At 62.7% G+C, this 57,671-nt stretch carries 49 protein-coding genes (2 of these 49 only partly in view); 26 read left to right on the forward strand and 23 right to left on the reverse strand.

Annotated elements, in window-relative coordinates; genetic code table 11:
- Together HWX91_RS22565 and HWX91_RS22570 are read right to left on the reverse strand one after the other, a co-directional pair.
- Positions 1-1,134 carry the 5' portion of a vWA domain-containing protein gene (locus tag HWX91_RS22565; RefSeq protein WP_028196860.1) on the reverse strand. 42 nt of this gene lie to the left of the window's left edge, so 1,134 of the gene's 1,176 nt are visible here — the first part of the coding sequence; the start codon lies at positions 1,132-1,134; the stop codon falls past the left edge of the window.
- Positions 1,135-1,206: 72 nt separating this feature from the next.
- The gene (locus HWX91_RS22570; RefSeq protein ID WP_012432267.1) at positions 1,207-2,049 is read right to left on the reverse strand and encodes an AAA family ATPase; all 843 of its coding nucleotides are present in this window, start codon (positions 2,047-2,049) and stop codon (positions 1,207-1,209) included.
- 451 nt (positions 2,050-2,500) lie between these two features.
- Here HWX91_RS22570 and HWX91_RS22575 point away from each other — a divergent pair, with 451 nt between their 5' ends.
- Positions 2,501-2,869, forward strand: coding sequence for a c-type cytochrome (locus HWX91_RS22575; protein ID WP_028196861.1), 369 nt, complete (start codon positions 2,501-2,503; stop codon positions 2,867-2,869).
- A 59-nt stretch (positions 2,870-2,928) separates the two neighbouring features.
- A complete protein-coding gene (locus tag HWX91_RS22580) occupies positions 2,929-3,312 on the forward strand; it encodes a c-type cytochrome (protein WP_028196862.1) in 384 nt (127 codons plus the stop codon).
- A 133-nt stretch (positions 3,313-3,445) separates the two neighbouring features.
- On the opposite strand, the gene HWX91_RS22585 is transcribed toward HWX91_RS22580, so the two are convergent.
- The 3 genes from HWX91_RS22585 to rsxB all read right to left on the reverse strand — a co-directional run bounded on the left by HWX91_RS22585 (position 3,446) and on the right by rsxB (position 5,507).
- Positions 3,446-3,880, reverse strand: coding sequence for a DUF1841 family protein (locus tag HWX91_RS22585; RefSeq protein ID WP_028196863.1), 435 nt, complete (start codon positions 3,878-3,880; stop codon positions 3,446-3,448).
- Between the two features lie 107 nt (positions 3,881-3,987).
- Positions 3,988-4,632 (reverse strand): endonuclease III, encoded by a 645-nt coding sequence (nth, locus tag HWX91_RS22590; RefSeq protein ID WP_028196864.1) that lies wholly within the window; start codon positions 4,630-4,632, stop codon positions 3,988-3,990.
- A gap of 26 nt (positions 4,633-4,658) precedes the next feature.
- On the reverse strand, positions 4,659-5,507 hold the full coding sequence (gene rsxB, locus HWX91_RS22595; RefSeq protein ID WP_028196865.1) for an electron transport complex subunit RsxB: 849 nt from the start codon (positions 5,505-5,507) through the stop codon (positions 4,659-4,661).
- Positions 5,508-5,737: 230 nt separating this feature from the next.
- Here rsxB and HWX91_RS22600 point away from each other — a divergent pair, with 230 nt between their 5' ends.
- Positions 5,738-6,370, forward strand: coding sequence for a TetR/AcrR family transcriptional regulator (locus HWX91_RS22600; RefSeq protein ID WP_028196866.1), 633 nt, complete (start codon positions 5,738-5,740; stop codon positions 6,368-6,370).
- Between the two features lie 107 nt (positions 6,371-6,477).
- On the opposite strand, the gene HWX91_RS22605 is transcribed toward HWX91_RS22600, so the two are convergent.
- Together HWX91_RS22605 and HWX91_RS22610 are read right to left on the reverse strand one after the other, a co-directional pair.
- Positions 6,478-7,755, reverse strand: a complete 1,278-nt coding sequence (locus HWX91_RS22605) for a polyhydroxyalkanoate depolymerase (protein WP_028196867.1) — start codon at positions 7,753-7,755, stop codon at positions 6,478-6,480.
- 179 nt (positions 7,756-7,934) lie between these two features.
- Complete coding sequence (locus tag HWX91_RS22610) at positions 7,935-9,815, reverse strand: glycoside hydrolase family 15 protein (RefSeq protein WP_028196868.1); 1,881 nt, start codon at positions 9,813-9,815, stop codon at positions 7,935-7,937.
- 241 nt (positions 9,816-10,056) lie between these two features.
- Between HWX91_RS22610 and HWX91_RS22615 the strand changes: the two genes are divergently transcribed.
- Positions 10,057-10,302, forward strand: a complete 246-nt coding sequence (locus HWX91_RS22615) for a hypothetical protein (protein ID WP_028196869.1) — start codon at positions 10,057-10,059, stop codon at positions 10,300-10,302.
- Between the two features lie 312 nt (positions 10,303-10,614).
- Here the strand turns inward: HWX91_RS22615 and HWX91_RS22620 are convergent, their stop codons facing one another.
- Complete coding sequence (locus tag HWX91_RS22620; RefSeq protein ID WP_081833067.1) at positions 10,615-10,767, reverse strand: DUF3096 domain-containing protein; 153 nt, start codon at positions 10,765-10,767, stop codon at positions 10,615-10,617.
- 154 nt (positions 10,768-10,921) lie between these two features.
- On the opposite strand from HWX91_RS22620, the gene HWX91_RS22625 reads away from it, so the two are divergent.
- Positions 10,922-12,214, forward strand: coding sequence for a lactonase family protein (locus HWX91_RS22625; RefSeq protein ID WP_028196870.1), 1,293 nt, complete (start codon positions 10,922-10,924; stop codon positions 12,212-12,214).
- Between the two features lie 163 nt (positions 12,215-12,377).
- Here HWX91_RS22625 and HWX91_RS22630 read toward each other — a convergent pair whose 3' ends face one another.
- Entirely contained in the window at positions 12,378-16,271 is a 3,894-nt protein-coding gene (locus HWX91_RS22630) for an FtsK/SpoIIIE family DNA translocase (protein WP_028196871.1), read from the reverse strand.
- A 235-nt stretch (positions 16,272-16,506) separates the two neighbouring features.
- Positions 16,507-17,046, reverse strand: coding sequence for an META domain-containing protein (locus HWX91_RS22635; RefSeq protein ID WP_028196872.1), 540 nt, complete (start codon positions 17,044-17,046; stop codon positions 16,507-16,509).
- Positions 17,047-17,278: 232 nt separating this feature from the next.
- Between HWX91_RS22635 and purT the strand changes: the two genes are divergently transcribed.
- From purT to HWX91_RS22665, 6 genes are all read left to right on the forward strand, one after another.
- Entirely contained in the window at positions 17,279-18,493 is a 1,215-nt protein-coding gene (purT, locus tag HWX91_RS22640; protein WP_028196873.1) for a formate-dependent phosphoribosylglycinamide formyltransferase, read from the forward strand.
- A 142-nt stretch (positions 18,494-18,635) separates the two neighbouring features.
- Positions 18,636-18,848: a DUF6726 family protein gene (locus HWX91_RS22645; protein ID WP_028196874.1), complete on the forward strand. Its 213-nt coding sequence runs from the start codon at positions 18,636-18,638 to the stop codon at positions 18,846-18,848.
- A gap of 127 nt (positions 18,849-18,975) precedes the next feature.
- Positions 18,976-19,350, forward strand: a complete 375-nt coding sequence (locus tag HWX91_RS22650) for an MliC family protein (protein WP_028196875.1) — start codon at positions 18,976-18,978, stop codon at positions 19,348-19,350.
- Positions 19,351-19,602: 252 nt separating this feature from the next.
- The gene (locus HWX91_RS22655; protein WP_028196876.1) at positions 19,603-21,255 is read left to right on the forward strand and encodes an acetolactate synthase large subunit; all 1,653 of its coding nucleotides are present in this window, start codon (positions 19,603-19,605) and stop codon (positions 21,253-21,255) included.
- A gap of 99 nt (positions 21,256-21,354) precedes the next feature.
- Complete coding sequence (locus HWX91_RS22660) at positions 21,355-22,791, forward strand: aldehyde dehydrogenase family protein (protein ID WP_028196877.1); 1,437 nt, start codon at positions 21,355-21,357, stop codon at positions 22,789-22,791.
- Positions 22,792-23,157: 366 nt separating this feature from the next.
- The gene (locus HWX91_RS22665) at positions 23,158-24,648 is read left to right on the forward strand and encodes a DEAD/DEAH box helicase (protein ID WP_028196878.1); all 1,491 of its coding nucleotides are present in this window, start codon (positions 23,158-23,160) and stop codon (positions 24,646-24,648) included.
- A gap of 533 nt (positions 24,649-25,181) precedes the next feature.
- On the opposite strand, the gene gluQRS is transcribed toward HWX91_RS22665, so the two are convergent.
- The gene (gene gluQRS / locus HWX91_RS22670; RefSeq protein WP_028196879.1) at positions 25,182-26,075 is read right to left on the reverse strand and encodes a tRNA glutamyl-Q(34) synthetase GluQRS; all 894 of its coding nucleotides are present in this window, start codon (positions 26,073-26,075) and stop codon (positions 25,182-25,184) included.
- Between the two features lie 46 nt (positions 26,076-26,121).
- Complete coding sequence (locus HWX91_RS22675) at positions 26,122-26,985, reverse strand: sulfurtransferase (RefSeq protein ID WP_028196880.1); 864 nt, start codon at positions 26,983-26,985, stop codon at positions 26,122-26,124.
- A 417-nt stretch (positions 26,986-27,402) separates the two neighbouring features.
- Here HWX91_RS22675 and dnaE point away from each other — a divergent pair, with 417 nt between their 5' ends.
- Positions 27,403-30,984, forward strand: coding sequence for a DNA polymerase III subunit alpha (dnaE, locus tag HWX91_RS22680; protein WP_028196881.1), 3,582 nt, complete (start codon positions 27,403-27,405; stop codon positions 30,982-30,984).
- A gap of 102 nt (positions 30,985-31,086) precedes the next feature.
- On the opposite strand, the gene HWX91_RS22685 is transcribed toward dnaE, so the two are convergent.
- Entirely contained in the window at positions 31,087-31,848 is a 762-nt protein-coding gene (locus HWX91_RS22685) for a glycosyltransferase family 2 protein (RefSeq protein ID WP_028196882.1), read from the reverse strand.
- Positions 31,849-32,037: 189 nt separating this feature from the next.
- Between HWX91_RS22685 and msbA the strand changes: the two genes are divergently transcribed.
- Together msbA and HWX91_RS22695 are read left to right on the forward strand one after the other, a co-directional pair.
- Positions 32,038-33,831 (forward strand): lipid A export permease/ATP-binding protein MsbA, encoded by a 1,794-nt coding sequence (gene msbA / locus HWX91_RS22690; RefSeq protein WP_028196883.1) that lies wholly within the window; start codon positions 32,038-32,040, stop codon positions 33,829-33,831.
- Between the two features lie 116 nt (positions 33,832-33,947).
- Complete coding sequence (locus tag HWX91_RS22695) at positions 33,948-35,024, forward strand: glycosyltransferase family 4 protein (RefSeq protein WP_028196884.1); 1,077 nt, start codon at positions 33,948-33,950, stop codon at positions 35,022-35,024.
- A 94-nt stretch (positions 35,025-35,118) separates the two neighbouring features.
- Here HWX91_RS22695 and HWX91_RS22700 read toward each other — a convergent pair whose 3' ends face one another.
- Entirely contained in the window at positions 35,119-35,466 is a 348-nt protein-coding gene (locus HWX91_RS22700; protein ID WP_162181293.1) for a hypothetical protein, read from the reverse strand.
- On the opposite strand from HWX91_RS22700, the gene HWX91_RS22705 reads away from it, so the two are divergent.
- Genes HWX91_RS22705 through HWX91_RS22715 form a run of 3 tightly spaced genes read left to right on the forward strand, consistent with a single transcriptional unit; the run spans position 35,353 to position 39,082 of the window.
- Complete coding sequence (locus tag HWX91_RS22705) at positions 35,353-36,480, forward strand: glycosyltransferase family 9 protein (protein ID WP_028196886.1); 1,128 nt, start codon at positions 35,353-35,355, stop codon at positions 36,478-36,480. The two genes, HWX91_RS22700 and HWX91_RS22705, sit on opposite strands and share 114 nt — an antisense overlap.
- Entirely contained in the window at positions 36,480-37,826 is a 1,347-nt protein-coding gene (locus tag HWX91_RS22710; protein ID WP_028196887.1) for an O-antigen ligase family protein, read from the forward strand. Before HWX91_RS22705 ends, HWX91_RS22710 begins: the two co-directional genes overlap by 1 nt.
- Positions 37,823-39,082: a glycosyltransferase gene (locus HWX91_RS22715; protein ID WP_042275067.1), complete on the forward strand. Its 1,260-nt coding sequence runs from the start codon at positions 37,823-37,825 to the stop codon at positions 39,080-39,082. The genes HWX91_RS22710 and HWX91_RS22715 overlap by 4 nt, the downstream gene beginning before the upstream one ends.
- Before the next feature lie 14 nt (positions 39,083-39,096).
- On the opposite strand, the gene HWX91_RS22720 is transcribed toward HWX91_RS22715, so the two are convergent.
- The gene (locus tag HWX91_RS22720) at positions 39,097-39,417 is read right to left on the reverse strand and encodes a hypothetical protein (RefSeq protein ID WP_028196888.1); all 321 of its coding nucleotides are present in this window, start codon (positions 39,415-39,417) and stop codon (positions 39,097-39,099) included.
- 173 nt (positions 39,418-39,590) lie between these two features.
- Between HWX91_RS22720 and HWX91_RS22725 the strand changes: the two genes are divergently transcribed.
- The 3 genes from HWX91_RS22725 to HWX91_RS22735 all read left to right on the forward strand — a co-directional run bounded on the left by HWX91_RS22725 (position 39,591) and on the right by HWX91_RS22735 (position 42,706).
- Complete coding sequence (locus HWX91_RS22725) at positions 39,591-40,514, forward strand: recombination-associated protein RdgC (RefSeq protein ID WP_028196889.1); 924 nt, start codon at positions 39,591-39,593, stop codon at positions 40,512-40,514.
- Between the two features lie 267 nt (positions 40,515-40,781).
- Positions 40,782-41,117 (forward strand): hypothetical protein, encoded by a 336-nt coding sequence (locus HWX91_RS22730; RefSeq protein WP_028196890.1) that lies wholly within the window; start codon positions 40,782-40,784, stop codon positions 41,115-41,117.
- Positions 41,118-41,284: 167 nt separating this feature from the next.
- Positions 41,285-42,706 (forward strand): HdeD family acid-resistance protein, encoded by a 1,422-nt coding sequence (locus tag HWX91_RS22735; protein WP_042275068.1) that lies wholly within the window; start codon positions 41,285-41,287, stop codon positions 42,704-42,706.
- 383 nt (positions 42,707-43,089) lie between these two features.
- Here the strand turns inward: HWX91_RS22735 and HWX91_RS22740 are convergent, their stop codons facing one another.
- Positions 43,090-43,809 (reverse strand): glycosyltransferase family 2 protein, encoded by a 720-nt coding sequence (locus HWX91_RS22740; RefSeq protein WP_127837903.1) that lies wholly within the window; start codon positions 43,807-43,809, stop codon positions 43,090-43,092.
- Positions 43,810-44,183: 374 nt separating this feature from the next.
- Here HWX91_RS22740 and HWX91_RS22745 point away from each other — a divergent pair, with 374 nt between their 5' ends.
- The 3 genes from HWX91_RS22745 (at position 44,184) to HWX91_RS22755 (ending at position 46,408) form a co-directional block, all read left to right on the forward strand.
- Positions 44,184-45,098 (forward strand): transglutaminase family protein, encoded by a 915-nt coding sequence (locus tag HWX91_RS22745; RefSeq protein ID WP_028196891.1) that lies wholly within the window; start codon positions 44,184-44,186, stop codon positions 45,096-45,098.
- Positions 45,099-45,195: 97 nt separating this feature from the next.
- The gene (locus HWX91_RS22750; protein WP_028196892.1) at positions 45,196-45,999 is read left to right on the forward strand and encodes a transglutaminase-like domain-containing protein; all 804 of its coding nucleotides are present in this window, start codon (positions 45,196-45,198) and stop codon (positions 45,997-45,999) included.
- A gap of 121 nt (positions 46,000-46,120) precedes the next feature.
- Positions 46,121-46,408: a hypothetical protein gene (locus tag HWX91_RS22755; RefSeq protein WP_127837904.1), complete on the forward strand. Its 288-nt coding sequence runs from the start codon at positions 46,121-46,123 to the stop codon at positions 46,406-46,408.
- A 67-nt stretch (positions 46,409-46,475) separates the two neighbouring features.
- On the opposite strand, the gene HWX91_RS22760 is transcribed toward HWX91_RS22755, so the two are convergent.
- The 7 genes from HWX91_RS22760 to HWX91_RS22790 form a co-directional block, all read right to left on the reverse strand.
- Positions 46,476-47,438, reverse strand: a complete 963-nt coding sequence (locus tag HWX91_RS22760; RefSeq protein ID WP_028196894.1) for a Csu type fimbrial protein — start codon at positions 47,436-47,438, stop codon at positions 46,476-46,478.
- Positions 47,435-49,774, reverse strand: a complete 2,340-nt coding sequence (locus HWX91_RS22765) for a fimbria/pilus outer membrane usher protein (protein WP_081833068.1) — start codon at positions 49,772-49,774, stop codon at positions 47,435-47,437. Before HWX91_RS22765 ends, HWX91_RS22760 begins: the two co-directional genes overlap by 4 nt.
- A 203-nt stretch (positions 49,775-49,977) precedes the next feature.
- Complete coding sequence (locus tag HWX91_RS22770; RefSeq protein ID WP_028196895.1) at positions 49,978-50,682, reverse strand: fimbrial biogenesis chaperone; 705 nt, start codon at positions 50,680-50,682, stop codon at positions 49,978-49,980.
- A 68-nt stretch (positions 50,683-50,750) separates the two neighbouring features.
- Complete coding sequence (locus tag HWX91_RS22775; protein ID WP_102857473.1) at positions 50,751-51,275, reverse strand: Csu type fimbrial protein; 525 nt, start codon at positions 51,273-51,275, stop codon at positions 50,751-50,753.
- Between the two features lie 484 nt (positions 51,276-51,759).
- Entirely contained in the window at positions 51,760-52,968 is a 1,209-nt protein-coding gene (locus HWX91_RS22780) for an MFS transporter (RefSeq protein ID WP_028196897.1), read from the reverse strand.
- 110 nt (positions 52,969-53,078) lie between these two features.
- Positions 53,079-53,561: a VOC family protein gene (locus tag HWX91_RS22785; RefSeq protein WP_028196898.1), complete on the reverse strand. Its 483-nt coding sequence runs from the start codon at positions 53,559-53,561 to the stop codon at positions 53,079-53,081.
- Positions 53,562-53,814: 253 nt separating this feature from the next.
- A complete protein-coding gene (locus HWX91_RS22790; RefSeq protein WP_063627877.1) occupies positions 53,815-55,473 on the reverse strand; it encodes an SH3 domain-containing C40 family peptidase in 1,659 nt (552 codons plus the stop codon).
- 267 nt (positions 55,474-55,740) lie between these two features.
- On the opposite strand from HWX91_RS22790, the gene HWX91_RS22795 reads away from it, so the two are divergent.
- The 3 genes from HWX91_RS22795 to HWX91_RS22805 all read left to right on the forward strand — a co-directional run.
- A complete protein-coding gene (locus tag HWX91_RS22795) occupies positions 55,741-56,163 on the forward strand; it encodes a TOBE domain-containing protein (protein WP_028196899.1) in 423 nt (140 codons plus the stop codon).
- A 178-nt stretch (positions 56,164-56,341) separates the two neighbouring features.
- Positions 56,342-56,842 (forward strand): GAF domain-containing protein, encoded by a 501-nt coding sequence (locus HWX91_RS22800; protein ID WP_028196900.1) that lies wholly within the window; start codon positions 56,342-56,344, stop codon positions 56,840-56,842.
- Positions 56,843-57,313: 471 nt separating this feature from the next.
- Positions 57,314-57,671: the 5' end (the start) of a putative bifunctional diguanylate cyclase/phosphodiesterase gene (locus tag HWX91_RS22805; protein WP_028196901.1), read on the forward strand. Its footprint extends 1,352 nt past the window's final position; 358 of the gene's 1,710 nt are visible here — the first part of the coding sequence; its start codon is at positions 57,314-57,316; its stop codon lies beyond the right edge, outside the window.

A 57,671-nucleotide genomic window follows, 5' to 3' on the forward strand; every position in this document is an offset into this window, starting at 1 on the left:
AGTGAGCGGGTACATGCGATGGCCTAGCACTTCGCGGATCGCGCTGACCGACTGCCGGTAGGCCCACAAACCTTCCGGCTCCGGATTGAGCCACGCGTAGTGCGGGAAATGATCGGCGAGGCGGCGCAGCCAGACGGCGCCGGCTTCGGCGTTGTTGTACTCGACCGAGCCGCCCGGTTGCAACACTTCATAGGGACTCATGGTCGCGTCGCCGACAAAGATCAGCTTGTAGTCGGGCGTGAACTTGTGCAGCAGGTCCCACGTGGGCATGCGCTCGGCGTGGCGGCGGCGATTGTTCTTCCACAGGAAATCGTACACACAGTTGTGGAAGTAATAGAACTCGAGATGCTTGAATTCTGCCTTGGCGGCGGAAAAGAGCTCTTCGGTGCGTTTGATGTGATCGTCCATCGAGCCGCCCACGTCGAGCAGCATCAACACTTTGACCTTATTGTGCCGCTCCGGGACCATCTTCAGGTCGAGCCAGCCGGCGTTCGCGGCGGTGCTGCGGATCGTGTCGGGCAGATCGAGTTCTTCGGCGGCGCCTTCGCGGGCGAACCGGCGCAGGCGGCGCAACGCGATCTTGATGTTGCGCGTGCCGATTTCGACCTGGTCGTCGTAGTCCCGATAGGCGCGCGCTTCCCACACTTTCACCGCCGTGCGGTTGCCCGCCGCGTCGCCGCCGATGCGTACGCCTTCAGGGTTGTAGCCGCCGTTGCCGAACGGCGAGGTGCCGCCCGTGCCGATCCATTTGTTGCCGCCTTCGTGGCGCTCTTTCTGCTCGTCGAACAGCTCCTTGAGGCGCTCCATTAGCTTGTCGAGGCCGCCCATCGCTTCGATCTGCGCTTTTTCCTCGGGCGACAGATCGCGTTGCAGCTTCTTCTTGAGCCAGTCGAGCGGGACGTCGAAGGCAAGCTCCGAGGCCTTCGCGACGCCGTTGAAATAGGCGCCGAACGCCTGGTCGAACTTGTCGAAATACTGCTCGTCCTTGACCAGCGTGATGCGCGCGAGATAGTAGAACTCGTCGAGCGACGGCGCGATCACATTGGCTTTGAGCGCTTCGAGCAGCGTCAGGTATTCCTTGACCGACACCGGCAGTCTGGCGGCGCGCAGCGAGTAGAAGAAGTCGATCAGCATGCTGTGTCCTCGGCGGCGGATGTGCGGCGCGGCGCCTTTATCAACGGGTATTCGCGGTCATCCAGCGGTCAATTAGCGGTTGTTGCGGTTCATGAAGATGAGCCGCTCGAACAGGCTCACGTCCTGTTCGTTCTTCAGAAGCGCGCCGTGCAGCGGCGGGATGATCTGCTTCTGGTCCGACGAGCGCAGCGCTTCGGGCGGAATATCCTCGGCGAGCAGCAGCTTCAGCCAGTCGAGCAGTTCCGAAGTGGACGGTTTCTTCTTCAGACCGGCGACGTTGCGCAACTCGAAGAAGCTCTGCATGGCCGCGGCGAGCAGTTCCTTCTTGATGCCGGGGTAGTGCACCTCGACGATCTGCTGCATCGTGACCGGGTCGGGGAATTTGATGTAATGGAAAAAGCAGCGGCGCAGGAACGCGTCGGGCAGCTCCTTCTCGTTGTTCGACGTGATGATCACGAGCGGGCGCTGTTTGGCGCGGATCAGCTCGTGGGTCTCGTACACGTAGAACTCCATGCGGTCGAGTTCGCGCAGCAGGTCGTTCGGGAATTCGATGTCGGCCTTGTCGATTTCGTCGATCAGCAGCACCGTTTGCTCGTCCGATTCGAACGCCTGCCACAGCACGCCCTTGACGATGTAGTTGCGGATGTCCTTGACGCGCTCGTCGCCGAGTTGCGAATCGCGCAGACGCGAAACCGCGTCGTACTCGTACAGGCCTTGCTGGGCCTTGGTGGTGGACTTGATATGCCACTGCAGCAGCGGCATGCCGAGAGCTGCGGCGACCTCTTCGGCGAGCATGGTTTTGCCGGTGCCGGGTTCGCCCTTGATCAGCAACGGGCGCTTGAGCGTCATCGCGGCGTTGACCGCGAGCTTGAGGTCGTCGGTGGCGACGTACTGCGATGAGCCTTCAAAACGCATGGCGAGATGCTCTTTTTTGGGAAAAAACCCAGTATAAGTCAGAAGGCCTGTTGCGCTGAAACAGGCTCGCGTATGGTTTCACCCGCGGTGTCGGACGTCGAAGCGAGCGCCCGCTGGGCTCGCGAACGACCCGCGTTTACCCGTAATGTCGGGTTCGCCCGGCGCGCCCGGTGGCTGACCGTGCCGGGTGGCGGGGCAGCTTGGGCGAGACTGGCCGGATCGCGGCGGTCGGCAGCGAGGCCGCGCGAATCGGGCGCGGCGGAGCAGAAAAGGCGTTAGCCGTGGCTTTGCGGCGCCCGGATGCGCCGCCGGCCCTGCCCGGTGGACGTTCGGCGCGACGTCGCGGTACAATTAGCCCGATTTTTTTGGCCTGCGTGGCTACCCATAAGAATAACGGCGCGGGCCGTTGCCTTTTCGGGCGCCCGTTTCCCCTCAAGCCAGGTTACATGCTATGAATAAATTCGTTGGCAAACACGTCGTGATCGCAGCGCTGTCGGTGCTCGCGGGCTATGCGGCCAGTGCGCAGGCAGCGGATGTCGTCGGCAACGCGAAGGCGGGCCAAGGCAAGGTCGCGATGTGTATTGGTTGCCACGGCATTCCTGAATACCGCACGGCTTACCCTGAGGTCTACCGCGTGCCCATGCTCGGCGGCCAGAATCAGGCGTACCTCGAGAACGCCATGCATGGCTACAAGAAGGGCGACCGCCACTTTGAAACGATGCACGCGATCACCGCGTCGCTTTCGGATCAGGACATCGCCGACATCGCTGCCTACTACGCAGCGCAAAATGGCTCTTCGAAAAACAATCCCGACAAGTGATCGGCGGCGCTGATCCATCCGGTCACTCGGCTATTTATATTCGCGGGATAGGAGAATTCATGAATAAGCCCCAACAGGCACTCCACACGGTGTTCAAGGCTGCATGCGCGTCGGCGGCAGTTATCGGTCTGGTTGCAGCGAACGTCGCGTACGCCGCTGACGCCGGCAACGGCAAGGTGCTGGCGGACAGCCACAACTGCGCGGCTTGCCACGGCGTCAACCTGAACAAGCCGGTGAGCCCGGAGTATCCGAAGCTCGCCGGGCAGCACGCCGATTACGTCTACTGGGCGCTGCGCCAGTATCAGATGGGCAACGGCAACCCGCACCTGGGTCGCAACAATCCGATCATGCAGGCGCAAGTGCAGAGCCTGTCGCAAAGCGACATGAAAGACATCGCGGCCTACGTCGAATCGCTGAACGGCGATCTGGTGCAGAAGAAGTAACAGCGTCGCGCTGTTTTTGCGTCGCGTGCAGGTTGAACGACACCCCGCTTCGGCGGGGTGTTTGCTTTTGAGGCCGAAGTTGGGTCATGGTGGAGGCGGCCGGCTTGCTGACCGCTGAGCCCGCCCACGCGCTTCAGTCCCGCGTGGCGCGTCGCTCGATACGCTGCAAATAGGCGTCTGTGTCCGGCGGGGTGCCGGTGCGCTGTGCTTCCCAGATGGTTTCGCCGAGACAGTCCATGATCGCGTGCTGCGCCTCGTGGGTCGAGCCGAGGCGGGCGGCGAGCCGCTCGTGCGCGGCGCGGATGCCCGGCGGCTGGTCGATCGACAGTTGCTCGCTGATCGCCAGATGCATCGACAGGTGCAGGAACGGGTTGGTCTGGCCGCGTTCGGGCGAATAGTCCTGAGCCTGGGCCGCTTCCGTATGGGTCAGATCGGCGTGAAATTCCGGATGCTCGACGATCCAGTCGGCAGCGATGGCTTCGAGCGGCGTCAGAATCTCGCCTTGACGCTGTTTGCGCCACGTGTCGGTGAAAAATTGACGGACTTCGTCGCGGCTGGGATTGAACATCGTAGGAACGTGCGGTTAAGGTACGGCTGGGTGTGGGGCGCGTCAGGCTTGCGTGCAGGGCGCTATTTTACGCCGTGGCCACTTGGCTTGCTGGCGGCGCGCCGCCCTCAAAGATCCGGCGGCGGCGTTTTGGGCCGGAATTCGCACAGCGGCTCGATCACGCAATGCCAGCATTCGGGCCGGCGCGCTTTGCACACATAGCGGCCGTGCAGAATCAGCCAATGGTGGGCATCCTTCTTGAACTCGGCGGGCGTGAATTTCTCCAGCGCCGCTTCGACCGCGCGCACGTCTTTGCCGGGCGCGAGCCCGGTTCGATTCGCAACCCGAAAGATGTGCGTATCGACGGCGATGGTTGGATGACCGAATGCCGTATTCAGAATCACGTTCGCCGTTTTGCGACCGACCCCCGGCAAGCTTTCGAGCGCCTCGCGATCTTCCGGCACTTCGCCGCCGTACTGGTCGAGCAAAATGCGGCAGGTCGCGATCACATTCTTCGCCTTGGTCCGGTACAGGCCGATCGTCTTGATGTAGCCGGCCACCCCTTCTTCGCCGAGATCGAATACCTGCTGCGGCGTGTTCGCGACCGGGAACATCTTGCGCATCGCCTTATTCACCGAGACGTCGGTGGCCTGCGCCGATAGCAGGACGGCGATCAGCAGTTCGAACGGAGTGGTGTACTCGAGCTCGGTCGTCGGATGCGGGTTGAGACTCTTAAGCGTCTCGTAGATGGCGCGGCGTTTGTTCGCGTTCATGCGCGGCGTACGGGTAGAGGTGAGGGTTAGCGCTTCGCTGGCGGAATAGCGGTGTTACCGGCGGTGTTATCCGCGGTGTTCTCCGCCGCGAGTCCGAGACGGCGGCGGCGTGCCTCGGCGGCGTCGATCTGCGCCTGCACGTCGGCGCTGACGCGCTCCGTATTTTGCGGACCCAGACCCTTGGCAGCCAACTCTTCTTTCTTCTGGCGCGCCCGTTCGAGAGCCGCCTGGATGATCGCGCGTTTTTTCGCGTCGGCGTCTTCAACGGCGGGTGCCGTGGGCGTTGCGGTGGCGCCGGTTTGCATGACCTGAGCCGGTGCGCCACCGACGGCTCGCCGCGCTGCAGCACGCGCTTCGGCCGCTTCGCGCTCGTGCGCGAGACGAGCTTCACGCCGGTTGTGGCGCTCGCGCGCGGCGTCGGCCTGCGCCTCGCTCCATGCGTCCCAGCCGGTTGCGTCACCGGTGACCGGCGGCATTGCGATGCAATCGACCGGGCAGGGAGGCACGCACAGGTCGCAACCGGTGCAGAGTTCGGCGATTACCGTGTGCATCTGTTTCGGTGCGCCAACTATTGCATCGACCGGACAGGCCTGCATGCACAGCGTGCAGCCGATGCAAACCTGTTCGTCGATAACCGCCAAAGGACGCGGCCGTTCGACGCCATTGGCGGAATTGAGCGGAATCACCGGTTGGCCAAGCAATGCGGCAAGACGGGCGACGCCCTCGGCGCCCCCCGGCGGGCACTGGTTGTAGCTGGCTTCGCCCTTGGCGACGGCCTCGGCATACGGACGGCATGCCGGATAGCCGCACTTGGTGCATTGCGTTTGGGGGAGCAGATCCTCAATGCGGTCTGGGAGTGTTTTGGAGTTGATCACGGTCACAACGTTGGTGCTTGCCTTGCGGCCGCGGGGCTTGAACTAAATAGCACATTATCGCCGATTTCCCCAATTGCCATCCGCAATCCATGTGCCATAATCGAAGCGCTTTTTCGAAAGACCGCATAAGGGTGTTCCCCCAACCAGCCCGTTCAGTGCTGTCGGTGCAAGGCCCGAGGAGAGGCCGGCGGCGCGATCCGGATAACGCGGCTCACGAAGACGATGCCACCATGAATCAGCCGAAAATCAAAAGAGATCCTGAAGGCACGCGGCGCCGCATTCTGCTTGCGGCGGCCGAAGAGTTTGCAAACGGAGGGTTGTTCGGCGCGCGAGTCGATCAGATCGCCCGCCGTGCGGAAACGAATGAACGCATGCTCTATTACTACTTCGGTAGCAAGGAGCAGCTTTTCACCGCGGTACTCGAGCACGCATTCAGCGCGCTCAATGAAGCAGAACGAACGCTCGAACTGAACGGTGTCGCACCGGTCGAGGCGGTGACACGTCTCGCGCATTTTGTTTGGGATTACTACCGCGATCATCCTGAGTTGCTGCGTCTCGTGAATAACGAGAATCTGCATGAGGCACGCTACATGCAGAAATCGACGCGCATCCGCGAAATGATTTCGCCTATCGTCGCCACGCTCGGCAGCATTCTTGAGCGGGGTCAACGCGCGGGGCTGTTTCGCACCAACGTCGATCCGTTGCGCTTTTACGTGACGCTGTCCGGCATGGGTTATTACATCGTGTCGAACCGCTTTACGCTCGAAGCAACGCTCGGTCGTGATTTCAGCAGTGCGAGCGAACGCAGTGAAGTGATTCAGATGAACACGGAGTTGCTGCTGGCGTATCTGTTGCGCAAGTAAGCCAAACTGCGGCTTAGCCTGAACGGCATAAGGCGCTGCATAAGAAATGCCAGAAACAACAACGGCCTCTGAAAAGAGGCCGTTGTTTATCTTCGTGCGTGCGCTGCTCAGGCTTCGACTTTTTCCTTCGCTACCTTCGGCGCCTTGTTGTGCTCGAGGATGAAGTCGCGCAACTGCGGATAGATGATGGTGCGCCAGCGGCGGCCCGAGAAAATGCCGTAGTGGCCGCATTTTTCCGCGGTGAAGTGACGCTTGTTCGCCTCTGGAATACCGCTGCACAGGCCTTGCGCAGCGAACGTCTGACCGTCGCCGGAAATATCGTCCAGCTCGCCTTCGATGGTGAAGAGCGCGGTCTTCGTGATGTCCTGCGGACGCACCCGTTCGCCCGCGACGTCCCACGTGCCTTCGGCCAGACGGAATTCCTGGAACACCACGCGGATCGTGTCGAGGTAATAGTCCGCATCCATGTCGAGCACCGCGTTGTACTCGTCGTAGAAACGGCGATGGGCTTCCGCATCGTCTTCGTCGCCGCGCAACAGGCTCTGGTAATAGTCCCAGTGCGAGGCCGCGTGCCGCTCCGGATTCATCGCGACGAAACCGGTGTGTTGCAGGAAGCCCGGGTAAACCTTGCGGCCCACCCCCGGATAGTTCGGCGGCACCGTGAAGATCACGTTGTTTTCGAACCATTCGTACGAGTGCTGGGTGGCGAGCGAGTTGACCGAGGTCGGGCTCTTACGCGCGTCGATCGGGCCGCCCATCATGGTCATGGTGCGCGGCGTGTCTTCGCCGCGGCTCGCCATCAGCGAAATGGCGGCGAGCACCGGGACGGTAGGCTGGCAAACCGAGATCACGTGCAGATTCTTCGCGCCGATGTGGCGGATGAATTCCTGGATGTAGGCGACGTAATCGTCGAGGTGAAACTCGCCTTCTTCGAGCGGCACCATGCGTGCGTCGATCCAGTCGGTCAGGTAGACCTTGTGGTCTTGCAGCAACGTGCGCACGGTATCGCGCAGCAGCGTGGCGTGGTGGCCTGACAACGGCGCGCACACCAGCACGACAGGCTCATCTTTCAATTGGGTAACAGCGTCGCTGTCGTCCGCGAAGCGCTTGAAGCGCATCAGGCGGCAAAACGGTTTCTCGATGATCGTTTGTTCGATGATCGGAATGTTGTGACCGTCTTTGACAATCTGATGAAGGTTGAACTCAGGCTTTTCGTAATCTTTTCCAAGCCGATAGAGCAGTTCGTATCCGGCGGAGAGGCGTGTGGCACCGGGCACATAGGCCAATGGGCTGGCGGGATTCGCGAACGATTTCGACGCGGCCTGAGCCCAGGCGGTGAGGGGGCTCAACATCGCCCGCTGGAATTCGTGCAGTTGGTAGAGCATGGGTGCTCCGTTTAAGCGGTTCGCATGGGGCTTGGCAAACACGCATGTGGCGTTGCGGCAGGCCGTACTGGTTGTGGGCACATTGATTTTCGGCCGACAGTCTGCTCGATCATACTGAACAAAGCGTACTTGTGCAATGCAGCAATTTGTGCGCGGGCTGCGCACAAACTGTCATTGAATCATGGTACTGGCGATGCTGCCGCGCCGCTATCGGGGGTTGCCGCAGCCTCAAGTTCTGCTGCCATGCTGCCGATATGGGACGGCTGTCCGGTTGCCTGCGCCATTTCCTGTTCGTGCTTCATCAGGTTCAGGCCGGTGTGGACCAGCGCGACGTGCGAAAACGCCTGCGGGAAGTTGCCGACCAGACGCTTCGCAGCGGGATCGTACTCTTCCGCGAGCAGACCGACGTCATTGCAGAGCGCGAGCAGCCGTTCGTACATCGCGATGGCCTCGTCCATGCGGCCTTGCAAGGCCAGGTTGTCCACCATCCAGAACGAGCAGGCGAGGAACGTGCCTTCGCCCGGCGGCAGGCCGTCGTCGAATTCCGTGGTGCGGTAGCGCATCACGAAGCCGTCGTGCATCAGATCCTTTTCGATCGCGGCTACTGTGCCTTTGATGCGCGGATCCTCGGGCCGCAGGAAGCCGACCAGCGGCATCAACAGGACGCTCGCATCGAGCTGGTCGCTGCCGTAAGACTGCGAGAACGCGTTGAGCGCCGGATTCCATGCCTTTGCGCAGACTTCCGCGTGAATGGTCGCGCGGGTGGCGCGCCATTCATCAAGAGGGCCTTCCAGCTTGAACATCTCGGCCGAGCGGATGGCGCGGTCGTAAGCGACCCACGCCATCACCTTCGAGAAGGTGAAGTGCTGACGGCCGCCGCGCGTTTCCCAGATGCCTTCGTCCGGCTCCTGCCAGATCGTGTCGAGATGGCCGAGCAACGCGCGCTGCACGTTCCATGCAGTGTCGTCCGCCTGCAGGCCGCCGACGCGCGCGAGATGCAGCGCGTTCATCACTTCGCCGTAAACATCGAGCTGACGCTGCCCGACCGCGTTGTTGCCGATCCGCACCGGCTTGGCATCCTGATAGCCCGGCAGCCAGTCGATTTCGAATTCGGGCAGGCGCCGCTCGCCGGCAATGCCGTACATGATCTGCAACTGATCGGGCGCGCCGGCCATCACGCGGCCGAGCCAGCTGCGCCACGCGCGGGCTTCGTCGTAGTAGCCGCCGCGCATCATAGCGAGCAGCGTGATGGTGGCGTCGCGCAGCCAGCAATAGCGGTAGTCCCAGTTGCGCGTGCCGCCCAACTGCTCCGGAAGCGACGTGGTGGGCGCGGCGACGATCCCACCGGTCGGCTCGTAGGCGAGCGCCTTCAGCGTAATCAGCGAGCGGCGGATGGGTTCAGCCCATCTGCCTTCCACCGTGCTGCGGGCCGACCATTCGAGCCAATGGTTCTCGGTGCGGGCGAGCGACGTGTGCGGATCGCGGCTCGGCGGAATGCGCAGATGCGAGGCCGCATAGGCCAGCGAAAACGGCACGCGCTCGCCTTCGCTCACGGTGAATTCCGCGACGGTCTTCATGTTCTCGCCGCGTAGTTCGACTGGTGTGCGCAGCACCGCGGTGTCCGGTCCGACGATGGCCTTGATGCCGCTGTCGTGCTTCAGCCGATCGACCCACGGAATCGAAAAGCCATAGTCGAAGCGCAGCACCAGTTCCATCCGCATGCGCACCGTGCCGCGTTTGCCGACCACGATCCGCACCATTTCCGACCAGCCGTTGCCCGGCGGCATGAAATCGATCAGCGTCACCGCACCCTCGGCTGTTTCGAAGTCGGTTTCGAGGATGAGCGTTTCGCCGCGATAACGGCGCGTGATCGTGGGCGGCGTATCCGAGACGGGTGAAATCAGCCAGCGGCCATTGTCGGGGGTGCCGAGCAGGGCGGCGAAGCAGGCGCCGGAGTCGAAGCGCGGCCAGCATAGCCAGTCGACGGACCCCTCCCGGGAGACGAGCGCGGCCGTGTGGCCGTCGCCGATAAGCGCATAGTCTTCGATGAGTGCGGGCATGGGCAACGTGTCAGTTTTACGCGAGGCGAAGTCCGCCGCGCGTGGGGTCGGTTTGCAAACTTTATTTTTTACCGGACTCGCGCGATGCGTTTTGGTTCAGCTCGCAATGCGGCAAAACGCGGGTTGGTAATTGTCAAATCACTGCCTACAATCATTTTTCATGCCGATGCGCGGAGCTCTCCGGATCATGCCTCGGCCTTGTCCATGACGTATGCCTATACCGTCTTCGAGGACCCAAGCGATGCTGAACCCGTCGAAATCCGATTGCATCACGATTCTCTCCGCCGCCAGTGAACTGGCCGACGATTCGTTGCTGCCGCTCGAACACAGTCGGCTGGGCCTGAGCCGCAATGGCATGCTGGCCGCGGCGCACTTTCTGATCGAACGGGCCTGCTTCCGCCGCTATCAGGAAGGTGACGGACATTATGCCGTCGGTGGATTGTCGTTGCAGGGAAGGTTGCGTCTCGACCAGCTTTCGAACGGCTGAGCGTCCGCTGCACGAGTTTGGGCCGAGCGAGCGGCTGTCTTGCCTCCGGCTCGCCGCGGGTCGAGGGAATCTGCCGCGCGCGGATTGCTTTGCCAAACCGCTTTGTCGCGCCGCTTCATCGCGCCGATTGTTGCGCTGCCGCAGCCGTCAGTCCACCTGCCACGCATGCCACCGTCCAAGCCGGTTCCGGTCCATGCGAGGCGTTGCCGGGCCGGCACTGCACCCGGCTTTGCCTCTTCGTGAGTCCTTGCGCGTCCTTGTGGGTCCTTGTGGGTCCCTGATCTTGCCGACCGTCCGGCTGACTGCGCTCGTCTAGAAGTGCGACGAGCCGACGCCGAAAATCCCAATGATGCCGATGATGATCAGGTAGAGCGCAACGATGAAATTCAACAGGCGCGGCATGACCAGGATCAGAATGCCGGCGATCAACGAAACAAGCGGGCCCAGGCTGAGTGTGACGTTCATGAAAGCTCCGTAGTGTGATAGGGGTGAGATTCACTGCATGATCCGACGCAACGCTTTTATACTTGCCTCGATAAAAATATTCGACCCATTGCGCGGCAGACCAGAGACACCGTTACAACCGAATCCACCAGATAACCGATGTCCAGGAGGTCCTATGCTTCGTCGTCACCGTGCCGTGATGCAGGCCGTTTCAAGCTCTTCTTTGCCTTCTGCTCAATCCACCTCATGGCGCGGCGCCCGGCCAGGTCCGTTGCGCTCCGCCCGCTCGATAATAAAAGGTTTCGTGCTCATGGTCTCGATTGTTGCTTCGCATGCGTTTGCGCAAGATTCTGGCCCGGTCCCCGCCGACGGCGTGTATGACATGCTGATCGGCACTTACACCGGCGGCAAGAGCGAGGGACTGTACGTCTATCGCTTCGACACGAAGACAGGCGAAGCGACGCGCGTGTCGGTCGCGCAGACCGTCAATCCGTCGTATCTCGTGGTCACTCCTGACCGGCGCTTCGTCTATGCGGTCAACGAGTTGCCCGGCGACAACGGTCCGGCTACGCAGCGCGGCGGCATCAGCGCGTTTCGCTTCGACGCCGCGGGCGGCCAGTTGAGCTTTCTCAACAAGGTTTCGTCGGACGGCAATGATCCGTGCTATCTGAAGCTGTCGCCGGACGGCAAATATCTGCTGACCGCGAACTACTCGGTGGCGGCCGATCCGGGCGGCAGCTTCGCGGTGTTTCCGTTGCAGGCGGATGGCCAGGTCGGCGCGTCGGTGCTCACGGTACATCATGAAGGCGGCGGTCCGGTAAAAGGACGTCAGGACAACTCGCACGTTCACTCCACCGTGTTCTCACCGGACGGTCACTATCTGTTCGCGCAGGACCTGGGCGCCGACAAGCTGTATTCGTATCGTTACACGCCGGACGGCAGCCGCGGCCTGTTCGGTCCGACCGAATGGCGCTACACCCAGGAGAAAGCCGGCACGGGTCCGCGCCATCTGGTGTTCGGCGCGGACGGCAAGCATGCCTATCTGACGAGCGAGTTGGCCGGCACCGTCAGCACCTTCAACTACGACGACGGCAGGCTCACCCAGGTGCAAACCATCCCGCTCGCCGAGCCCGGCTTCAAGGGCGCGGTGGGCGCCGCGGCGATTCATCTTTCGCCGGACGGGCGCTTCCTGTACGCCACCAATCGCGGCGATGCGAACGATATCGTGATCTTCTCCGTCGATCCGGCCAATGGTCATCTGAAGAAGATCGGCCGCCAGTCGAGCCTCGGTAAGTCGCCGCGCGAATTCGCAATCGATCCGACCGGCAACTGGCTGATCGTCGGCAATCAGAACAGCGATACGGTGGTGGTGTTCAGGCGCGATCCGCAGACCGGTTTGCTCGAAGCGAACCCGAAGCAGTTCGAACTGGGTTCGCCGGTGGACTTCAAGTTGGTGTCGCCGTCGTGAGTGTCGGTCGTGCGCGCGGCATGAACGGGTGTCGGCATTCGTGTGCCGCATGACATGAACGTGCTGGCCGTATAAGACAACGGGCCGCTCGGTGAACTGAGCGGCCCGTTTTTTTGGGCTGGTTCGGATTGGCGCTTGCCGGTTTTACAAGCGTATTTGCGTGTTATTCGGCCGGTCCCGGCGCGAGCACTTCGCGGCTGCCGTTGATGCCCATGGCCGACACCAGACCGGCGGTCTCCATCTGTTCGACCAGACGCGCCGCGCGGTTATAGCCGATGCGCAGCTGCCGCTGCACCGACGAGATCGACGCGCGCCGCGTACGCACCACGAAAGCGACGGCTTCGTCGTACAGCGGATCGGCTTCGGCCTCCGGCGCATCGCCGAACAGGTCCTGCGAAGCGCCTTCCGTGGCCGGACCGTCGAGAATGCCTTCTTCATATTGCGGCTCGCCGAACTGTTTCAGATACTCGACGATCCGATGCACTTCCTCGTCGGCGACGAATGCGCCGTGCACACGCTGCGGGTAACCCGTGCCCGGCGGCAGGAACAGCATGTCGCCCTGGCCGAGCAGCGATTCGGCGCCCATCTGATCGAGGATCGTGCGCGAGTCGATTTTCGACGACACCTGGAACGCCACGCGCGTCGGGATGTTCGCCTTGATGAGGCCGGTGATCACGTCCACCGACGGACGCTGCGTCGCCAGAATCAGGTGAATGCCGGCGGCGCGCGCTTTTTGTGCGAGACGCGCGATCAGCTCTTCGATCTTCTTGCCCGCCACCATCATCAGGTCGGCCAGCTCGTCGATCACGACGACGATCAGCGGCAGCGGCGCGAGCGGCTCGGGTGCTTCCGGCGTCAGCGAGAACGGGTTGCCGAGCTTTTTGCCCTTGGCTTCCGTATCGCGGATCTTCTGGTTGAAGCCGGCCAGATTACGCACGCCGACCGCGGACATCAGCCGGTAGCGCTTTTCCATTTCACCGACACACCAGTTCAGTGCGTTGGCCGCCAGCTTCATATCGGTGACGACCGGCGCAAGCAGGTGCGGAATGCCTTCGTACACAGACAGTTCCAGCATCTTCGGGTCGATCATGATGAGCCGCACTTCTTCAGGCGTCGCCTTGTAAAGCAGTGAGCAGATCATGGCGTTGATCGCCACGGATTTGCCCGAGCCCGTCGTACCGGCAACCAGCATGTGCGGCGCTTTCGCCAGATCGGCGACCACCGGATGCCCGGTGATGTCCTTGCCCATCGCCAGCGTCAATTGCGAATGCGAGTTCTGGTAGACGTTGGCTTCGAGGATTTCGGACAGGCGGATCGTCTGCCGCTTGGCGTTCGGCAATTCAAGACCCATGCAGGTCTTGCCGGGAATCGTCTCGACTACGCGGATCGACGTAAGACCGAGGCCGCGCGACAGGTCCTTCATCAGACCGACGATCTGACTGCCGCGCACGCCGAGTGCCGGCTCGATCTCGAAGCGCGTAATGACAGGACCGGCCGAGTGGCCGACCACCGTCACCGGCACCTTGAATTCCTGCAGACGCTGCTCGATCAGCAAGCCGGTTTCGATGAGTTTTTCTTCTGAAACAGGTTCGACGTCGGTATCGGCGCGCGCGAGCAGATCGAGTGTCGGCAGCTCGACCGTCGACGCCGCCGGCGCGCGGAATTCGAAGCCGTTCGCCGGGGCATGGCCGCGCAGCGGGGTGCGCTGCTGGACTGCGGGATCGGCAGGCTCGGCAAGCTCAGCGGGTTCGGTCGACGGTTCGGTTGCGAAGCGAGGCGCCGAGGGAGCGACAGGAACGGCCGGGGCTGGCGGAGCTGCGGGGATGTTCGGTGTGCTCTGTGCGCTTTGTGCACGCTGTGCATAAGCCAGCCCGTTAGCGGTTTCGTCGACGATGGTGGCGGCGCTCACCGGCGTGGCCTGACCCGTGAAGCCGGGGAAGCGAACCACGTTTGACGCGTGTGAAGCGACCTCTTGCGGCTGGACGGTCGCTGCGGGGGGCGGGGTGTCTGACGCATACGACGCACTCGACGAGTTCAAATCGTCGGAGAGGTTTGAGCTATCCGGTAGGGCGGGGGCGTCCGTCGTTTCTGCTTCGACTGGTGTGGCCGCTTCGTTCGCGCCTGGGACGTGCCATGGCGGGGTGGCGTGATGCATCGACACGACCTCGGCCGGCGCGACAGCCTCGATCCTGGTCTCCCAAGGCGCCAGCGGTTTATCGATGACGGCTTCGGCGATTACTGCGGGCGGCGCGGTATGGTCGGCCGTCGGCTCTTCTTCGAGGGGTGGCGGCACGTCCGCTTGCGCGCTGCTTGCGTGCAACTGGGCGGCGAAGGTTTGAAACGGCGTTGCGGTGCTCGCCGGCGCAGCATGTTGTATGGCTGGCAGCGGTGACGCTGTTTGCGCGTTCGCCTGCGTTTGCGCCGATGCCGGTGTCACTGCTGATGCTGCCGATGCCGTTGTCACTGCCGATGCCGATGCCGGTGCCGGTGCTGATGCCACCGTCAACGGCGCCTGAATGATCGGCGGCTCAATCGGCCATTGCACGACGGGCTCGCTGTCGTTCGCGATCGGCGTCTCGGATGCCGCTTCAATCCGTGTCGTTTCGACCGGTGGTTGAAGCGGCGGCGGGTTCGGCGCAGACTCGGCTACCTTCTGCAAAGGTACATCAACGCCCGGTGCCGCGCTCACTTCGACTTCGGTTGTGCGTGGCGAAGCCTCGCCAGATTGCGCAGCTTCGACCGCTGGTTCGGCGCTTAACGGATCCGTCGTGACCATCGTGTTTTCGCCGCCGCTGCTGCGCGCGAGGCTGACGCCGGCGATGTCGGTCCAGCGCGCGGCGTTTTCCGCGATGCTACGAAGCGTTTCCTGGACGCTGGCAGGCGGCGTGACTTTCTGCGCGGCGGGCATCGGCCGTGTATAGCTGGGTGCCGGCGTGCCGAGCGAAGCCGGACGCCGTGTGGGTTGAGCCGGCGTGACGCCGGTGTGCGTGCGCGGAGCGGGCGGGAACGGCGGTTGGGCCGCCGTGGAGCGACTTCCTTGAGATATGTCGGCCGCTCTACCTTGAGTCGCCGACGGCCGACCCGCGCCGGCCGAAGTGCTCGGCGTGAGACTGGGTGACAAACCGGACGACGGACTGGCGGCCGAACCGGTCGCCATTCGCGCGGCCGCCATGGTATGCAACGCTTGAGCCGCCGAACCCGCCGAACCCGTCGAACCCGCCGAACCCGCAGCGGGCGCGCGCGGCGTCGTTGCGGGCTCACGCAGCCATCCGCTCGGCGCGACCGGCTCGGTCGGCGTCCACGCTGCCTTGTCCGCTTTTAACGGGGGCGTGTGCGCGGGCGTCTGTGCTCGCACCGGCACGGGCCGTGGCGTCTGGCGCGGCGTCGTTCCAACGTCAGTCCGCAGCACCGGCTCCGCCTGCGCGGTCTGGCTGCGCGTCTTCATCGCGCCGGCGCGCCAGCTTGCCGCCGTGCCGCGCGCCGTTGCCTCCTTAGCCGTTGCCGCCCCCGCGGCGGCGCCGGCCGCAGTGGCGCCGCGGCCACCCGCCGGCGGCCGCCAGACTGTCGGACGCGCGTAACGTCCGTTGCTTTTAGGCGCCATCGTATTGGTGGCCGGCGAGACGTGCGACGGCAAACCGTCATCGACACTGCGATGGCGGCGCGCTTCCTCGTCACGCCGGGCGAGGCCGCGCGACAGCCCGAGGCCGAACGCCCCATCGGCCCACACGGCGATGTCGCGCCAGCGGAAGTCGATCAGCCAGGGCAAGCTGATCGCGAGCAGGGCGAGCGCCGCGAGCGGCGTGCCGATATGCCCGAGCAGATGACCGAAGCCCGCCGCCAGCGCGTGGCCGAAACCATTCACGCCGGCCGCGCCGATCAGCGACGCCTCCAGCGTGCAACTCGCCAGCATCACGCAGACGAAGCCGAGCCAGAGGCGGATCGTGCCGGGACCGCGCAAACCTGCGCCGCCTGGCAGCGCCGACTTCACGAGACGCCACAAAAGAGGAATGAACCAGACGGCTGACCCGCCGAACCAGCCGAAAACTACCGTGTGCATACTAGACATCAGCGAATGACGGACCCGCAAAAACGCAATCCGTCGAGTTTAACTGGCGAAGCCCGATGCTTCGAAGGCAAACGCAAGTATGCTTGCGTCGAATGGGAAGGCAGACCGGCACGCGGCCTGCCGTCGGTGAAAAACAACGGCCGCTAGCGGACCCGGCGCGCGTCATGCGGACAGCATCGGTTGCGGCGCCGCATCCGTTGAATCCATTCAGCGGCCCGTGGATGCGTCATTTGGCGCTACTGCTGAACGTGAGCGTGTCGCCGTTATCGAGTATGAGCTGCATCTGCTGAGGCGCGCGCATCTGTACGCCGGTGCGCTCGATGTGCTGCAGCGCGTTGAGATACGGACCTTCGATCTGTCCGCCCGGCGTCGCGCACGCCATGCGTGTGCCGCCCAGCGTGCCGAAACTCAGCTTGCCGTCTTTGAGCGCATACGAGCCCATGTAGCGGTTGCAGCCGGAAAAGCCGCTGGCGTGGCGCAGGCCTTTGGCGGTGGAGAGTACGAGGGTGATCGGTGCGCCCTGATCGGCGGACGGAAGCGCGCGTGCCGTGCCGTCTGCCTGCTTCCAGCCGGTGAGCACCCAACTCGTGTCGTCCAGCAACTGGGTGGCGGCCGGGTTGAACGGATCGGACGCCGGCGCTTCCGAATCGGGATGCTTCGGCATGGCGCACGCGCTGCATAGCGCGGCGACGCTCAACGCGGCGATGACCGAGCGCGCGTACGGGATGAAGCGCGCAACACGTCGCGGGGAGGCGCTTTGGGGCATGGCGTCGTTCCTCTTCATTCAAACTGGCGAAGGCGTAAGGGTAACGCACTAAGCTCGCCACACGCGAGCGCAACGGCGTGAGCGGACTTGAACACGTGCGCCGCAGCCTTTCTGCGCGCCCTGCGCACAAATGGCCACGTGGACCCGGCGAGCAAGGCGCGGCGCGGGGTGCGCATGTTAACATCGTGTTCTACCTATTCCCACCCTCATCCGACTTTTATCTGGAGACCTCATGCAGATCGGCCAACGGATCGGCACACCGCTTTCTGAATCCGCCACGCGCGTCATGCTGCTCGGCGCCGGCGAACTCGGCAAGGAAGTGATCATCGCGCTGCAACGGCTGGGCGTCGAAGTGATCGCCGTCGACCGTTATCCGAATGCGCCGGGTCATCAGGTAGCGCATCGCTCGCACGTGATCGACATGACCGACCGCGCCGCATTGCGCGCTCTGGTGGAGCAGGAGCGCCCGCACCTGATCGTCCCCGAGATCGAGGCGATCGCAACGGACGCGCTTGCCGCCATCGAAACCGACGGCCTCGCCGAAGTGATTCCGACCGCGCGCGCCACGCAACTCACCATGAACCGTGAAGGCATCCGCCGTCTGGCTGCCGAGGAACTCGGCCTGCCGACTTCGCCGTACGCGTTCGCCGATTCGCTCGAGGAACTGCGCGCGGGCATCGCCAAGGTCGGCTACCCGTGCGTCGTGAAGCCGGTGATGTCGTCGTCGGGCAAGGGCCAGTCGGTGCTGAAGAGCGACGCCGATGTCGAACCCGCCTGGCAATACGCGATGGCGGGTGGCCGCGTGAATCACGGCCGGGTGATCGTCGAGGGCTTTATCGACTTCGAATACGAAATCACGCAACTGACCGTGCGCGCGATCGATCCGGCGAGCGGCGCGGTCAGCACGTACTTCTGCGATCCGATCGGTCACGTGCAGGTGGCGGGCGACTACGTCGAATCGTGGCAACCTCAGCCGATGAGCCCGCTTGCGCTGGAACGTTCGCGCGAAGTGGCGCACAAGGTGACTGCGGCATTGGGCGGCAGGGGCCTGTTCGGCGTGGAACTTTTCGTGCGCGGCGATGACGTATGGTTTTCGGAAGTCAGTCCGCGCCCGCACGATACGGGGCTGGTCACGCTGTGCTCGCAACGCTTCTCGGAGTTCGAACTGCATGCGCGCGCGATTCTCGGCTTGCCGGTGGACACGTCGCTGCGGGCGCCGGGCGCGTCGGCGGTGATTTACGGCGGTCTGGACGCAACGGCGATCGCTTTCGAAGGCGTTGCCGCGGCGTTGGCTGTGCCGAATGCGGATCTGCGTCTGTTCGGCAAGCCGGAAAGCTTCGTCAAGCGCCGCATGGGCGTGGCGCTGGCCACCGGCGAAACGGTCGACGAAGCCCGTGCGCGGGCGAAACAGGCCGCGGCGGCGGTGCGGCCTGTTTCCACGAAGTAAGGGGCGTCGAAGCGCGTTGCAGGCTTGAGTTGCAACGTATCGAGGTGCCGCGCCAATGAAGTGAAGCACTGCGCGCTCGCCGGGGCAAGACTTGCCGCGTGCGCAGCCTGAATCATCGAAGTTCGTTGAAGTAGAGGTACGTATGGCCCTGGAGTCCCGCAAGAACTTGCGGTCTGGAACGCTTGGCCGTCTCGGCGCACTGGGTGTGATACTCGCGCTCTGTGCCGGCGTGACGGGCTGCGGCCTTGCCGCTGCGCCGTGCCGGGTGGCGTCGGCCGGGTTGAAGATCGTGCCGCTGGTTGGGCACGTCGCCGCCGCGCCGACCGATGCCTGCGCTGATGTGATCGATCCCTAAGCGGTTCTCATTGGTTTCACGATAGCTTCGCGAGCGATCGTCATCCGCGGCGCAGCTCGACTGCAACAGCGGATGGAATCCAGGCACGCCGCTCGTACTTGATGTGCAACAACGATCGAGGCATCTCATGAAGAAATGGCTTGTTGCAGCCGCCACGGCAGCGGGTCTTGCGGCGTTGTACGGCAACGTATGGGCCGCGCCGTTGCAACTCTCCGGGATTCAGGCCAGGAGCCGCCAGACGCACAAATACACCTGCGCGACCGGCAAGATTCTGCAGGTGACCTACTGGAACACGGCGAACGGCCAAAGCTTCGCGCTCGTGCCTGTGAAGGGCCAGCAACTGCTGTTCGTCAATACACTCTCGGCTTCCGGCGCGAAGTACCAGGCAGGCAGCTACACCTGGTGGACCAAGGGTCCGCGCGCCGACCTGTACGACGCGACAGACGGTGAAAACGCTCCGCCGATGCTGTCCGACTGTGTTACTACCAATCTCAATCGCTGAACATGATGCGGCGGCTTTCTTCAACCACGCCGCCTGCCTTGCCTGACGTTTGTCCCTGCCTTGCGGCGCTGCCCGCCTGCGCGCATCCTTTCCGTTCGAGTAGTAAGCTGTCCGGCGTGGCATCCGCTGCGCCGGCTTGCCATGCCGCGCGCCGCTCGCGTCGCGCCGGCTGTCGTCGTCTTCGATCGTCCGATACCGGACCCCAACGGACGGGCTCAGAACCCGCGTCCGTTTCATCAAGCGAGACCCCCCATGAAAGCATCGGACCTGTTCGTCAAATCGCTGGAAGCCGAAGGTGTCGAGTACGTGTTCGGCATTCCCGGTGAAGAAAATCTCGATCTGCTCGAATCGCTGCGCCGCTCGAAAATTCGTCTGATTCTGACGCGTCACGAACAGGCGGCCGGTTTCATGGCCGCTACGTATGGACGCCTCACCGGACGCACCGGCGTGTGTCTGGCCACGTTGGGGCCGGGCGCGACCAACTTCGTGACCGCCGCCGCGTACGCGCAGTTAGGCGGTATGCCGATGCTGATGGTGACCGGGCAAAAGCCGATCAAGTCGAGCAAGCAGGGGCATTTTCAGATTGTCGACGTGGTGCGGATGATGGAGCCGCTCACCAAGTACACGCGGCAGATCGTATCGATCGGCAACATTCCGGCCGCGGTGCGCGAGGCGGTTCGCCAGGCGGAAGAAGAGCGGCCCGGCGCCACGCACCTCGAATTGCCGGAAGACGTGGCGCATGAAGAGGGCGATGGCAAGCCGATACCGAAGAGCTACAGCCGGCGCCCCGTGGCCGAAGAAAAAGCCGTGGCGCGCGCGGTCGAGGCGATCACGAACGCGAAGCATCCGTTATTGATGATCGGCGCGGGCGGCAACCGCAAGACCACCACCAAGATGTTGCGCGAGTTCGTCGACCAGATCGGCATTCCGTTCTTCACGACGCAGATGGGCAAGGGCGTGATCGACGAATCGCACCCGATGTGGCTTGGCAACGCGACCTTGTCCGACGGCGACTTCGTCCACCGCGCGATCGACCACGCGGATTGCATCATCAATGTCGGCCACGATGTGATTGAAAAGCCGCCGTTCTTTATGCGCAGCGGCGAAGCGGGAGAGAAGACGGTGATTCACGTCAACTTTCTCGGCGCGGAAGTCGATACGGTGTATTTCCCGCAGATCGAAGTGGTGGGCGACATCGCCAACGCGGTTTGGCAGTTGAAGGAAAGTCTCAAGGAGCGCCAGGAGCATTGGGACTTCACGCGTTTCAAGGAGATCAAGCAGCATTTTGAAGCGCATCTGGTCAAAGGCCAACTCGACGACCGGTTCCCGATGTACCCGGTGCGAATCGTCAACGACGTCTACGAAACCACGCCGGTGGACGGCATCGTGTGTCTGGACAACGGCATGTACAAGATCTGGTTCGCGCGCTACTACCGTGCGCACGAACCGAATTCGCTGCTGCTCGACAACGCGCTGGCTTCGATGGGCGCCGGCTTGCCCTCGGCGATCGCGACCAAGATCGTGCACCCGGACCGCAAGGTCATGGCGGTGTGTGGCGATGGCGGCTTCATGATGAATTCGCAGGAACTGGAAACGGCCGTGCGTCTGCGGCTCGATCTGGTGATCCTGATTTTGCGCGACGACGCGTTCGGCATGATCCGCTGGAAGCAGGAAAACATGAACTTCCCGGACTACGGCATGACGCTGAGCAACCCCGATTTCGTCGCGTATGCGCAGAGTTACGGTGCGAAGGGGCATCGTATCGAGTCGGCCGCGGAATTCGCGCCGCTGCTGCGCGAGTGTTTCGCGACCCCGGGTGTGCATGTGATCGATCTGCCGATCGACTACTCGGACAACGAGCGTGTGCTGAATCGCGAGATCAAGCGGCTTTCCGCTCAACTGTGAGCGGAACAGTGAGGGGCGGAGCGGCCATGGGCGGCGACGGGGCATAGCCCTTGCTGACTGCATGGCTGATGTCAGGCATCGAATCAAGGAGAGCGCGTCATGTTGAACAAGACTTACCCGTACTACCTCGCCAACGTTGCGGTAGCCGCCAACACCGATCTCGAAGTCACGGATAAATTCAGCGGCGAAGTGGCGACCCGTGTGGCGATGGCCGACGCGGCGGCGATCGACAAAGCGATCGGCTATGCCGTCGACGCGATGCCGGCGCTGCGTGCGTTTCCGCCGTTCAAGCGCCAGGCCGTGCTCGAACATTGCGTGAAACGGTTCCGTGAGCGTTACGACGAATTGGCGCTCGCGCTGTGCATCGAAGCGGGCAAGCCGATCAACGACTCGAAAGGCGAGGTCACGCGTCTGATCGATACGTTCAAGGTGGCGGCTGAAGAATCGGTGCGCATAGATGGCGAGATCATCAATCTGGAGATTTCGCCGCGCGCTAAGGGGTATCACGGCTATGTGAAGCGGGTGCCGATCGGTCCGTGCTCGTTTATCTCGCCGTTCAATTTTCCGCTGAACCTGACCGCGCACAAGGTCGCGCCGGCGATCGCGGCGGGCGTGCCGTTCGTGTTGAAACCCGCGAGCCGCACGCCGGTCGGTGCGCTCATCATGGGCGAGATTCTGGCCGAGACGGACTTGCCGAAAGGCGCGTTCTCGATTCTTCCGGCGCATCGCGACGGTGCCGATCTGTTCACCACCGACGAGCGTTTCAAGCTGCTGTCCTTCACCGGCTCGCCCGCAGTGGGTTGGGAACTGAAGAAAAAGGCCGGCAAGAAAAAGGTGATTCTGGAACTGGGCGGCAACGCGGCGGCGATCGTCGACGGCGATCAGGGCGGCAAGCTCGACTACGTGGTCGAGCGGCTCGCGTTCGGCGCGTTCTATCAGTCGGGGCAGAGTTGTATCGGCGTGCAGCGGATTCTGGTGCACGCGAAGATTTACGACGCGCTGCGCGAGAAACTGATCGCGAAGACGAAGTCGCTTGTCATGGGCGATCCGAAGGACGAAAAGACCTTTGTCGGGCCAATGATCTCCGAATCGGAGTCCAACCGCCTTGCCGGCTGGATGGAGAGCGCGGTGCAGGCGGGCGCGAAGATTGTCGCCGGCGGCAAGGTGGACGGTGCGATGTTCGAGGCCACGCTGCTCGAAGACGTGAAGCGCGATACCGACCTTTATCGCAAGGAAGCCTTCGGCCCGGTGGCGATTCTGGAGCGTTTCGACGATTTCGATGCCGCGCTGGCCACCGTCAACGACAGCGACTTCGGCCTGCAGGCGGGTGTGTTCACCGATTCGCTCGCCCACGCGCATCGCGCGTGGGATCTGCTCGACGTGGGTGGCGTAGTGATCAACGACGTGCCGTCGTTCCGGGTCGACAACATGCCGTATGGCGGCGTCAAAGACTCCGGACTCGGGAGGGAGGGGGTGCGCTACGCAATCGAGGATATGACCGAGATGCGCCTGATGGTCATGCGCGAGACGTGGTAATGGGGTGCGTTCGCTGTCATGCAACTGTCGCGTAGGCGAACTACGCTGCCAGCGAGGCGCGCGGGCGCACCGGGATGTCCGGTCCGGTGCGGGACGTGACGCTGCCGCCCGCGCCGGACCGCAGTCGGCCGGCTTTCGCCGCCGTAAGCAGAAAGCCGGCAGATGCGCCATGAGTGTTTTTGCTGAAGTGCTACAATACCGGCCTTTCCGGCGGGTGTTTCCGCCGGCCGGAGCCGGCCGCATTTTTCCCGTAACACTGACGGGTCCCGTGCGGAACGCCGTGGCTCCGCCTTCATCCTGATGCCCTCTGCGGTTCCGACCGCTGCCGCGCGCACCGCGCCAAGCGCATTTTTAGCGAAAGCCACCATGTCCGACACAGCCGTCACGCCCAGCACTGCGACTTTTGATCAATTCGGTCTCGCGCCCGACATTCTGAAAGCCGTCAAGGAATCGGGCTACACCATTCCTACGCCGATCCAGGCGCAGGCGATTCCTGTCGTGCTGGCCGGTCGTGATGTCATGGGCGCCGCCCAGACCGGTACGGGCAAAACGGCCAGCTTCTCGCTGCCGATCATCCAGCGCTTGCTGCCGCAGGCCAGCACGAGCGCATCGCCTGCCCGCCATCCGGTGCGCGCGCTGATCCTGACGCCGACTCGCGAACTGGCCGACCAGGTGGCGGCGAACGTGCAGTCGTACGCGAAGCACACGGCGCTGCGCAGCGCCGTGGTGTTCGGCGGGGTCGACATGAATCCGCAGTCCGAGCAGCTGCGCCGCGGAGTCGAAATTCTGATCGCCACGCCGGGCCGTCTGCTCGACCACGTGCAACAGAAAACCGCCAATCTCGGCCAGGTGCAGATCCTCGTGCTCGACGAAGCCGACCGGATGCTCGATATGGGCTTCCTGCCGGATTTGCAGCGCATCCTGAACCTGCTGCCGAAGGAACGTCAGACGCTGCTGTTTTCGGCCACGTTCTCGGGCGAAATCAAGAAACTTGCCGCTACCTATCTGCGCGACCCGCAGACGATCGAAGTCGCGCGTAGCAATTCGACCGCGACCAATGTGACGCAGATCGTTTATGAGGTTGCCGAAGGCGACAAGACTGCTGCTGTCGTCAAGCTGATTCGTGACCGCGGCCTCAAGCAGGTGATCGTGTTCTGTAACAGCAAGATCGGCGCGAGCCGCCTCGCGCGGAGTCTGGAGCGCGACGGTGTGGTTGCCACGGCGATTCACGGTGACCGTTCGCAGAATGAGCGGATGCAGGCACTGGATGCATTCAAGCGTGGCGAGATCGAGGCTTTGGTGGCGACGGATGTTGCTGCGCGCGGGTTGGATATTGCCGAGCTGCCTGCTGTGATTAATTTCGATCTGCCGTTCAATGCGGAAGATTATGTGCACCGGATTGGGCGCACCGGGCGTGCTGGGGCTTCGGGTGATGCTTTGTCGTTGTGCAGCCCGAATGAGCGCAAGCAGCTTGCCGATATCGAGAAGCTGATCAAGCGGCCTTTGGATGTGCAACGTTTGGTCGTGGATGCGCCGGTGCGGCATCACCATGAAGAGCGTGCGCCGCGGCGTGAACGCGTTGATGGCCGCGCAGAGGGCCGCGAGGAGCGGGGCGGTCGCCGGCGTCCCGGCGCTTCGTCTTCGGGGGCGTTCGATCGGCCGCATCATCATCGGGCACAGCCTGTCGATGACTTTTTCCTCAAGCCTTATGAGCCTTCGGCGGCTTCTTTGAGGAAAGGGGAGGAGGCTGCTGCTTCTGCCTCTACGGCTGCTCCGCAGAAGGCTTCTTCTAAACAGCCGTTGGCTGCGTTGCTGGGTGGGTTTGGGATGCCGAGGAAGTCGTCTTCGTCTTCCTAACGGGGAGCGCTTGGGGCGTTGGCCCCTTGCCCCCTTGCCTCGCTGTGTTAATGGTCTTAGTGGTCTATTAGCGTTGCCCCTGTGCGGGGCGGCACTTACTTTCTTTGCCGCCGCAAAGAAAGATAAGCAAAGAAAGCGGCTTCACCCCGCCAGCTCATAAGCGGGTCCCCCGCGCAGCCACGGTAGTGGTGCATCTGGAATCTGTCGCCTCGCACATTCAGCTTTAGTGACAAGGCAGTCATACCTCCGGCGGCGCTGCGCGCGCCGTAGCGGTACCTCCTTTTTTACCCCTCCAACTTTCCGCGCATTTGGTTGCGGGCACCTCAATTGTTGTGGGATTATTCTGCCCGCCAACGCCAACGCCAACGCCAACGCCAACGCCAACGCCAACGCCAACGCCAACGCCAACGCCAACGCCAACGCCACGCTCGGTGCTGCCCTTTGCTGCCGTTCCCGGTTCCTCGTTAATTCCCCGTGGACGCGCCAGCCTGCAGCCGACTTATTTCGTTTCCCTTTGGCACTTTTTTGGGGCGCTAATTGTATTGCACTCGCTTCCCCATGCGTTTGGCCCACGCCGTCGTTGCGGCGGCGTAGAAGCCTTCTAGCGTCACGTATTCCTTGTCGCCAATCTCAAGTCCCAAATGCCGTGCGGCTGCGCTTAGGGCGTCAAGTGGCTTGTCTGTTTCCAGCGCGGTTGCGCCGTTCTGCTTGCTGAGTTTTTCGCCCTGATCGTTCGTGACCACAGGGACGTGCAAATACGTCGGCGTCGGCACGCCAAGGCAGTGCTGCAGGTAAATCTGGCGGGCCGTTGAGTCCATCAGGTCCGCGCCTCGCACGATGTGCGTAATGGCCGCGTCCGCATCGTCGACCACCACCGCGAGCTGGTACGCCCACTGGTCGTCGGCGCGCCTCAGGACAAAGTCGCCAACCTCGGTAGCCAGGTTCTGCGTCTGCGAGCCCTGCCAGCGATCTTCGAATGTAATCACCGCCGCGTCGCCGTCAGGTACGCGCAGGCGCCATGCGCGTGCCGGTTTGCCGTTCAGGCCGTTGCGGCAGGTGCCGGGGTAGGCGAGTGTTGTGTTGCGCGCGTGCGCATGCAGCAGCGAATCCGCGATTTCTTTGCGCGTACAGCCGCATGGATAGACGAGGCCGTCAGCCTGCAATTGCTCGAGCGCCTCCTGATAGCGCGCAAAACGATGGCTTTGCCAGACAGGCGGCTCGTCGGCACGCATGCCGAAACGTTCGAGGGTCGACAGAATGTCCTCAGCCGCGCCAGGGACAGTGCGAGGTCCGTCAATGTCTTCGATGCGCACAAGCCACGCTCCACCATGTGCGCGCGCGTCCAGCCAGCTTGCGAGCGCGCTCACCAGTGAGCCGAAATGCAAGGGCCCGGTAGGCGACGGCGCGAAGCGTCCACGATAGGTCATGGGTTGGATGGGCCTCGCCGCGATCGCGCGAAAGCGCTCGCGCTTATCACGCGACGCGTGCCGCCTTGCTGTCCGGATGGCATTCCGGACATGTCTTGCCTGCCACGTACATTGGCGATTTTTGCGCTTCGGACGTTACCACCGCGCGGCAGCCGAAGCATTGCGCGGTCGCGGTCGGCTCCAGTTGCGGGTTGAGCGCGGTGCGGTAGTCGAAAACAAAGCAGTCGCCGTGATAGTGCGCGCCGCCGACTTCCTCGAAATACTTGAGGATGCCGCCTTCGAGCTGGTACACGTTCTCGATGCCGACTTCCTTCATGTGGATCGCGGCCTTCTCGCAGCGAATCCCGCCCGTGCAGAACGACACCACCGTCTTGCCTTCCAGATCGGCGCGGTTTTGCTCGATCACTTCCGGAAATTCGCTGAATTTCGTAATGCGGTAGTCGAGCGCGTTGTCAAAGGTGCCGACGTCCACTTCGAATGCGTTGCGTGTGTCGAGCATCACGACCGGGCGGCCCTCGTCGTCATGGCCACGGTCGAGCCAGCCTTTCAGCGTGGGCGCGTCGACGAACGGCGCACGGCCCAGTTCCGGCCGGATGGCCGGCTTTTTCATCGTGATGATTTCGCGCTTGAGCTTGACCAGCATGCGGGTGAACGGCTGCTTGTCAGACAGGCTTTCCTTGAACTGCAGATTGACGAACTTGCCCTCGAAGAGCGCGTCGTGACGGATGTAGTCGATGAACGCGTCTGTGGCTTCACGCGTGCCGGCGACGAACAGGTTGATGCCTTCCGGCGCGAGCAGCACAGTGCCGCGCAAGCCGAGCGTATTGCAGCGCTCAGTGACGTGCGGGCGCCATGCGGCGGTGTCTTCGATAGTCGCGAAATGATACGCGGCGAGATTGACGATACTCATGTGTGTCCAGCGGTAAGAAGTGGCCGGCGGCGCGGAAAATGGGGCGCATTGGGATGCCCGCATTCAGCCTGCCTGTAGCGGGCCACGTCGAATAGGCGAAACCCGTATTATCCCTCAAGCTGGCTATTCGTCCGACTCGGCCGAATAGCCAGCCCGTTGCGGCAGCGCAAACCGCTCGCAAACTTGTACGGCGCTTACCCCATGCCCGCACCGGGCCGCGCGTTCTGGCGATTGAAATGCTGCCGGATTTGCGCCGGCTGGTCCGTCCGCGCGCTCACTCAGGCGCTCACCCTGGCGCTGTACACAGAACTTCCACTGCCTGCACAACGCCGGTGTACGGCACGCTCGCGTTTCTGTCCTAGGCCGAACGGCCAGCGCGTGGTTTTGGCCTGAAAACTCCCGAAGTGTGGAGTTACAATGTCGCCCATGTCAGATCCCCGCTTCGTTCATCTCCGCGTCCACTCCGAATTCTCGATTGCCGACGGCATCGTGCGCCTTGACGACATCGTCAAGGCTGCCGCCAAAGACGGTCAGGGTGCGCTCGCCCTTACCGACCTCGGCAACGCGTTCGGCCTCGTCCGTTTTTACAAGGAAGCCCGTGGCAAAGGGGTCAAACCCATTGCCGGCTGCGACGTCTGGATCACCAATCCGGACGACCGCGACAAGCCTTCGCGTTTGCTGCTGCTGGTCAAGAACCGGCGCGGCTATCTGAATCTGTGCGAACTGCTCAGCAAGGCATCGCTCACCAACCAGTATCGCGGCCGCGCTGAAATCGAGGCCGGCTGGCTCGAATCCGGTCTGGGTGAAGGCCTGCTGGCGCTGTCGGGTGCTCAACAGGGCGACATCGGCCTCGCGCTCGCGGCCGGCAACGAAGAAGCGGCCAAACGCAACGCGTTGCATTGGGCGAAGGTGTTTCCGGGCGGCTTCTATATCGAACTGCAACGGTGTGGTCAGCCCGGCGGCGAGCAATACGTACAACAGGCGGTGGCGCTCGCGGCGTCGTTGAAATTGCCGGTGGTGGCCACCCATCCCATGCAGTTCATGACGCCGGACGACTTCACCGCGCACGAAGCGCGCGTGTGTATTTCCGAAGGCGACATTCTGGCGAATCCGCGCCGCTCGAAGCGCTTTACGTCCGAACAGTATTTCCGCACGCAGGAAGAGATGGCGAAGCTGTTCGCGGATATTCCGTCGGCGCTCGCCAATAGTGTGGAAATCGCCAAGCGCTGCAACCTGACGCTCGAACTCGGCAAGCCGAAGCTGCCGCTCTTCCCGACGCCCGACGGCATGTCGCTTGACGACTACCTCGTGCAGTTGTCGAAAGAGGGCCTCGAAAAGCGTCTCGAACAGTTGTACCCGGATACGGCCGAGCGCGAAGCGCAGCGCGAAACGTATTACCAGCGCCTCGAATTCGAGTGCGGCACGATCATCAAGATGGGCTTCCCGGGCTACTTCCTGATCGTTGCGGACTTTATCAACTGGGCCAAGAACAACGGCGTGCCGGTCGGACCGGGCCGGGGTTCGGGCGCAGGTTCGCTGGTTGCGTACGCGCTCGGCGTGACCGACCTCGATCCGCTGCGCTACAACCTGCTGTTCGAACGTTTCCTGAATCCGGAACGGGTCTCGATGCCCGACTTCGACATCGATTTCTGTCAGCACGGCCGCGACCGTGTGATTCAGTACGTGAAAGACAAATACGGCGCGGACGCCGTATCGCAGATCGCCACCTTCGGCACGATGGCGGCGAAGGCGGCGGTGCGGGATATCGGCCGCGTGCTCGATCTTGGTTATATGTTCACGGACGGGATCGCCAAGCTGATTCCGTTCAAGCCGGGCAAACACGTCACCATCGCTGATGCGATGAAGGAAGAGCCGCTGCTGCAGGAGCGCTTCGACAACGAAGACGAAGTGCGTCAGTTGCTCGAGCTCGCCCAGCGCGTGGAAGGTCTCACGCGCAACGTCGGCATGCACGCGGGCGGCGTGTTGATCGCGCCCGGCAAGCTCACGGATTTCTGTCCGCTCTATACGCAGGGCGACGAAAGCGGCGTCGTGAGCCAGTACGACAAGGACGACGTCGAAGCCGTCGGCCTCGTGAAGTTCGACTTTTTGGGCCTCACCACGCTGACCATTCTGGATTGGGCCGAGCGTTATATCCGCCGTCTCGATCCTTCGAAGAAAGACTGGTCGCTCGCGCAGGTGCCGCTCGACGACGCTGCGTCGTTCTCGATCCTGAAGAAAGCGAACACGGTCGCCGTGTTCCAGCTGGAAAGCCGCGGCATGCAGGGCATGCTGAAAGACGCGCAGCCTGACCGCTTCGAGGACATCATCGCGCTCGTCGCGTTGTACCGTCCGGGGCCGATGGACCTGATCCCGAGCTTCTGTGCGCGTAAGCACGGCCGTGAAGTGGTGGAGTATCCGGACCCGCGTGTGGAACCTGTTCTGAAAGAGACCTACGGCATCATGGTCTATCAGGAGCAGGTGATGCAGATGGCGCAGATCATCGGCGGCTACTCGCTCGGCGGCGCCGACTTGCTGCGCCGCGCGATGGGTAAGAAGAAGGCCGAGGAAATGGCCCAGCACCGCGAGCTGTTCCGTCAGGGCGCCGCGAAAAACGGGCTGACCGGCGAGAAAGCGGACGAAATCTTCGACTTGATGGAGAAGTTCGCGGGCTACGGCTTCAACAAGTCGCACGCGGCGGCGTATGCGCTGCTCGCGTACTACACGGCGTGGCTGAAGGCGCACCATCCGGCCGAATTCATGGCGGCGAATATGTCGCTCGCCATGGACGACACGGACAAGGTCAAGATCCTGTTCGAGGATTGCCTCGCGAACAAGATGGCTGTGCTGCCGCCGGACGTCAACCTGTCGGCGTACCGGTTCGAGCCGGTCGCGGAGCCGGACGGCAAGCGCTCGAAAACGATCCGCTATGGTCTCGGCGCGATCAAGGGCAGCGGCCAGAATGCGATCGAGGAAATCCTGCGTGCGCGTGAAGAAGGTCCGTTTATCGACATCTTCGACTTCTGCAACCGGGTCGACCGCCGGATCGTCAATCGCCGGACGGTGGAAGCCTTGATCCGCGCCGGTGCGTTCGACACGCTGCACGCCAATCGCGCGCAGCTGATCGCCTCGGTCTCGCTGGCCATGGAGGCGGCCGAACAGGCAAGCGCCAACGCAATGCAAGCCGGCCTGTTCGACATGGGCGATGCACCGTCGCAAGGGCATGAACTGGTCGACGAGCCGGAATGGCCGGAAAAGAAGAAGCTGCAGGAAGAGAAGGCCGCGCTCGGCTTCTACCTGTCGGGCCATCTGTTCGATGCCTACAAGGACGAAGTGCGTCGCTTCGTGCGTCAGAAGATCGGCGAATTGAAGGAAGGGCGGGACAAGCTGGTCGCCGGTGTGATCGCGTCGCTGCGTACGCAGATGACCCAGCGCGGCAAGATGCTGATCGCGTTGCTCGACGACGGCACGGGCCAATGCGAAGTGACCGTCTTCAACGAGACTTTCGAGGCGAATAAGCCGTTATTCAAGGAAGACGAGTTGCTGGTGGTGCAAGGCTCGGCGCGTAACGACGCGTTCACGGGCGGCATCCGCTTCACGGTCGATACGGTGATGGACCTTGGCCGCGCCCGCTGTCGTTATGCGGAAGCCGTGAAGGTGCAGATGAACGGCAATGCGGACGCATCGGCATTGCGGCGCGTGCTCGAAGCACATAGCGCGGGTAAGGACGAGCCGCAAGCCGCGCCGGCGCCGGCGGCCTCGTCGCGCGGCGGCAACGGTAACGGAGGCGGTGGTGGGCGCAACGGCGGAGGCTATGGTGGCGGTGGCCAACGCCAGGCCGTGCAGATCCCGAACGGGCTCGCAGTGCAGGTGGTTTATCGCAGCGAGAATGCGCAAGGTGAAATGCGTCTGGGCGACGCATGGCGCGTAAAGCCCACCGACGAACTGCTCGCGGCCTTGCGTGGCGAGTTCGCAGGAAGCTCGATCGAGATTGTTTATTGATGGCGGGTTCGCCCGCGGCGCGCGTGGGCAAACTCAAAGCCATTGGCAAGCTCAGGTTGCAAACTCTGGTCGCAAGCCTTGCCCTGGCTCCTGGCCTCGCTACTAACGCTGCGTCTTTTCCCCCAGCCGCGCCAGTTTCAGAAACCGGTAGTACACCGTTTCCGCGTTGAACACCGCGATCATGAAACCCGCGCGACCGTCGAGGAATCCGCGCCGCAGAACGTAGGTCCGCACAAAGGCCCAGGCGCCGCGCCCGAGCGCCTTGCCGAAGCTGCCGCGCTTGCCCGCTGCATGACGTTGCTGCGCGCCCGCTGTCGAATACGCGTCGAGCTTGCGTAGCACGGCTTCGAAGTCCTCGTACGAGTAGTGCATCAGCTTGCCGGTCAGGCGTTGCGAAGGCGTATCGAATACCAGGCGCTCATGCACGAGGTCGTCTGAAAAACGCGCAGCGCCACGTTTGAACAGGCGCGGAATCCAGTCTGGATACCAGCCGCTGTGGTGAATCCAGTGGCCGCAGAAGCTCGACAGCCTGTCTACCGCGTAGACGTCGGCGGTAGGGGCGGCCAGCGCCGCGCGAATCGCCGCAGCCAGTTCCGGCGAGACGATCTCGTCGGCGTCGAGCGAGAGAATCCAACTGGTGGTGAGCGCATCCACGGCACGGTTTTTCTGCGGGCCGAAGCCTGGCCAGTCGGTGTGCTCGAGTACGTGCGCGCCGTGTGCCCGGGCAATTTCAGCGGTACCGTCGGTGCTGCCGCCGTCGATCACGACGATCTGATCGGCGAAGGCCACGGCCTGCAGGCATTCGGCCAGTCGCGCCGCCGCGTTTTTGGTGATGATGGCGACGCCGAGGGTGGTTTCTTGCATACCTGAATTGCGTGGAAAGTGCCGGGTGGCGGAATGAGTCGCGCAAAGTATACAGCCCGGCCACCTAACCCGGCCGATCCGCAACCGCCGGCTATGATCCTCAACCGTTTACAATGCTGTTTTTGATATTTCGCGTGCGAGGCATTCTGCCCGTTACGCGGATGCTTTCCCGCATTCTCAGAGGATTCCTTGAGCGCGAAGCCAACGTTAAGCAAACCCATCGGTTCAGGAGAGGCCTCGTCGCCTGCCGTCGTTTTCCGACGCTTGTGGCCTTATATCAAGCCGCTGATGTGGGTGGTGGTCGGCGCGATCATCGCCATGGCCGTGAGCGCCGGCACTGACGCGGCGATTCCCGCATTGCTCAAGCCATTGCTGGACAAGGGCTTCGGCGCGCATGCCAGCGACAACGCCAAATGGTTCGTGCCGGCGGCGGTGATCGGTCTCGCGCTGGTGCGCGGTGTGTCGCAATATGCGTCCGGTTATCTGCTCGCTTACGTGTCGAACAAGATCCTGCTCGAACTTCGCCTGAAGATGTTCGACCGCATGATCCACACGGGCGTGGCGTTCTTCCAGCGCGAAACCGCGAGCACGGTGATCAACGCGATCGTGTTCGAGGTGAACCAGATTCTCAACGTGCTGTTGAGCGTGATGGTCACGCTGGTGCGTGACTCGCTGACGGTCGTCTTCCTGCTCGGCTATCTGTTCTACCTGAACTGGCGGCTGACGTTGATCGTCGCGGTGCTGCTGCCGGGGATCGGCTGGCTGGTCGGCAAGATCAACCGCCGTTTGCGGCGCCTGAACCGCGAGCATCAACTGTTGACCAACGAACTGTCGTACATCGTCGAAGAAACCGTGGGCGGCTACAAGGTCGTCAAGGTGCACAACGGCGAGCAGTACGAGATGGACCGCTTCACGGCAATGAGCAAGCGTCTGCGCGGTTACGCGATGCGCATGACCGTCTCAGGCGGCCTGGCACAACCGTTGACCCAGTTTCTTGCGTCGATCGCGCTCGCCGTGGTGATTACGATCGCGGTAGTGCAATCGTCGTCGGACCAGACCACGGTCGGCGGTTTTGTGGCGTTCGTCACGTCGATGCTGCTGATCATCTCGCCGCTGAAGCACCTGATGGACGTGAACCAGCCGCTGCAACGCGGCATGACGGCGTGCGAACTGATCTTCGGCCTGATCGACGAGCCGTCGGAACCGGCGGGCGGCGGCAAGCCGCTCGAGCGCGCCCGCGGCGAAGTGGAGTTCCGCGACGTCTCGTTCAGCTACGGCAGCAATGCCACGCATAACCGCCACACGCTCACCGAGGTGTCCTTCAAGGTGGCACCGGGCGAGATGGTTGCCCTGGCGGGCCCGTCGGGCAGCGGCAAGACCACGCTGGTGAATTTGCTGCCGCGCTTCTTCGATCCCACCGGCGGCGAGATCCTGGTCGACGGCGTCGCACTGCCTGAGTACGGTCTGCACGCGCTGCGCAGCCAGATCGCGATGGTGAGCCAGGACGTCGTGCTGTTCAACGACACGGTGGCCAACAACGTCGCCTATGGCCAGACGGCGGATCCGGACAAGGTCAAGGCGGCGCTGCGCGCGGCGAACCTGTGGGATACCGTCGAGGCGATGCCTGAAGGCATCGACACCCTGGTCGGCGACAACGGCATGATGCTCTCGGGTGGTCAACGCCAGCGTCTGGCGATTGCGCGCGCGATTTATAAGGACGCGCCGATCCTGATTCTCGACGAGGCCACCTCGGCGCTCGATTCCGAGTCCGAACGCCACGTGCAGGCGGCGCTGGAAACCTTGATGAAGGGCCGCACCACGCTGGTAATCGCGCACCGTTTGTCGACCATAGAACGCGCCGACCGGATTCTGGTCATGGAAGCCGGGCGTATTGTCGAGAGCGGCAGCCACCGGGAACTGCTGACCCAGGGCGGCCTGTACGCGCATCTGCATCGCATCCAGTTCCAGCAGGACGCCGCGTAAGGTGCGCGGCACGACACGTCAATTCGTGCGAATCTCGGTTCACGCGGTCCGCTGGTCTGGACCACGCACGACTTACCCCCTTAACATTTGACGAGGCGCTGGCGCACGCTGTCTGAATGAAGAAACTTGGACTCTCCAGTAACGCCTTGCAGCACAGTGGCGGTCTCGAGCGCTACGCAATGGATCTCGTGCGCGGCTTTGCCGCGCACGGCATCGAACCGGCTTTCTTCGCGCGTCGTTTTGACACCTCGCTGCGCGAATACGGGTTGGTCGAGCCGCACCGCATCAATGTCTCCTTCCTGCCTGGCAAGTTGCGTGACCGCTGGTTTTCGTGGCGGCTGCGCGCGGCGCGCCGCGAGGCGCATGTCGATGTGCTGATCGGCTGCAACCGCGTCGATTCGTCCGACGTGGCGATTTGCGGTGGCACGCATCTCGGTTTTTTGCGGGCGACGAGGCGCGCGCCGAAGCGTTCGGATCGCTGGCAGATTGCACTCGAGAGACGCCAATACGAACGCGCGAAGGTCGTGGTGGCGCATTCTCAGTTGATGCACGACGAGTTGCGTGAACTGTACGGTGTTGACGAGGCGAAGATCCGCGTGTTGTTTCCACCCGTGGACGGCGCGCGCTTTGCGCCGACTGATGCCGTAACGCGCGCGACCTTACGCCGAAAGTACGGTTTCGCCGACGACGAGATCGTCCTGCTGTTTCCGTCGAGCAGCCATGAGCGTAAAGGTTTGCCATTCATCGAAGCCGCGCTGCGCAACACGGCGCCGCCCGTGGTGGTGGCTGTGGCCGGGCGGCCGCCCGCGCGCACGTCCGAACGGTTACGCTATATCGGCTACGTGAAAGAGCTCGCGGAGTGTTATCAGGCCGCCGACTTCACGATCCTCGCATCGACTTATGAGCCATTCGGCCTGGTCGGCATCGAATCGGTGATGTGCGGTACACCAGTCATTTTCCCGTCGAGCATCGGTTGCTGCGATGCGATTGCCCCGCATGCGAAATTCGTTTTCGCGCCGGACGATTTGGCCGATCTGTGCGCGACACTCGAGCGAGCGGTGCGGGAGTCTCGCGACGGCACGCGGCGCGCGCCATTGGACGTCGCCCGCGACGCGGTCCTTTACGATCCGGGCGTGGCCGCTCACGTTGGCGCGCTGTTGACGCTGGCCAGGCAGATCGACGCCACGCGTTAAGCGCCGCGGCCGCGGCGCTGCAGCAGAAGGGGCGGGACTTAGGCCCGGTTTCTCCTCGTTCCGCGGCAACGCCGCATGTTATAATTTTTAGCTATCAGCGCTTGAACTCGCTCAATTGGAGCTGAGCGGCCATATATTTCATAGAGCTTTCCATGCTGGCCCGGGCTGTTTCCGCGATCTGCGACAGCCCGCCGTGACGGGGCCGTAGGCGCAATACTGGAGGCCTTCGGGAAGAATACCGCTGGAGATTGTGCGTGGCGAACGCGACCTCGCGCCGGGTATCGGCGTACATCAATATCGCGTTGGAAACCAATGCGTCGATGAACCCATGAGTCGGCTTGCCGGGCGTCTTCGTATCTTTGCGCGAGCCATCCCTCGACTGCTGATCAAGCCATTGCGCCGCGAGCCGCGGCACGCGCGCCGTATCTTGATTGCACATCATCTGTTGCTTGGCGACACGCTGCTGCTCACGCCGCTGCTCGCCAAACTGCGCGCGCAATATCCTCAATCGCAGATCGTTCTCACCTGTCCGAAGGCGATTGTGCCGCTGTATGCGGGGCGGCCTTTCGACGTCACAGCTTTGCCGTTCGATCCGCGTGATTCGAAGTCGGTGCGGGACGTTTTGCTTTCCGGTCCTTACGACCTCGGTATGGTGCTCGGCGATAATCGATATAGCTGGCTCGCGTTGGGCGCGGGTTGCAGCTGGATCGTCGGGCATGCGGGAGATGCCCCGGCCTGGAAGAACTGGCCGCTCGACCGGAGCGTGCCGTATCCTGCCACGCCGACGGCTTGGGCGGACCTTGCCACGGAATTGATCGACGGGCCGCCGCCGCGCGCCTACCGGCCTGTCGACTGGAGTGCGCCGCAACACGCTGCGCTACCCGAATCGGCGCAACTGGCAAAGCCTTACGTTGTGTTGCATCCGGGCGCAAGCACCAGTGTCAAACGCTGGCCCAACGCGCGCTGGCGCGAGCTTGCGCAACGCGTGGAGGCGCTCGGCTATCTGCCGGTATGGACCGGGGGGCCAGGCGAGGCGGAATTGATCCGCGCCATCGACCCGGATGCGCATCATCCGAACCTGGCTGCGCGGCTCGGTCTCGGCGAGCTGTGGCATTTATTTGCCGGCGCGCAAGCCGTGGTTTGTCCCGATACCGGCGTCGCGCATCTGGGGCGTCTGATTGGGGTGCCGACGCTCGCGCTGTTCGGGCCGGGCAACGCGCTGATTCACGGCGCGGGCCGCTATTGGCGCGAGGTCCCATTCGTGCCAATTACGATAGCCGACATGCCGTGCCGCGATCAGCCTTTCATTTTTCGCCGCGAGGTAGCATGGGTGCGGCGCTGTGATCGCAACGAGACGACCTGCGTCGCCTGGCGCGGCGACCATGCCGACTGTATGGGCCGGCTGTCGGTCGAGTCGGTATATACCGCTTTGCAAAATGTTCTGGTGAAAGTGTAATGACTCACACGGCTGCGCGAGTGGAGCGCGTGTTTTGGATTGCCTGTCCGGTCATTCTGTTTGTGGTGATGTTCGGCCACATGACGGCGATCGTCTTCAATGCGCTCGCCCTGATGGCGCTCGGCGTGCTGGCCGCGGCCTGCTCGCCGAATCGGCCGTCGCTGTTGCACTGGCCGCTGGTGCTGCCCATTGCGGGTTGGGCCGGCTGGAGTCTGGCGTCGGTCGCATGGTCCGTATATCCGATGGTTAGCCTGCACGCGTGGTGCGACGAGGTGCTTTATCCGCTGGTATCGTTCTGGGGCTTCTGGCTGTTTGGCACCCAACTTCGGCGACCCGCGCCCGTGGTGTTCGTCAACTGGCTTGCCTGCCTGGCACTCGCCGCCATCAGCGCGCTCAACTGGGGGCATCTGCAACCGCCCACTGCCAATACCTTCCCACTGCATTTCTATAACCGTGTCGGCCACACCAGCACGCTCGCGGTATTTGCCATGCCGCTATTTGCGGGCTTCATGCTGCGGTCGCGTTGGCGCGTGATCGGTGCTAGCGGCATCGCGCTGTGCCTGTTCATCGGATTGGCGACGCTTAACCGGTTCTTCTGGCCGGCCGCGGCCGTTACGCTTCTGATCGCGCTGTTCCCGCTGTACCGGCGCCGTCTGCTGCTGGCGATGCTGGTCATTACCGTGGTGTTCGCGGCGAGCGTCGGCACGCTCGAGTTCAGTTCCCGTCTGCGGACGGCCGGCGCGGTGCCCGCCGTCCCGCTGGCGCGTGATATCGCGATCGAGGGTCATCAGGTCTATGTGCCAGGCTCGCTGTCCGCAATCGGCGATACGGTATCGGCAGACACGCGTCCGAAGCTGTGGGCGTTTTATATCGGCGAGGCTGAGCGTCACGCATGGGTCGGGGTGGGCTTCGGCAAGCCGTTGCCGGGCTTGGTCTATCGCAGCGAAATGCCGGCCAGCTTGCTGGCCCTCGAACCGTATGCGCTGACGCACGCGCACAACCTGTTCATCAACACGTGGTTGCAGACGGGGGTCATCGGAGTTGTGCTGCAGACCGCGCTGTTGCTGAGCCTCGTCGTGCGTTTCTATCGGCTGCGGCGAGTCGATCCTTGGCTGTGTTCCGCGGGCGTGGCGCTTGTAGCCGGCATGATCGTGAAAAATACCACCGATGATTTCATGTGGCAGACCACCATGCTCGCGTTTTGGGCTTTCGCGGGACTGCAGCTGGGTTGCGCTGAGCAAGTCGAGGCTTCAGATGGGATGTTGCCGGACACCGGACGAAGAAAATCTACGTTGGCGCCTGGTGAACAGCGGCGCAAGGTACCGACGGCGAAATTGGGCGAATAACCAACGTGACGAACGTCAATCCTTTCGCTATCGATGCTGTCCGCGCCCCGCTGCGAATCCTGTTTCATATTAACGATTTCGGCAAAGGCGGCACTGAGACCGCGCTGCTGTCCTGGCTGAAGACGCTTGACCGGCAGATGTTCGCGCCGAGCCTTTCGGTGGCTTATCCGACCGACGACCTGTCGTTCTGGCGCGCGCAGTCAATTCCCGCCGATGTGCCCGTTCATGTTCTTGCCTCGTCGAAATGGATGTACGCGCTTCATCAGGCGGCTCGCCGGCGCAAACTCGGCGTCGGCGCGAAGTTATTGCACAAGTTGCTGACCTACGGTGCGGTCCGGCCGCTGGCGGCGCTGCGTATGCGGCGTCTCGCGAAGCAGCAAGATCTGATCTGTGATTTCGATTTTTCGCTGCGCCATTTAGCGGGCAGTTGCGGAGTGCCCTGGTTCGGCGTGAGCCATTTCAGCCTGGCGGCGCGCCTCGGCAGCAAGAGCGAGCGGTATGTCGCCCGGCGAGTGAGGCATTATTCGCGCTACTCGGCGATTGTCGTGCTGACCCCCGCCATGCTGCGCGAGGCGCGGGAACTTTTCTCGGCAACCGGTCCGGACATTGTCGAGTTGCCGAATGTGATCGACGACGACGCACTGCGGCAAGCGGCGCGCGCGGAGATCAACCTTCCTGCGGAGCGGTTCATCGTTTCAGTGGCACGTCTGGACGAAGGTCAGAAGGACCACAAGACGCTGCTGCGAGCCTACGCTCAGGTACGCGAGCGCGGCTGCAGCAACGTGGCGCTCGTCCTGATCGGCGAGGGGCGGGACCGACGCGAACTGGAGCAACTCGCCGACGAGTTGGGGGTGGGCGCATGGGTGCATTTTCTGGGCTTCTGTGCAAATCCCGCGCCCTATATCCGGCAGGCCGAAATGCTCGTATTGAGTAGCCGCTACGAGGGTTTCGGCATGGTGCTCGGCGAGGCTATGGCGCTCGGTACACCGGCGCTTTCGACGGATTGCCCGACCGGTCCGCGGGACTTGCTGGAGGGTGGCAAGGCTGGGCTGCTGGTGCCGCCGGGCGATGTGGACGCCATGGCGGGCGCAATCGAGCGGCTGCTCACGGACACCGAGTTACGCCGGAGCCTTGCGCAGGCCGCGCTGCGAAAGGTCGAGACGTTCACGCCCGCAAGCTCCAATCAGCGGATGCTGGAGTTGGCGTTGAGCATTTTGAGGAAACAGGACGCTCCGGGCGTGCAAACGCCTCGCTAAGCCGCAAGCGCGGCTTACACGCCGCCCGTCACCAGAGGCAGCACCGTCAAATCAGGGTGCGTGCCGTCGACGATGCTGCGTCCCACATGTATGCCCTCATAGAGCGCTTCTTCCATGCCGGCGAAGCTTTCTTCGCCGTCCGCATGGAACGGCACCGCATGCCCCGGGATGGCGGGATTGGCGCCAGGGTGGCACACATAACCGACATACGTGTAACGGTTATCGGGCACGGCTGACGGCCTCGCCTCATTGGGCGGGTTTTTCAGAAACGGCGCCACGTGAATTTCGAAACCCTCGTACTCCACCATCCGCCAGGGTGCGGTTTCATCGGCCATGGCCGCCTCCGTCTATGTCGCGTGCCTGTTGGCAAGTCTAGGTGATTTGAACCCAAAGCGAAAATGACGCTTGTCGGGGGTGTCTCGGCATGGAGTGGCAGGGACGCGCCCGCGCGCGCCATTCTCGCCGCGTCGGATAGAATGACGCGCTTTGCCCGAACAAGACCCCGCCCATGTGGTTCAAAAATCTTCAGTTGCACCGTCTTCCCGCTCCGTGGTCCGTTACCCCTGAACAAATCGAGAAATGGCTTGCGCCGCACGCGTTCGCGCCCGGCAACAGCGTCGAGATGCAAAGCCACGGCTGGGCGTCGCCACGCGACAACGACTCGCTGGTGTATGCGCTCAATGGCCAGTTGCTGCTGGTGTTTCGCGCTGAGAAGAAATTGTTGCCGGCCTCTGTCGTCACCCAGGTGACCAAGGCGCGTGCGCTCGAACTCGAAGAACAGCAAGGCTTCAAACCCGGCCGCAAGCAGATGCGCGAACTCAAGGAGCAGGTGACCGACGAACTGTTGCCGCGCGCCTTCAGCATTCGTCGCGATACACGCGTGTGGATCGATACCCGCAACGGCTGGCTCGTGATCGACGCGGGCTCGCAAGCCGTCGCCGACGAAGTTCGCGGCCTGCTGGTGAAGTCGATCGATCAACTGCCGCTCGGTACCGTGCGTGTCACGCAATCGCCGGTTGCGGCGATGACCGGATGGCTTCTCTCAGGCGAAGGTCCCGCAGGCTTCACGCTCGACCAGGACACCGAGTTGCGCTCGCCGGCGGAAGGCAATGCAACGGTGCGCTATGTCGGACATACCCTGGACGCCGAAGACATGCGCCGCCATATCGAGGCCGGCAAACAATGCATGCGTCTCGCGATGACGTGGAACGACCGCGTGTCGTTCGTGCTGACGCCTTCGTTGACGATCAAGCGCATCGCGCCGCTCGACGTTCTCAAGGAAGCAAGCGACCCCACCACACAGAACGACGACGAACGCTTCGATTCCGACGTCACGCTGATGACCGCCGAACTCGACCGTATGCTGTGCGATCTGCTCGATGCATTGGGCGGCGAGCAGGGCGAGGCGATGCCGCAAGCCGCGGCGGCCTGAGTCGTACTGGCCCGAGGCATGCAGCGTGCGGGCGCTGCGTTTATCGGCTATGGGCCGGTGTGTCGGGAGTCCGGCACGCCGGCGCTGATTCGTCGGTTATTAAGCTGAATTCGGCATATCTGAATCTGGCTTAATAAAATTTACCCATCATGTCCCTGCCGTCACACTGCTTGTGCTGACGGTGCGAGCCGTCAGGAATCTTCCGATTCATCGACGCGCGCCAGTTTTCCACTCATGCGGGCCGCGTCACCCCGACCAGGACTCGACATGAAAATCGCTCGCTTGATCATCGCTCTCGGCCTTGCTTGTGCTGCTTCCTCCACGGTCATGGCTGCCGCCGCGACGTATCCGCCCGCGCCGCTGCCTGCTTACGCGCAGGACGAATTGCAGAAGGTCATCGATGCCGCAACGGGACCGTTGCCCGCAGCAGCCACTTCATCGGCCGCGCCGCAAAACGAGGCAACTCGGCAAAGTCCCGCCGTGTTGCACAACGGCCGCTATGCCGTGCCGCCTGCTGACGAACCGCACGCGGCCAGGAGCGTGGGCAAACGCGGCATACGGCCGGCGAAGGCGCATCGGCATGAGCATCACAAGTACGTTTGAGAATTCCGTTGCGATCATGTAGCGTCGATGCGCGACGCATAGATAGCGGCGCTGCGAGCCGGTGTCGCCACGCGCGAATCGTCGCTACGGTCGGACCCGTTACGCCGCTACCGTGAATATGGTTAAGATTACGGCCAGAAGGGCGCACCGATCACGGAGGGTTTGCGATGGTTCGGCTGGTGATGATCCTGCTGGGTGTCGATTATTTGCGTACGCGTTGGCGTTCCCTGCAGTTGATCGGCTGGATGAGCCTCGCGCTTGGCGTGGTGGTGTTCATCGACGCACTCGATAGCGCGCTCTATTTCCCGATCACACCGTTCGCCACATTGCTGCTGCTCGAAGGGCTCGCCACACTGGCCGTCGCCTGGACCGGCATGGGCGGCCAACGCACGCTGCGCTACGTGAAGGGCTCCGCATTCTGCTTCGCGGCGGCGCTGATTCTCGCTGGCCATCATCACGGCAACTTCATTCTGTCGATGATCTTCGGCACGCTCTTTCTGGCCGACGGTCTGTTGCAGATCGTCTCCGCAAAGGTCGTTCGTTATCGCACGTGGCGCCTTGCGATGATCGGCGGCGCGATTGAAATCGCGCTGGCGATTTTTTTCTATCAGCCATATCCGACGCACTATGTAGGCACCGTGCCGTACTGCCTCGGTCTCGGCCTGATATTCGGCGGCTGGAACATGATTCTGCTGAGTACGCGGGTGCGGCGTCTCGCGTCGAATCCCGCGGTCGCTTCGGACGATGCGACGGCAGATGCCGCAAATTCCGCGGCGAGTGCGACCGCTCCGGGTCGGCTGGGCGCAGTCGAATGGGACGGCCCACCCGCCGCCGATGAAGACGCGCTCACTGTGCACGTGTGGACGCCAGTGGGATCGTCCAGGAGCGAGGCAAGGCGGCAATTGATTGTCGACCGGTATATCGCGGCGGTGGACCGTAACGGCGTGATTTCGACAGGTCATGCCGCGCTCGAATCGCCTGAGGGCATTTATATCAGCCTGTATCCGGGCGTCGAAATCGATCGTTCACCCGACGATTTCGCGCGGCTTCTGCGGGCGACCAGCGAGAACGACGTGCCCGGTGTGTTCCAGCCTGATTACCAGACTGAATCGAAAGCATGGTGTCCGTCGACGGTTCAGGTGCGCATACGCAATTACGATCCGGCGCGGCTGCGCCGTTTCTGGGACACCTATCGGCAGGACACGACCTACAACCTGACGCATCGCAATTGTTCGAGTACCGTATCGCGCGCGCTGGAAGCGGCGATCGAAGGCGCGTCGGCGCGCGTGTGGGGCGATCTCGGCGGTTGGCGGCCGTTCTTGCGCGTGATTACGACGCCGGAATTGTGGGTGGCCGCGCAACTGCGCAAACGCGCCGCGACGATGGCGTGGACGCCGGGTCTGACGCTCGATTATGCGCGTGCGCTCAGCATGCTCGCCGATCCACGTCCGTCTGGCTGGGTGAAGATGGCGCGCGTCGCCGTACGCCGAATGGCGCGGTCGAGGCAGGAATGGCGCGACGAGGCGCGCAGCGCGCCGGTTTCGCAGAAAGCCGAACGCGCGCATGCCGCCGACGCGGTAGGCGATTGATGCGCGTGGCGGGTGGCGTGGGTGACGCCGACATGCGGCGCGGGGGATTTGAGGACGAGGTGCAATCTGCGCTGCGGTTGGCGTGTCACACGGCCACACAACCATCGTGCTGACCGGCTGGGTTTCTACTCTGCACAACTTCGATCTGACGGTAAAAACAGTAAGCGTATCAAGAGCTTGCGTCGCTTGCCGGATAGTTATGCGCAGATTTATGAACGAAAACTGGGGATAACTTTGAGACCGTCGCGCGGACGGCCGCCAGTGAGGTTTAGCCCGTTTGTAGCGGCTCTGATTGCTTGAATCGCAGTTTGTACGGCGATTAGTTTTCCGGCGCTTTCTCGCGCTAGCTATTTCTCTATGGACGTGCGCTCTGCGTCCTGTCTCTACCTGCCGCCTGCTCTCCCCATCGCCCTATATTCCGAGTAACTAACCATCTGAAAATGCTGACGGCCAGGCAGTTTTGCAATGACCTTCGAGTCGTCGGGCGGCACCTCGCCGAACATCTGATAGTGAAGTGCGAACGTGCTCACGTAATTAACGGTTGGCGCAATCGAGTGGAAATGCAGGTAACCACCGGTTCGCACGGCATTCCAGAATATCTTGTCGCCGCGGATGCTTTCGCGCGGGTCCTTGAATAACCACGCCGCGCATGCAGGAAAGGCGGCGCGTGTAAGAAAATAACAGTTGGTGTCGTTGAAATCGACGCCGTTGGATTTTTTGCAAACGCCGAGCATCCGGCCGTCGGCAGTGAAAATCGTTCGAGTCGCCGTGACTACCTGTGCGCCCGTTTCCTCGACTATTATGCGCATCGTTTCGACATGGTTCGGCGCATACCAGTTGTCAGCGTCTAGAAAACAGATCGCATCGAAGCCATTCGCAGATGCGTAAGCAGCACCCACGCCGCGAGGCGTGTCCCCCTGGTCCGCGTGATTGGGAATCTTGATGTGGATCACACCTTTCCAGCTATCAACGTCCGAGGAAGGGAATCCATCGGCGACCATAATGTGGGTCACATTATCCGCTTGCGCAAGAACGCTTTCGTGACATCTTCGTGAGACGTAACGTGGCTCTTTATAGTAGGCGCTAATGACGGCGACTCGCATGAAGGTGTTTTGTCGGATTGATCGAGCGGCGGATTATATCTATCGGCAGCCCACATCAAACTATCTCAATTATGTGGATCGGTTCTGCTGTTGGGATACGGTTTCCACCCAAATTTGCGAACGAATGCTGCTGGTAACTTCGGCACATGGCGGCATCTGCGCGCAAATGAGTGATTTCAATCAATATGGCGGGTGTATGCTGAAGTCGAAAGCTTGTCGATGACACGATGACAGCGCCCCACCACGCCAGACCATGGTTGTGGCTCATTCAGGATCAAACCGTGCCAGGCGCTCAGCACCTGCCGCGGTAGCGGGTTTTACCAGCGTGAACGCGATGCTCAGGACGAATCCAGTTGCATCCATCGGCCTGTCAGATGACTGAGCCACAGCGCTTCACCGTGCGTCACGTCAGCATCTACCGCTACTCGGAACCCGTCCGGTTCGGCGAACACCGGATGATGTTCCGTCCGCGCGCCAGCCACGACTTGCGCCTCGTCACGAACCAGTTGGTGATTACACCGACACCGTCCCGGCTGCACTGGCTGCACGATGTGTTCGACAACTCGGTGGCGGTCGCGAGTTTCACGGGCAAGGCGAGCGAATTGCGCTTCGACAGCGAAGTGACGCTCGAACACTTCGAAACGCCCATGCCCGACTACGCGCTTGAACCGTACGCCGTGAACTGGCCATTCGCGTACACCAACGAAGAAGCCTCCGATCTCGTGAACGCACGCAGCCGTCAGTATCCGGACAGCGACGTGAACGAATGGGCACGTCGCTTCGTTCCTGTGCAGGGCGCCGGCGGTATCAGCAGTACGAACGGCACAGGCAGCACGATGGCGCTATTGCGCGCAATGACGCTGGAGATAAAAAGCACGTTCTGCTATGTGCGCCGCACGGAGAAGGGGGTGAACCGTCCCGGCGACACCTTGCGCAACCGCAGCGGCAGTTGCCGCGATTTCGCTGTGCTGATGATGGACGCGGTGCGCTCGCTCGGTCTCGCGGCACGCTTTGTCAGCGGCTATCTGTTCGTGCCCGAGCAGGATGCCACGCAGGGCGGCGGTGCGACGCATGCCTGGCTGCAGATCTATTTGCCGGGCGCCGGCTGGGTCGATTTTGATCCGACCAATAGCATAGTCGGCAATCGCCATCTGATCCGCGTGGCGGTGGCGTGGAATTACTACCAGGCGTTGCCTTTGTGGGGCACCTGGCATGGCGCATCGCATTCGTTTCGCGGTTTGCAGGTCGATGTGAGCGTGACGAAGGCGAGTGAGGGGCGAACCGGGTGAAGGGCTTGTACAAATCGAGCGTGTTAGCAGGGCGTGTCAACTCAGGTTGCTCACCGGACGCGTCCATTGAACGTATCAACTGGAAGAGGGCGCCGTAATGAAATTGCGCGTTGGCTATGAGCTGGTCTATGAGTGCGTGCAACCGACGCCGATGATGTTGATGTTGAACACGCACTATTCCCATGCGAAAGACATGTTGAGCGCGGATCTGCTGGCGGTCGATCCACCGGTGCCGATCAGCCAGTATCGCGACGGCTTTGGCAATTTGTGCAGCAGGATCGTCGCTCCGCAGGGACGGCTTGCGTTGTCGACGAGTGCGGTGCTCGAGGTGTCGTCGGAACCGGAGAGGCGGCCGCCGTTGACCGAGCAGCACGCGGTGGAGGCGCTGCCAGACGATTCGCTGGTGTTTCTGCTGGGCAGCCGTTATTGCGAAACTGATTTGCTATCCGAATTTGCCTGGCAGACATTCGGCAAACTGCCGCTCGGTCGCGGGCGAGTGGATGCGATTTGCAACTACGTGCACGAGCACATTGTGTTCGGCTACGATTTCGCGCGGCCGACCAAGACCGCCTGGCAGGCGTGGCAGGAGCGCAAGGGCGTATGCCGGGATTTCGCACATCTGGCCGTGACGCTGTGCCGGGCGATGAACATACCGGCGCGATATTGCACCGGGTATATCAGCGATGTCGGCACGCCACCGCCGTACGCGACGATGGACTTTGCGGCGTGGTTCGAGGCGTATGTCGGCGGATGCTGGCAGACCTTCGATCCGCGGAACAATGTGCCCCGTACGGGGCGGGTTTTGATGGCGCGGGGCAGAGATGCGGCGGATGTCGCTATCAGCAATGCATTCGGGCCCACGGAGCTATTGAAGTTCGATGTCGTCTGCGAGGCGATATAGGTTTTTTGCCAGGAAAGTCTTAAAGTTTCCCTGATGAAGTGCCGAAAAGATCGGTATCCCTCCTCGCGCCGCGAGCCGATCCCGGACCATCATGATGCCCCGCAACATAGCCGCCACGTCAGTGGCAATCCTGCTGCTTTCGCCAGCCTCAACAGCATGGCCAACGGGGCTTGCCTCGATTCCGGTGAGCCTGACCGTGCAGGAAACCTGCGTCATCCAATCGGTGGATGCAGCGATTACCGTTGCCAATCAACCGGCGGTTGCCTGTCTGCACGGCGCACCGTTCCAGATCTCCCAGGCCGCATTGGACCCCGCGGCGCCGGGCGAAACCGGGCGGGATCAGGCGCGGCCGGTGGAATTTGTCGCTACCCACGACGCCCAGCGAACGGTCTGGATGATCAATTTCTAGAATTCGTTGCCGATCGATTCGTCCCTCACCCGCGCGCTTGCCCGGCTGGCAAGTATCGACGCAAAAATCAGAAGCTGATCGTCGCGGTAATCGTGTCGCTGTAGTTGCCCGGTATCGGCGTCGTCTGGGCCGGTACGACGCCGTACACGGTGATCGATACCGCATTGCCGGTGCCGGTGCCCGTCGGCATCGTGGTGCCCGCCGTGCCGTCTCCCCATGCACTCGCGTGGCCGGCATCGGTATATAGCTGGTAGTTCACCGTACCTCCACCGCCCGCACGCTGCATCTGGCGCGCCGCTACATTGCCGCTCGAACCGCCGTTCAGCGCAATCCGGAAAGCGTCGCCATTGGTGCAGCGCGCGGTGATCGAGCCGGTCGCGTTCAACGCCGAACTCAACACGCCGCTTGCGGTGAAAGCGATATTCGTGGCGCTGATCTGGCAGTCGTTCACCACCGTTGCGTTGGCTGTAAAACCGAAGCTCCCGCCGTTCGTGGTCAGCGCCGCGCAACCCGGCGCGACAAGCAAAAAGAATCCATACGTCAGTGAAGTCTGGCTTAAGGTCTGCGAATAGACGGTGCTGGCGTTGCCGATGGTCGGTACTGTCGCCTGATTGGCGGTGACCTGTCCGTAAAAATTCACCGACGCCGTCGCGGTATTGCCGACCAACGGTTTATTGAGGATCACCGAAATGGGCGTCGTGCCGAGTACCGTGGATCCCCACGGGATCGAATGTGCCGCGTCCTGATAGAGCCCGTAGAGCAACTGGCTACTGCCGCTCCCCAGATAGCGCGGCGTCGTGCCGCCCTGATTCAGGCACACCTGTACGCTCGGGGTTAGCGTAACCGCTGGCCAGGTGCACGAAACGGTGGCGGTGCCGGTCGCGGACACGGCACTCAATGCGATCGGACTGATGTTGCCGAAGCTGAGCGCCGAGGCGCTCGCCGTACAGGTCTGCGCACTCGCACGCTGTGGCAGCGCGCCGAGCAGCATGCACAACACCACAAGGAGGAGCGCCAGGGGCCGCTTCATTGCGCCGCCGCCGTGCCCGCCGCGGTGCCGCGGCAGGTCAGTGGGCCCAGCGTCGGCAACGAGCCGTCCGCCGGGCGCTGATACGTGAATTCGACGCTGCAACGCATGGCGCCGGTGTCGACGTCGAGATGGTTGTCGCGCTGCAGATTCTCGACGAAGGTCAGACCGTCGTAGCCGACGATCGTATCGCCCCCGCTTTCGACGTGATGCACGTGCGTACCTGGTGGCAGCAGCTTGCCGTCGGCACTCCGCAGAATCAGTGAGGCGGCGCTGTAGCGCGACACGCGGAAATTTGCGAGCACGCCTGCGCGCGATTCCGGCACCAGATCCATCGAAGTCGTGGCGATGCGCGCGTCGGCGGGCAAATTCATGCTGTCGATCGCGACCTGGTTGTGCTGGTACGCATTCAGGTCCGGTATCAACAGATGGCCGTTGCGGTCGGTCGCGCCGATCACGCGGTTTTCATGCAGTACCGGCACACCCTGGATACCGTCGGTGGATATCAGCGCGAAGCCGTCGTCGATCCGCCGGGCCGGCTGGACGCTGTGGTCCATCAGCACGATTGCGCCGGTCAGGTCGAGCGAGGCGTTCGCGTGCTGGTCGATGTCCTGCGCAAGCGCGGTCACTTCGCCGTAGTTGCCGAGGTACTGCACCTGCGCCTGGCAGTACGGCACCGCGCCCGAGCCGCCTGCCTGAACACCCCAACCCCAGCCGCCGGCGTAGTCGGGTGGCCGCTGCGCATTGAGGTTGTAGGTCGATTGGCCGTTCTGGCGGCCGACACTCGCGTTGATCGCAGTGTTATTGCCGAGGCCGAAGCTCATGGTCAGAAACATCCCTTGCGCGTTGTGCTGCAAGAAGTCTTTGTATGTGCTGAGCGTGAGCGAGGCCAGACTGCCGAAATTCAACGTGTACGACAGAGAGCCGATCCGCGAGGCGGGAATGCCAGGAAAGCGATAGCCGATGTAGCTGAGCGATACCGTCTGGCGGCTCAGGAAAGGGAGCGCCAGCGTCACGCGGTCGGTGGCGGTGGGCACCGGCGTGCCGTCGCGCGCGGCCAGATCGCCGTAGTTGCCGTAGGCACGCAGCGTCTGCGCATCGATCGAGAAGTGCGGTTCGATCAACTGATAGCCGAGACCGACCTGGGTGCCGTTCAGCTTGCCGGCGCTCGCGGACAATGAGCCGTTGATCACGCCGGCCATGCCCATCCGCACCAGCGCGCCGGCTCCCACGTCGACGAGGCCGCCAGTGGCTTCCGCGTGGCCTTCGAGTGTCAGCGTGTCGCTCATGCCGCGTCGCGCGGTGGCGCTGAGCGCCGGGTGCGGATTGTAGGAAAACGAATCGATGCCATAGGCGCGGCGCAGGAAGCCGGCTTCGAACGAATAGCTCGACAGACCCGCGGCCAGCATGCGTGTATCGACGTAGAGCGGCAGCGAAGTCGAAATCGTGCGGCCGAGCGCGTCGTGCGTAATGACGGTGGCTTCGCCCGCACCAGTGATGCCGGGCACGTTGTTGACGATGAACGGTCCGCTCGGCACGTTGCCGCTGTATTGGCGCACGTTGTTGATATACAGATCCACGGCGGAGGGCACGACCGCGGTGCCTGACAATGCCGGCACTGGAAACGTCACGAGGTCGGGCCGCAGCGCGAAGTTGCTGCGCCACTGAAAACCGCCGATACGGATCGAACGGCTCCAGTCGAGCGATGATGAAATGGTGTCGCCGATCTGCGTGGTGCTGAGCGAAGTGGGATTCGAGGTGCTCCACGACGTGTCGTAGCGCACATAGCGATGGAGGTCGCGGTACAGATACGCAATGCCGGTATTGCTCAACACGCCGGTCGGGTCGAAGTAGCGTTCCTCGCTCCACAGTGCGAGTTGCGCATTGGTGTTGGTTTGTGCAAACGCGTCGTAGTTGATCAGAAAGCCGCGCGACGCAGCGGCGTTCGGGGTTTGCGTCAACTCGCGCGTGTCGAACGTGTACGGCTTGCGGATCGCGTCGGGCACCTTGAGGTCGATGGTCTGGTGCGCGGCGTCGTACTCGTAGTGCAGGCCCGGGATCCGGTCGAGTTCGAGCGAGGCGGTATCGGCGGCGCCGAGCTTGTCGGTGGCGACGTCGATTTCGCTCAAGTCTTTACCCGTTGCACTGAGCCGGCCGTCGACTTCGCGGAAGTGCGCGATCAACCCGGTGCGCTGGCCGTTGAGCATGACTTCCAGATACAGGTCGCGGCCCGCGGTGACGTCCCGCGCAGACTTCGTCGCATCGACGCCCGACGCATCGACACCCGTTCTGGCGACCCGCAGCGGCACCTGCGCACCGGCCTGAGTCGCGCTCAGCATGGTCAGCGTTGCTGCAAGCAAAATGATCTGCAGTCTCCATCCATGACGTTTTCGCCGTCGTGTCATTCTCATCGATTGCGTGGCGGGGCAGCGTGTCCGTTCCCATCGACCCGGATACGATCATGGCCAGTCGCGCGTGCCCAAGGTCTGCATCCGTGTCGGGCCTTGTGTGGGCCTGATGTGGGCCTTGTGTCCGCGCGGGCTTACTCGACGTTCACCGTCGCTTCGGCCGGCAGCGAGTTGACCGCGGCGTGCACCTTCAGCGGAGCGTGCTGAGCGGCGTTGTCCGGCAAGGTGACTGGCCAGTGCCGTTCGCGACCGGCCAACGCGTAGCCAAGCAGTCCTTTGTTGATGACGTAGACGTTGCCTGTGTTGTCGGTCAATTGCACGGCGGCGATCTGCGCGCGCTTTTTGCCTGTATTGTCGACCCGCAGCATCCAGCCTTGCGCGTCACGCGACAGATGCCAGGACAGCTTCGGTTGACCGATGTCGACGGGCGGTTCGACGAACACCGGCACCGAGTAGCGCAGGCGGATCGTTACGCCGCTGGTGGGCGCGCCATCGGGTTCGGGCAACTCGTCGATCAGCACGCGATAGCCCTGCTCGGCGGCCGACGGCTGCGCAAGGGTACGCACTAGCCGCACCAGCTGATCGGCATGCGCGGCGATCTGGATCAGCGGTGGGCTTGCCACCAGATCCTGAGTGGGCGTGAGTGTGTCTTCGCCGCTTGCCTGATCCCAGCGGAATACGCGCACCTGGCCGAACAGCGGTTTCTCACCGGGGTTCTTCAGCGTGATACCCGTGGCGTTGGCGTCAGCGGACATATCGACCATCACCGGCGAAATTTGCAGCGTCGCGGCTTGCACAAGCGGCGCCGTCAGACACCACGCGAATGCGCCTGCTGTCAGGAGCCGTAGAGGCGCGCCCATGGCGCTTGCGACGCATGGGTTCACCAGGCACGTCCTTACCGACCGTCTCAAAAGTAGACCGTCGCGGTAATGGTGGTCTGATAGGTGTCAGGTTTTGGGGTGGTCTGCGCCGGCACCTGGCCGTACACGACAATCGATTGAGCCGAGCCGGTACCGGTGCCGCTGGCTGTGTTGGTGCCCTGCGTGTTGCCCCATAGGGTCGTGTGGCCGGCGTCCTGATACAGCTGGAAGCCGACAGTGGTGGCGGTATTGCCGGTGGCCGTGCCGGCCATTAGACGGCTCGTCACGGTGGACCCGGTGACGGTGCCGGCGTCGAGCCCGACGTTGTAAGGCGTGGTGTTGGTGCAGGTCACGGCGACCGTGGTTTGCTGGTTGATCGCGGTGCCGAGCACACCGTTGCTGCCGAAGTTCAACGGGTTGGCGCTGATCGAGCAGTTGGCGTTCAAAGTGAGCGTGACGTTGAAAGTGGTGACAGCGGTGCCGTTCGAATAGGTGGCGGCGCGCGCAAGCTGTAGAGGCAAGCCGAATATCAAGGCAACGATGAGGCTGGACGACAGCAGTTTTTGTTTCATCATGAGACCTCGCAAGCCGGCGGGACGCTGATTTTCAATTGCATGGGCAGTTTGAAAGCGCACCGGCCGGATAGTGGATCAATTCAATGGACATTGCAGAGTGCTGTATTACGTTATGCAAGGACTGTGGTATTTGATGAAATTTAGTCTACACCAGACTTTATCGATAATACAAATTATTACATTGGGTGATTAATCTGGAAGGCCGATTGCGGGCCTTGCTGGATGAGCCGGGCGGGCGAGTGAATTGGGAAAATGTTTCTGCGCATGGATGCGGGGAAATACCTAATGCAGGTAGTTTTTTCTAATAAATTTGAATATTTTTATTTTTATTGATGCATGAATTATGCTTGGTTATGCGTGGCGGGTAATTGCCAATGCAAATTGACTCGTTTGAAAATCGCGCCGATTAAATCTCCGGCCGATATGAGGTGCTGCGAACGCGCAGGATTAGTGACGCCCTTCGGGCGCGAAGTGCGCTGCGTTATTCCCCAAGCGCCAGCGCGCGTCTGCGCCGCGAAAGAGCCGAGCCGATCGACACCGTCGCGCCGATGCACCCCATCGCCAGAGAGAGCGCCACGATCAGCAGGCCGGTTTGTGCTCGTGCCGAAAATATGCCGACCAGCAAACCGGCGAGCGGTTGTGTCGTGTTGTTCAACAGGATCACCACGCCGGTGGTCTTGCCGTAGTCCTCGGGTGGAATGATTTTCTGCCGCGCACTGCGGATATAGACATTGAACATCTTGTCGAAGCCGACGATCAACAGAAAGCCGACTGCATACCCCCAGGGCGCCGCACTGGCGCCCGCGATCACGCCGCCGGCACAGATTGAAACGAAGGCGAGCAGGCCGAGTGTCCGCGCCGGCCAGGCGTTACGCGCGATCGTCAACAGAATCAGCACGGTGGCCACGGCGCCGGCCGTTTGCAGGCCTGCATAGTACCGGCTCGATTGTGCGTGGATGCCGGTCACCATCGCGGCGGAGGTTGCGAGCGTCACGCCGATCACCAGGTTTTCGGCGGCGGCGAGCAGCACGACTTTCTTAAGGCCGGGGAGCAGCAGCACATGGCGCAACGCGATGCGCAGCGGCATCGTCCAGTGACCCGGTTTAGCGGGAGGCGGATCGCCGGCGCGGAAACCGCTGGCGCGCGCCCACAGCAGCAGCGCCGCGTCGGCCAGCAGAAACAGCACGCCGGTTGCGCCGACCACCCATTCCCAGCGCCACAAGCCAAGCAGCAGCGCGGCCAGCATCGGGCCGAGCACAAAACCCAACTGGTCGGCCAATTGCGAGTAGGCAAGCACGCGCTGGAATTGCTGCGTGCTGAAAATTTGCGGCAACATCACTTCGCGTGCGACCAGCCCCTGGCTCGTGAGCACGCCGCACAACGCGGACAACGCGATCAGCCAGCCGATGCCGCCAAACAGCACGTAGGCGAGCACGCCGCCAAAACACACGAATGCCCGCACGGTCTGACTGATCCGCATCAGCCGCAGAGGCGAGATGCGGTCGCATAACGCGCCGAAGAAGGGAAAGACCAGGTAGCGTGGCAGCGTTTCAATAAAGAACGCGAGACCTGACCACGATACCTGGTGCGTCGTCTGAAACACGACGAGCGGGACGAGAAACAGCAGCACCTGATCGGCGAGACGCGCGACAAACAGCGAGCAGAAGAAAGCCTGATGATTGACGCGCACCGTTGATGTCTCGTCGTTTAGAGGTCGAGACCGATCCTATCAAACATTGCGTCAGCTGCCCCGACACGCCTGTGCGAGCAACGTAATGCCGCTGGGGGACGGGACCCAGCTCATTGCGGGCCGCACTCCGATCCCATCGCCTGCATATTCTTCTGAATCTCTTCCGGGCTCAGATCGCGCTTGTGCGTGGCGAGCGACCAGCTGTGACCGAACGGGTCCTTCAACTGACCGTAGCGGTCGCCCCAGAACATGTCCGCCACCGGCATCACCACGGTCGCGCCGGCGTCGACCGCCTGCTTGAAGCTGGCGTCGACATCTTCGACGTAGTGATGAATCGTGACCGGCGTGCCTTTCAGCGAGTTCGGGCCGAGCGCGTTGTGATCCGGCCATTCGTCGGTCAGCATCAGCATGGAGTCGCCGATCTTCAGGCAGGCGTGCATCACCTTGCCGCCCGGCCCGGGCAAGGAGAATTGCTCGACGGCGTTGAAAGCCTTGGCGTAGAACTTGATGGCGTCTGCGGCGTTCGCGCAAATCAGATACGGGGTCAGCGAATGCATCCCGTCCGGGATCGGTTTGACAGCGGCACTGGACATGACGGCGACTCCTTGAAGTAACAGGTTCGTGAGTTGAAAGACAGGCTGCGTGAGCGAGGCCTTCAACGTTACGACGAGTGCATGGCCTTTGAATCGACACTCCGGGAAAAATATTTTTAAGCACGCCCGTGCGGCGAGGCGAGGCGAGGCGAGGCTTGGTGCGGTGCGGTGCGGTGCGGCTATGCGCGTCGCCGTGCGGCGCGTGAGCGCCATGCAAGTTCAATCGGCCGCACCGTCCTTTTCCGGTGTTATTTCAACCGGCCGGGTTGTCGTCGTCCGGAGTTGCTGGTGCCGATGGTGTCGCGGTTGTGCCGCCGGGCGCGCCGAGAATCGTAATCTGAAACGTCGGGGTTGCCGCGAGCGACTGTAACGTCGCGTCTTCCGGGATGTGTTCGAGCAGCGGCAGGATCACCGAGCCGCCGATCACCGCGCGCCGGCTATTGTCGGCCGGCCGCAAGCCCCATACGTCCTGGTAGACCACGGGTACCGCGATGCCGTTGCGGGTCGTGTTGCCGATATACAGCATCACATGGCCGCCGATGTAGATCAGCGTGCGCAACGGTTCGCCGTGCAGGGCGAGGTAATCGAGCCGTTGCGCCGGCGTCGACGCGGACAGATCGATCATGCGTCCCGCGCTCATTTGCGTCGACGAATGACGCGGCAGCCACACCCCGAACGTCGCGAAGATACTTTGCAGTTCCGACGAACAATCGTTGTAGAAGCCGCTATTGCCCCAGCCGTAGGGTCGTCCGATCAGCGTTTTCATCAGCATCGCCAGATGTCGCGGGGTGGCGGCGAGCGGCATGGGGGCGATCTGCGCGTCGCGCAATCGAGCGGTGCGAATGATCGCCTGACCGTCCGCATCGCGGACCGGCACCAGGAGTTTGACGAACGCTGCGACGTCGGTGGCTGCATCGGCCGTTTCGCTCGCCGGGGGCGCCGGCCGTGCGCTGTTATCCGACACGAGCGGCAGCAGCGTGCCCGCGGGTGCGTCGAAGCGGAATACACCGCGGCTATCGCGCACCGCTGCCGAGGCGACCGTGACCGCCCCCAGCGACTTCGCGGTCGCGGCGCGCCATGTGTCGACGAAGCGATCGTCGGTCAGAGCGACGCCGTCGCTGCGCACCCAGCCTTGCACGTCGGGCGTCTGCACGTAGCGCCATGCGCCATCGGCGCTGGTGCCCAGCACATACAGCGGCGTGCCGGGGCGTACCGCCGAAATCTGCAGGTTGTCGAACGGATAGCCTTCGCCGGCCAGGTGGCGGTCGTAGAACGACGGGTCCATAGTCGGCAGTTCCCGCACCAGCAGGTTGCCGGTGGCGATCGCGCGGCGCTCGGGCGTGTAAGCGGCCTGCTGGGTGAACTGGTCGACGGCCATGTTTTGCGCGATAGCGTCGATCCACGCCTTGTCATGCGGCCGGAAATTCTCGCCGTAGCCGAGCGCCGCGCCGCTCTTGCCGGTGTTGTCGAACTTGCCGATGCGGCGCTGCTGCAGCGCGACAATATCCGCACCTTGCTGACGGTAGACGCGCATTGCCACATAGGCGGAATTCCACGGCGACGCTGCGCTCGTGCCGGTGCCGAAATAGCGCGCGTAGAGGGCACTGAAGTGCGCCTGCTGATCCGCGGGGCTCAGGAACGGCCGGTCGTAGCCGGGGCTGTCCGGCTCCAGCCAGTGGTCGACGTTCTGGTCGTAGTTGGCGATCGGAAACAGCGCGATCGTGTCGACGTTCGCATGGGCGTCGCGGGTCGGCGACGGATTGCTGCAGGCGGCGAAGCTGGCGGTGGCTGCAAGAGCGACGCATAACGTGGCGGCGCGGCGGGGCTGCGGTAAGCGGAACCGGGCGGCGAGGCGTTCGCTAAAGCGTTGGGTAAAGCGTGCGGCAAAGCGGGACAGGGCGACGACGGGCATAGGGTTCGACGAGATGGGTCCGAGGGCACGATGATACGGTGTCGCACGCGAGGCCGGGCGATGGATGCCTGCGCCGTAAAGCGTTGCGAGTGTATTTACCCAAGCTTATGTGGTTTCATTGAGGTTCGAATCGTCAGAGTCGTCCATCACGGCTGCGTAATACCGCTTATCAAGCACAAGCCGTCATTAAGGCAGAGCGTTTCGCTATATTCGATCCATTTGCCTCGGCGCGTACTTTTCCCGAGGCTCCTCAACCAGGAGAACAACATGCAAACCAGCGCGCGCAATCAATTCGCCGGCGAAGTCGCCGAAGTCAAACACGGCGCGGTAAACGACGAAATCACGTTGCGCACCCAGGGCGGCCTCGAGATCGTCGCGATCATCACGCACGGCAGCGCGACCTCGCTCGGCCTCGCTGCTGGCAAGAAGGCGTTCGCACTCGTCAAGGCATCGTCGGTGATCGTCATGGTCGACGTGACGAAGGGCCAGGTGTCGGCGCGCAATTGCATCGCCGGTACCGTGTCGGCAGTCACCAAAGGCGCCGTGAATTCGGAAGTGACCATCAGCGCGGGTGGCGCGCAGATCGCCGCGATCATCACCAATGAAAGCGTCGATCGTCTCGGCCTTGCAAGCGGCAAAGCGGCGACGGCGATCTTCAAGGCGTCGAGCGTAATCATCGGCGTCGAATAAGGCTTCGCGTTTGACGTTGTCTACGGCGCCAGCGTCCGGATCGCGCCATCGGCGCGTACGTACCGCGGGACGGAAAGAGGGCGGCATGCCGGGCATGGCGCGCCGTGAAGGAAACGGCGGCTTGCTTTACACTGCTCGCCTTGCCGTTTCTCCTTCCGCTCTCATCACGGACGCCGTCATGTTCGAAATCTCCCCCGCCTCGCATCTGCCAAAAGCCGCGCAATACGAAGAACTGGTTGCCCAGGCGCGTGCGCTGCTCGCCGGCGAAACCGACTGGATCGCCAACGCCGCGAATTTCTCCGCGTTCGTATTCCATTCCCTCAGCGATCTGAACTGGGCCGGCTTTTATTTCCATGACGGCCGCGAACTGGTGGTCGGGCCGTTCCAGGGCAAGCCCGCTTGCGTACGCATCGCGCTCGGCAAGGGCGTATGCGGCACGGCGGCGCAAACCCGCCAGACGCAAGTGGTGCGCGACGTGCATGAATTCCCCGGCCATATCGCCTGCGATTCGGCATCGCAATCGGAAATCGTCGTGCCGCTGGTCGCACCGGACGGCACGCTGATCGGCGTATGGGATGTCGACAGCCCGGTTGTCGCGCGCTTCGACGCTGAAGACGCGAAGGGCATGGAAGCGCTGTGCGCCGTGTTTATCGAAGCCGCATTGCCGCGCGCGTCATAAGCGTTTCAGCGGGCGCGGATCCGCCGGTGCGGCGGCACCATATGGGCGTGACGAACCCCGCAGGTTTTGGAGACACGTAGCAGTTCCGCCACCGCTGTTGCTGCTGCTACCACTACGCCGCTGACCTTCCAACGGTCCCCTGCCTTACCCCGCAATTGGACCTTCGAAAGCCGCGATATCGACGCTCGGCGGGACGCCAGACCGAAGGCTTGAGTACCCCGGCCATAGCGAACGCTTTATGATGTGTGCGATAACGCGCGTGCTGGCGGCGGGGTTGGGGATTACACCAAGGGAAACGCTTGCCGCCGGGAATGCGTGGCCGGCGTGGCAATTCCGGCCAGGAAAGCCGCTATCATAGTGACGGTTATCCGGCGGATTGGACCAAATTCGCCGGCTTTGCCGGTTGCGCCGTAAGCATCAAGAAAAACGCTAACTCGCTTTTAATATCCAGGAAATTCAAAGGCCGGCGCGATGCAAGACCCTTACTACGCCGACGCGCGCACGCCCGATGCCGCGCTTGCAGCGGCGCCATACGGCATGTTCGTCTGCACGGCCGACGGTACGTTCGACTCGGTCAACGCCGCTTTCGAAAGGTTGACCGGTTTTACCGCCGAAGAATTGATCGGCCGGCGCACTTTTGAGTCCTTGCACGACCCGGCTGAACTTGCGAGGCGGCGCTCCGAATTGCCGCCGCTGTCGGCGGTAGGTTCGCGCTATGAAGGCGAATGGACCTATGTGCGGCGCAACGGCAACCGCATTCGCGTGGTGTTCGCGCTGTCGCCGCTTGTCGCCGGGCCGGGGCATTCCGCTGGGGTAGTGACGGCACCCG

Origin of the sequence: Paraburkholderia fungorum (genome assembly GCF_902833645.1) — a bacterium.
In the GTDB taxonomy this organism is placed as follows: Bacteria; Pseudomonadota; Gammaproteobacteria; order Burkholderiales; family Burkholderiaceae; genus Paraburkholderia; species Paraburkholderia fungorum.

Coding starts and splice junctions, on each gene's coding strand:
- HWX91_RS22570 (WP_012432267.1), bottom strand. CDS start 2,049: ATGCGTTTTGAAGGCTCATCGCAGTACGTCGCCACCGACGACCTCAAG.
- HWX91_RS22575 (WP_028196861.1), top strand. CDS start 2,501: ATGAATAAATTCGTTGGCAAACACGTCGTGATCGCAGCGCTGTCGGTG.
- HWX91_RS22580 (WP_028196862.1), top strand. CDS start 2,929: ATGAATAAGCCCCAACAGGCACTCCACACGGTGTTCAAGGCTGCATGC.
- HWX91_RS22585 (WP_028196863.1), bottom strand. CDS start 3,880: ATGTTCAATCCCAGCCGCGACGAAGTCCGTCAATTTTTCACCGACACG.
- nth (WP_028196864.1), bottom strand. CDS start 4,632: ATGAACGCGAACAAACGCCGCGCCATCTACGAGACGCTTAAGAGTCTC.
- HWX91_RS22600 (WP_028196866.1), top strand. CDS start 5,738: ATGAATCAGCCGAAAATCAAAAGAGATCCTGAAGGCACGCGGCGCCGC.
- HWX91_RS22605 (WP_028196867.1), bottom strand. CDS start 7,755: ATGCTCTACCAACTGCACGAATTCCAGCGGGCGATGTTGAGCCCCCTC.
- HWX91_RS22610 (WP_028196868.1), bottom strand. CDS start 9,815: ATGCCCGCACTCATCGAAGACTATGCGCTTATCGGCGACGGCCACACG.
- HWX91_RS22615 (WP_028196869.1), top strand. CDS start 10,057: ATGCTGAACCCGTCGAAATCCGATTGCATCACGATTCTCTCCGCCGCC.
- HWX91_RS22620 (WP_081833067.1), bottom strand. CDS start 10,767: ATGAACGTCACACTCAGCCTGGGCCCGCTTGTTTCGTTGATCGCCGGC.
- HWX91_RS22625 (WP_028196870.1), top strand. CDS start 10,922: ATGCTTCGTCGTCACCGTGCCGTGATGCAGGCCGTTTCAAGCTCTTCT.
- HWX91_RS22630 (WP_028196871.1), bottom strand. CDS start 16,271: ATGCACACGGTAGTTTTCGGCTGGTTCGGCGGGTCAGCCGTCTGGTTC.
- HWX91_RS22635 (WP_028196872.1), bottom strand. CDS start 17,046: ATGCCCCAAAGCGCCTCCCCGCGACGTGTTGCGCGCTTCATCCCGTAC.
- purT (WP_028196873.1), top strand. CDS start 17,279: ATGCAGATCGGCCAACGGATCGGCACACCGCTTTCTGAATCCGCCACG.
- HWX91_RS22645 (WP_028196874.1), top strand. CDS start 18,636: ATGGCCCTGGAGTCCCGCAAGAACTTGCGGTCTGGAACGCTTGGCCGT.
- HWX91_RS22650 (WP_028196875.1), top strand. CDS start 18,976: ATGAAGAAATGGCTTGTTGCAGCCGCCACGGCAGCGGGTCTTGCGGCG.
- HWX91_RS22655 (WP_028196876.1), top strand. CDS start 19,603: ATGAAAGCATCGGACCTGTTCGTCAAATCGCTGGAAGCCGAAGGTGTC.
- HWX91_RS22660 (WP_028196877.1), top strand. CDS start 21,355: ATGTTGAACAAGACTTACCCGTACTACCTCGCCAACGTTGCGGTAGCC.
- HWX91_RS22665 (WP_028196878.1), top strand. CDS start 23,158: ATGTCCGACACAGCCGTCACGCCCAGCACTGCGACTTTTGATCAATTC.
- gluQRS (WP_028196879.1), bottom strand. CDS start 26,075: ATGACCTATCGTGGACGCTTCGCGCCGTCGCCTACCGGGCCCTTGCAT.
- HWX91_RS22675 (WP_028196880.1), bottom strand. CDS start 26,985: ATGAGTATCGTCAATCTCGCCGCGTATCATTTCGCGACTATCGAAGAC.
- dnaE (WP_028196881.1), top strand. CDS start 27,403: ATGTCGCCCATGTCAGATCCCCGCTTCGTTCATCTCCGCGTCCACTCC.
- HWX91_RS22685 (WP_028196882.1), bottom strand. CDS start 31,848: ATGCAAGAAACCACCCTCGGCGTCGCCATCATCACCAAAAACGCGGCG.
- HWX91_RS22695 (WP_028196884.1), top strand. CDS start 33,948: ATGAAGAAACTTGGACTCTCCAGTAACGCCTTGCAGCACAGTGGCGGT.
- HWX91_RS22705 (WP_028196886.1), top strand. CDS start 35,353: ATGAGTCGGCTTGCCGGGCGTCTTCGTATCTTTGCGCGAGCCATCCCT.
- HWX91_RS22700 (WP_162181293.1), bottom strand. CDS start 35,466: ATGATGTGCAATCAAGATACGGCGCGCGTGCCGCGGCTCGCGGCGCAA.
- HWX91_RS22710 (WP_028196887.1), top strand. CDS start 36,480: ATGACTCACACGGCTGCGCGAGTGGAGCGCGTGTTTTGGATTGCCTGT.
- HWX91_RS22720 (WP_028196888.1), bottom strand. CDS start 39,417: ATGGCCGATGAAACCGCACCCTGGCGGATGGTGGAGTACGAGGGTTTC.
- HWX91_RS22725 (WP_028196889.1), top strand. CDS start 39,591: ATGTGGTTCAAAAATCTTCAGTTGCACCGTCTTCCCGCTCCGTGGTCC.
- HWX91_RS22730 (WP_028196890.1), top strand. CDS start 40,782: ATGAAAATCGCTCGCTTGATCATCGCTCTCGGCCTTGCTTGTGCTGCT.
- HWX91_RS22735 (WP_042275068.1), top strand. CDS start 41,285: ATGGTTCGGCTGGTGATGATCCTGCTGGGTGTCGATTATTTGCGTACG.
- HWX91_RS22740 (WP_127837903.1), bottom strand. CDS start 43,809: ATGCGAGTCGCCGTCATTAGCGCCTACTATAAAGAGCCACGTTACGTC.
- HWX91_RS22745 (WP_028196891.1), top strand. CDS start 44,184: ATGACTGAGCCACAGCGCTTCACCGTGCGTCACGTCAGCATCTACCGC.
- HWX91_RS22750 (WP_028196892.1), top strand. CDS start 45,196: ATGAAATTGCGCGTTGGCTATGAGCTGGTCTATGAGTGCGTGCAACCG.
- HWX91_RS22760 (WP_028196894.1), bottom strand. CDS start 47,438: ATGAAGCGGCCCCTGGCGCTCCTCCTTGTGGTGTTGTGCATGCTGCTC.
- HWX91_RS22765 (WP_081833068.1), bottom strand. CDS start 49,774: ATGCTGAGCGCGACTCAGGCCGGTGCGCAGGTGCCGCTGCGGGTCGCC.
- HWX91_RS22775 (WP_102857473.1), bottom strand. CDS start 51,275: ATGAAACAAAAACTGCTGTCGTCCAGCCTCATCGTTGCCTTGATATTC.
- HWX91_RS22785 (WP_028196898.1), bottom strand. CDS start 53,561: ATGTCCAGTGCCGCTGTCAAACCGATCCCGGACGGGATGCATTCGCTG.
- HWX91_RS22790 (WP_063627877.1), bottom strand. CDS start 55,473: ATGCCCGTCGTCGCCCTGTCCCGCTTTGCCGCACGCTTTACCCAACGC.
- HWX91_RS22795 (WP_028196899.1), top strand. CDS start 55,741: ATGCAAACCAGCGCGCGCAATCAATTCGCCGGCGAAGTCGCCGAAGTC.
- HWX91_RS22800 (WP_028196900.1), top strand. CDS start 56,342: ATGTTCGAAATCTCCCCCGCCTCGCATCTGCCAAAAGCCGCGCAATAC.